Here is a 57,671-nt window from a genome sequence, read left to right on the forward strand (position 1 = left end):
CCCTGTTAAATATGCTTTAATAGCTATAATTTTAGTATCCCAGGAAATTTTAGTCATAGAAATACCCCCAAAGTTGTTTCCAACTTTGGGGGTACACGTCATTGTGGCACACTCTTTTTATTTTTAATGCTATCCAAAATTAGTGTGAGTTCTTCGACGTTGTTTCCTTTACGATTCGTTTGATCCAATTTAACAGCGGCTGACGGTTGACCCCCACTAAGCCAATGGCTTCCACGAACAGCTCCAAGCCAACTAAACTAGCAATGGTTAAGCAGATGGTACCCCAGGTTGGTGAAATCGGATACATCAGTGAGATAAATGCGAAAATCAACGCAATACCGTAAATCACTAAAACCGTCTGACGGTGTGTTAGCCCGATTTGCATTAGCCGGTGATGCAAATGGTGTTTATCAGCATGTGAAATCGGTTGTCGATTCAGCATTCGCCGTAGAATTGCATAAACCGTATCCGTAATAGGGACACCCATAATAACCACGGGAATAATGACGGAAATAAACGTCACGTTTTTTAAACCATACAGTGAAAACACCGACATCATAAAACCGATGAACAGGGAACCAGTATCGCCAAGATAGATACGCGCGGGGAAAAAATTGTATGGCAAAAAGCCAACCATTGCGGCCACTAAGGCAAAGATACTAATCCCGACAAAGGTGTTGGCAACGTTCAAGAAGAACAAGCCAGTGATCCCCATTGTGGACAAAGCAATAATCCCAACACCGGTTGCCAAACCATCCAGACCGTCGATTAAATTCACCGCATTGGTAATTGCAAGGATCCAGATCCAAGTAATCGGCAAACTTAGCCACCCCAGTGAAACCAATCCCACAAAGGGAATCGTAATGTGGCTCATCTTGACACCTGCCGCAAAGTAAACGACCAACGCAGCAATTGAAATGCCTAAAACTTTCTGTCGAGGCTTTAATTCAAAAATATCATCAATGACACCAGTTGCAATGATGACGCATTCCCCCGCAAGCACTCCCCATAGCTGACGGGTAGGAATTTGGAACCTTAATAGGAAAACCGTTGCGAAAGTATAGGAAAGGAAAATGGCCAAACCGCCCATCGTCGGCATTGGCACCTTGTTCACTCTCCTTGCGTTTGGTTTATCAATTGCGCCTACCCGGAACGCCAACTTTCGGACGAACGGTGTCAGGATAGCGGATAAAATCATGGTTGCAACCAAACTAACAATGATTTCAAACTTCATAGTAGTTTCCTCTCTTCATGACACATGGTTCTATTATACAAATGGTTTTAAGTAAACACAATCTCATTTCGAGAACAACTCAATACAAGAACACCGATGTCCTTTGACTACAATCGATTTGAAAAAATTTGCGTGGCTCAATAAATGATTACCTTAAACTGAACCTCTAACCAAAGGCCCTCCGAAAAAAGAAGCATTTAAAAAACAGCGCAATAACTTCCAAATCAAGAATGGAAATTACCGTGCTGTTCGATTTAATTAACGTCTAAATAATAACTCGGATTTGCACTTAAATAATCAATGCAGATGAACCATCGACGCAAAGACGGGTACCACGAGGTCGACCACAATTGAAATGATGACCACCGCAATTGAAGCCATTGACCCCTGAATTGAACCAAGTGTCACAGCCTTTGCCGACCCAAGCGTATGGCCAGCAGTTCCTAAACCTAAGCCAACCCCCACCGGATCACTGTCCAGTCGGAATAATTTAATCAGCATATCAGCAACCGCATAAACGAGGACTGCGTTTAAAATGCATGCCATTGCTGTAACGGCTGGTACACCGCCAATCGAGCCTGAAATCGGCATTGCAATCGCGGTCGTCGCCGCAGTTGGCAGCAGTGACGCAATCATTGAATTATGCAATCCAAGTGCTTTTGATAAGGAATAGATCAGGATTAACGAAATAATCATACCAATAATTAATGATAACAAAATTTCCAACCAGAATTTTTTAACAACGTCATTCCTCCGGTAAAGTGGGATTGCAAAAGCAATGGTCGCCGGATTTAAAAACCAAAAAATAATATCGCCACCGGGTTTATACGCCGACTGATAAAAATGGGGCAGCGAGACGCCGAACCATTTGGCCATCAACCAAAGAATAAGAATGCCCAAAACCATTCCGAAAAATAATGGCTGAAACAGGAAAAAGCCACCTGAAATTTTAAATAGGTATTGACCAATTAAAAAGACAGCGATTGATAAGAAAATGCCGAAAAAGGCAATGTGATCAGCTTTGGGATCTAGTCCATTCCCAAAAAAGTCAATCCAATTCATAGTATGAAACCCCTTTCAAAACTGAGCAAGAAAACTGGTTTTAATGCACTTCTGTACTCTTATGGAACACTTTTCGACTAATAGCCATTAGCACAGCGGTCGAGTAGGCAGTCACAATGAGCATAATAATCGTTGCTAAGATAATGGTGATAATTAGCATCACACCATTCCAAGCACCATCATTTGTGAAAACGCTCAGTGAATTTGCCATCTGAATTCCTGATGGTACAAACAAAAAGGCAATGATACCAATCAAAAAATCAGCCAGTTTCTCAACCTGATAAAGTTTAATGATGTGTGTGGCCAATAAGACATACATTAGAACTAAGCCGATCACGGGTGTTGGAACTGGAAAAGATTTAGGAAATAACGGTGAAATCAACGAAGAGACAAAGAGTACGCCGGTAAAAATTGCAATTTGGTACAAAATTGGCGCAGGCTCATGTGTGTTCTCCGTGCTTTCAGAATTCTGCTGCTTATCTGACATAATGAAAACTCCTTTCACTACGTTAAGTAGATCAACACAACCATCTTTTAATACCTCTAACACTATAACCTTTAAGTAAGTATAGTAATCTTAACTCAAAAAGGCAACCTTAAACACCTTTAAACATCGGCCGTAAAAAATCGAAATATGCTTGAGAAAACCCGAGATGAATGATTTTTTAAACCCTCTGCGAATTTTCTTAGTATTAAAAAAAACATATGGATCTATTTAAATCATCTAAAAATTAAAAACCATCTCAGCTAAATCCAAGCTATGACATTCATTTACAAACAAAAAAAGACCAATTCATCAAAGAATTAGCCTTTTCTGTAGCATTTGAATGCTGAGGTACTTAAAATATCAAGCACCGAAACTGACTTTCCAAGAAAATTCGAACGGCAGAACTATTCTGCATCGAAGTGATACTTGCCCTTCAAGTAGTAGTAGAAAGGAATACCAATAGCAGTCAGAACAATCCCAATTGCGGCTAATGTGAATTGAGTAAACAAGGTGTTAACCAGGATAAACAACCCACCTAACAGCGCAATAATTGGAATTACAGGGTAACCAGGTACCTTGTATGGCCGTTTCAATTCTGGTTCTTTCTTTCTTAAAATCATAACTGCGGCAAATGCCATGCAGTAGAATAACCAGATAACGAAAATCAGCATGTTAGTGATGGCATCAAAAGCGTTAGTCATCATCATAATTGATGCAATAATCAATTGAACGATACCACTGAACCATGGAATCTTGGTGTTCTTAGTCAATGCACCGAACAAGTTGCTAAATGGCAGTTTGTGTTCTTCGGCCATGGCCAAAGGAATTCTCATACCAGTCATAGTATAACCGTTGATCGTCCCGTAAACAGAAATCAAAATACCAATCGTAACGATCTTACCACCAAAGCCACCAAAGAGAACTTTAGAAGCATCGGAAGCAACGTTCAAGTTACCGATAACAGCGTTGTGTGCACCAGCTAATGGTAACAGCATCAAGAACACAGCGTTAACGATCAAGTAAACAACCATAATCAAGCCAATACCAATTGAAATAGCTTTTGGTAAGTCTTTGCTAGGGTTCTTCATTTCACCGGCAATGTTACCAACGTGGATCCAGCCATCATAAGCAAACATCGTTGCCAACAGGCCTTGGCCTAAGCCAGTCCAAAGACCAACGTGGTGACCTGCTTGAATAGGGAACAGTGAGAAGTCAACCCCGTTAGAACCACCGTGAATTAAACCAACAACAACAATCAAAGCAAGTGGAATCAACTTAATAACCAGTGTAATTGATTGCAGCATACCAGCAGCTTTGGCACCCATAAAGTTAATCAGAGTAACCGTGATCGCACAAACGATCGCTATTGGAACAATCGTGCTGTTCCCTAACCCAAATAAGTTAGCAACCTGGGTCCCAAAAATAATGGCTAAAGCAGCAACATTAGCTGGGAAATAAATAATTGCTTGTGCCCATCCAGCTAAGAAGCCCCAAAAACTGCCATACGTGTGTTGAATATACTTGGTTAAACCACCAGTTTCAGGAATAGCGGCAGCCAATTCGGCACCAGTTAAACCAGCACAAATACTAATCAAACCACCAACTAACCAAGCCGTCATTGCTAAACTGGTTGAACCAGTAACCTGTGCCACTTGGGAAGCTTTAAAGAACACCCCGGCACCAATAACAGTACCCATAACGGTGGCAAGGCCAGCGAAGAAGCCAATTGACTTCTTCAACTCATTTTCTTGATTTTCCATTACATTGCCCTCCTCTTTTTACTTCGGACTCTAAGAAAATAAATCGATAATAAACAAGCGAACCATATTACAGCCAAAACAATAGATACTAGCATATTAGAATCAAACAGTAACATAACCAGCACAAACAGGAAAAACGCGATTGTTAAAAAATCAGTAAATGGGTAACCTGGCATTGGAAATATTAACTCATCAGTCTGCTTTACTTTCCGCCTATAAGCAATATGACATACCATCAGCATTACCCAAACGAAGATAAAATTGACCGTCGCCATGCCTGAAATAAGTTTGAACACGTTTTTAGGAATTAAATAATTTAACACCACTACCAATAATAAAACCAGCGATGAAAAGTTAAGTGCTGCATTAGGAACGGAACTTCTGCCAATCTTCTTAAACCGCTTAGGTGCATTACCACCCTTAGCTAGCGCGTACAAAGTCCGGCTCGTACTGAAAATAGCACTGTTGCAAGCTGACATCGCCGCAGTTAAAACCACGAAGTTAACAATGCCGGCAGCTGCTTTTACACCAACATCAGCGAAGACCATGACAAACGGACTCTGAGTTGCTGACAGCGAGTTCCAAGGATAGATACTCATAATAACGATCATTGACCCCACGTAGAATAAACCAATTCTAATGGGAAGTGAGTTAATTGCTTTAGGTAAGTTAATCTTTGGATCTTCAGCTTCACCAGCAGTGATACCAACCATTTCAATACCAGCAAATGCAAACAGCACCATCTGGAATGAAATCAAGAAACCTTTTAGTCCGGTTGGGAAAAAGCCCCCGTGAGAAACCAAGTTGGCAAAGCTAGCAGTGCCCGCGTTTGTCTGATAGCCAATTGCTATCATGTAACCGCCGATGATAATTAAAGCAATGATTGCAAATACTTTTACAAAAGCAAACCACGACTCCATTTCACCAAATAATTGCACACTAGCCATGTTTGAAATAAACAACACCACGATAATAATCAGCGGTGTCGCCCACTGCGGAAAATGGGGGAACCAAAATCTAACGTAAATACCGGAAGCTGTTAAGTCAGCCATCGCAATATTTATCCAGCATAACCAATAGGTCCAGCCAGTAACAAACTCAAATCCATCACCTAAATATCTTTTAACGAAATCAATGAACGAATGTAGCTTTATATCTGAAAGCAACAAATCCCCAATTGCACGCATTAAAAAGTAACAAAATATTCCAGTAACAGCATAAGCTAATATTATTGAAGGACCTGATTCATGAATTGCCGTGCCAGAGCCGAGAAATAACCCGGTTCCAATCGCACCGCCAATTGCAATCATTTGAATATGTCTGCTCTTTAAACCTCTAGAGAGCCCGGGACCATCCTTCATTAGCAAACTACCTCAATTCTAAAAAATTTTAACAAGAGCCCCGTCGCATAAAAGAATTCATGTTTGGGGGCTCAAACGTCTCAACTATCAAGTTTTTAAATCATGTCAATCTTTTAAGATCAGCCATCTCATTAAAGGTAATAGCTAGCATCTAGTCAAGACTAAATGAATATTAGCCAATACCACCCTTAGTATCAACAGGGCTGAAGAAGTGATCAATGATTGATGAAACCTTTTGCAAGTCAACGTTACCACCAGATACAAGGGCAACAGTCTTCTTGTTTTCGAGCCACTTCTTGTCGATCTTGCCAGATTCGATAGCTGCAGTTGGTAATGCACCAGCACCTTCAACACAGATCTTAGTACGTTGCATTAAGTCCTTCATAGCAGTGGCAATTTCGTCTTCGTTAACCAAGATGATTTCATCAACCAAGTTTTGAACGATAGGGAATGTCTTGTCACCTGGTGTAGAAACATCAGTACCATCAGCTAACGTAAAGTCATCGTGGTGGAATGTGATCTTACCAGCATCAACAGAAGCTTTCATACCATGAACGTTTTCTGATTGAACACCGATAACGTGAATTGATGGGTTAAATGATTTCAGTGCAGTAGCAATACCAGAAATCATGCCACCACCACCAACAGGAACAATAACCGTGTCGACGTTCCAGATCTTGTCAAGAATTTCAAGACCGATAGTACCTTGGCCGGCCATAACGTACTTGTCGTTAAATGGATCAACAACCGTTAAGCCTTCTTTTTCGGCACGTTCGAACATCCATTTGTGGGCATCATCGAAAGTAGCACCGTGAATATCAACTTCGGCACCGTAACCACGGGTTGCGTCACGCTTCATTTGTGGGGCTTCGTCAGGCATAACGATGGTTGACTTAATACCCATTAATTTAGAAGTTAAAGCAACACCTTGGGCATGGTTACCAGCTGAAGCAGCGATAACACCACGTGCCTTTTCTTCGTCACTCAAGTGGTTGATTTTGTTGTTAGCACCACGGAACTTGAATGAACCAGTTAATTGCATGTTTTCAAGCTTCAGGAAAACGTCACCATGTGCAACGTTTCTTGAAAGAAACATTGATTGGATCAATGGAGTGACACGAGCATACTTGCTAACAATTGCGCGAGCTTCTTCGATATCTTGGATGTCTAGAATATCTGCGGTTTTTTGAACAAGACTATTTGTAGCCATAATAGTGATACTCCTTTTTACAAATTTATTTGTAAGGTAATAGTTTAAATTAAATCAGTTCTCATGCATATGTTTTCACAAGTTTTCCCAAAACATAATAGATTCGGAAAACTTCCAAATCTATCATATTTATCTATTGTGAAAATTTGCTTAAACTGGACTTTACAGGCTTAACTTTTCGTATGGTAAGTCTAATGATTTACCTAAACCTTCATTAACGATCGTACCATTGTAAATGTTAATGCCTGATGCTAATGCTGGATCAGCCTTAGCTGCACCGTCAATGCCCTTATCAGCAATTTCAAGCAAGTACTTCAAGTTACCTGCTGCAAGTGCCATAGTGGCAGTACGTGGAACAGCACCTGGTTGGTTCGGAACAGCGTAGTGAACGATACCGTCTTTAACAAAGACAGGATCATCGATAGTTGTTGGTTGATCAATGGTTTCAACGGTACCACCTTGGTCAATGGCAACATCAACAATAACACTACCCTTTTTCATGGTCTTAACCATGGATTCCTTAACCAACTTCGGTGGCTTAGCTCCTGGAATTAAGATAGTTGAAATAAAGACATCTGCATCTTTAATTTCCTTAGCCAAGTTCTCGTCGTTTGACTTAACGACGCGAACGTTTTGACCAGCAAATTCCTTTTCGAGTTCCTTGATGCGTTCATCTTTTAATTCGATGATAACAACAGAGCAACCCAAGCCTAAAGCCATCTGTGCGGCATTAACGGCAGCGTTCCCACCACCAAAGATAACAACGTTTCCAGCCTTGATGCCAACATCAGGAATACCTGGTAGTAAGACACCTTGACCTTTATGTTGAGCTTCCAAATAGTAGGCACCCATAATCACAGAACGTCGACCTGCGATTGCACTCATAGGTGCTAACAATTCCAGCTTACCATCTTTAACAATGGTTTCACCACCAATAGCAGTGGTACCAGCCTTCATCATAGCTTCAACAGTTGGTTTTGATGAAGCAAGGTGTTGAAAGCCCCAAACAATCTTTCCTTTGGAGAAATACTTGTACTCTTCTGGATCTGGTTCCTTAACCTTGATGATTAAGTCTGCTTGCCAGCCCTCTTCGTGGCTAACTAGCTTTCCACCAGCTTGCTCGAATTCTTCGTTTGAGAAACCGGCACCAACACCGGCGTCTTTTTCAACGAGGACTTCGTTTCCTGCATCTACCATTTTCTGAACATTTTCGGGGGTAGCCGCTACACGGCCTTCTCCTTCTTTTTGCTCCTTGATAACTGCAATCTTCATTCCAACACTCCCTTTAGGATTTATATTTGACGTCAACAATATGATAGCGCTTCCCCTGTTTTCTGTCAATCAATTTGTGAATAAATGAATCATATTTTAGATTAAATTTTTCTCATATTTTTGCTATAGTGCGGTCCCTCAGCCTTTTAGAGCGACAAGGTCTCAGCAATATTTAAATAAAAAGGCACCCCAAATATCGGTTATTCATCTAAGACTTAAATACATAAGATATCACAAATTTTCACATATTAAAAACATTATGTTTTTTTACTTGCCTTAACCCGCTTTTTATCGATATCACCCTTTTTAACTGGTCTTTTTAATTTTCAATAACAACTCTTTTAACTGATATTTAGTCCGCATTAACTTAAATTCAGCAAAAATGATCGGCCACGACTCAATTTCCAACTATTATGTTGTGAAATACCGTTCATTATTCCTGTAAGCCACATGGCAATACTGTAAATTTAATCTGGCTGGTGAAAACTAAGTCTAACCTCTTCCTTATTGTGAATAACTTCCTTTGTTCGTGATTTGATCTTTTGAAGCCAAGCTAAATTTACCTTTTCTTTTGAAAAACAGTCCTATATGCGCGCTGATTCTTAGATAAACTGGTCATCAAAATCCGTCTTATTATCCTCTATGATCAGGTATTCACCAACTTTCAAGCTGCTATAAGTAGTACAACAGTTTAAATTTGATACGGATTTTTCGGTTAAATTATAATTTAATTAGCTTTACGCATTCCCGAACATTAATTAATTGTGCAAAATTCATTAACTTGTCTACCTAATTGCTTGTGAAATATTAAAGCGCTTGCCAAAGCGTAGAAACCCCCGTCTATAAAGGCCTAAGCAGAATCACTAAATTTAAAAAGCGTAATTAATTGTAATCGCTTACGTAACAATGATATGATACAACCATAAAAGTTGATGTTGTGTTTCAGTGTTACGTTCTAAGGAGGTAAATAAATGGCTAACTCACTCGATAAATTTCTATCGTCAAGTCTCTCAGATTTGAAGTCAAAGGGTTTACTAAACTCTATTGATACTTTGCAAAAACCGAATGGTCCGATTATTGAAGTTAACGGTAAAGATTTGATTAACTTAGCATCAAATAACTACCTTGGGTTTGCAGACAAAGCTGAATTGATTGCAGCTTGCGTAGATGCTACTGAGAAGTGGGGTGTTGGTGCAGGTGCGGTTCGTCCGATTAACGGAACATTAAGTATTCATGATCAGCTCGAAAAAAAGATTGCTGAATTTAAAGGAACAGAAGATGCTTTAGCCTATCAATCAGGCTTCAATGCTAACATGGGTTCCATTTCAGCTGTTATGGATAAGAACGATGCCATTTTGTCAGATGAGTTAAACCATGCTTCGATTATCGACGGCTGCCGCCTCTCCGGTGCTAAAATCATCCGGGTTAAGCACCGCGATATGGCAGACCTGGAACAGAAGGCTTCAGAAGCAGTTGCTAGTGGTTTATACAATAAGATTATGTATATCTCAGACGGTGTTTTCTCAATGGACGGTGATGTTCAAGATCTGCCATCCGTAGTCAAAATTGCTGAGAAATATGATTTAATTACCTATATTGATGACGCTCACGGCTCCGGTGTTATGGGCAAAGGTAAGGGAACGGTTAAATCATTTGGCCTTCAGGATAAGATTGACTTCCAAATGGGCACCCTTTCTAAGGCTGTTGGTGTAGTTGGTGGTTACGTTGCTGGTAAAAAGCAATTGATCGACTGGCTGAAAGCACGTAGCCGCCCATTCCTATTCTCCACTTCGTTAACACCAGGATCTGCAGCCGCCGTTATTGAAGCTTTGGATGAAATTATGAACCATCCAGAATACGTTGAACAACTCTGGGACAACGCGGCTTACTTCAAGAAGAAATTAAGCGGTTTAGGCTTCAACATCGGTAAGTCCGAAACCCCGATCAGCCCCGTGATTATTGGGGACGAAAACAAGACCCAGCAATTCTCACAATTATTGCTTGAAAAAGGTGTTTATGCTAAACCAATTGTTTATCCAACTGTTCCTCTGGGAACTGGCCGAATCCGTAACATGCCGATCCGGACACACACTAAGGAAATGTTAGATAAAGCCATCGATATTTACGCAGAAGTCGGTAAAGAATTGAACTATCTATAAAAAGGGAGATGAACACAATGAAAAAAGTATTAATTACAGGTGCGTTAGGTCAAATTGGTTCAGAATTAGTTGAAAGATTACGGAAAGATTTAGGCGAAGATAACGTCATTGCAACTGATATTCGGAAACCTGAAGGTAACCCAACCGTAGAAAGCGGCCCGTTTGAAGTGTTAGACGTTAACGATGGCGATGCCATGTTAGAACTGGCTAAAAAGAATAACGTTGATACGGTGATTCATTTAGCAGCGCTGCTGTCAGCCGTTGCTGAACAAAAACCGCAAATGGCCTGGAACTTAAACATGACTGGGTTATATAACGCTTTGGAAACGGCTCGTATCGTTGATGCTGAATTCTTTGCACCAAGTTCAATCGGTGCCTTTGGTCCTAATACGCCTAAGGACAACACCCCTCAGGATACAATCATGCGCCCTACTACCATGTACGGGGTAACTAAAGTAGCCGGTGAATTATTAGAGGACTACTACTACACTAAGTTTGGTGTAGATACCCGAAGTGTTCGTTTCCCTGGTTTAATTTCTTACAAGACTTTACCAGGTGGCGGTACTACTGACTACGCTGTTGATATTTACTATGAAGCTTTGAGGAAGAGACACTACACCAGCTTCATCAAAGAAGGCAGCTACATGGATATGATGTACATGCCAGATGCTATTGATGCCGTTGTTAAGCTTTTGAACGCTGATCCAGATAAGCTGGTCCACCGGAACTCATTCAACATTACGGCAATGTCCTTTGAACCTGAAGACATCAAGAAATCAATTCAAAAGATTATTCCTGACTTTGACATGGATTACGACGTTGACCCAGCTCGTCAAAAGATTGCTGATTCATGGCCAAACTCGATTGATGCTACTGCAGCTAAAGAAGAATGGGGCTTCTCACCTTCTTACGACCTCGATAAGATGACGGCCGACATGCTTGATAAGCTTAAAGATCGAATTTAGCTTTAAAAAACGAAGATACCGTGACATCATTCGGTAGATTCCAGAATTTAACACCCAAAACGTCCTCCCGATGGTCTTGATCGGGAGGACGTTTTTTTGCTGTTGCATGGTCGGAGAATGGCCGGAACCTAAATTATGGAGCGGTTTAAGGCTACATTAAAGGCGCGTCTTACGTTGTATTTTAGTCAAGAAACCGACTGGAATCCTTATCAGTATAGACTTAAGTCACAGCCCCTCAAGCACCCTGTTTTTCCACTGAAGGCGGATTGATATAAAGCTACTCGCACACTAAAGCTCAAATTCCGACTAACCTAATAATGCCTGCTCCGACAAAGTCGCCGGAACAGGCATTATTAGGTTAAGTTCTGCGATCTAACGCATTTTATCGATCAATCCCAGAACGAACCTTAAATCGTTTAGTTGATTACTTCTTTAAGTGATAACTGTATGTCGAAACAATAATGTTTTGACGTGTATTCAGTGCGGTCCGCAGTCTTAGAGCAGTTTGGTTATGCAAAACATTTTGCCACGGCCGACGTGGTACGAATTGCGGTACCAAGACGGTAGTCGTAAAGTTGCGTTCATTTGCCCGCTTAGCAATTACATCGCAGAACCGTAATGTTGGCGTGATGATCGACCGGTAAGACGAGTGAATATCAACAAACCGAACATCAGGAAATTCGACTTTAAACTTCTGCGCCGTTTTATGTTCCTTACGCGGATTCTCATCAAACGAGACGTGCATGGCAATCACGTAGTCACCTACTGAACGGGCATAATCAATGGCGTGAGCCGTTACTTGGGTCACATCACTAACTAACACGATGACGGTTGCCCCATCGTACTGGTGGTTAACTGCGTCACTATCCTCACTGACACGCAGTTGGTGCGCAACGTTAATGTAGTGACGATGAATTCGGTAGAACATGTAGATCACAGCAGGCATGACAATCAGATAAGGCCAAACGTTAGGAAAATGCAGGAAGAAGAGACAAACAACCAGTGCAAACGAAATGAAAGCTCCCAGGAAGTTAATGCAGGCTTTAAGTTGCCATTTACCCTCACGAACTCTAAACCAGTGCCGTATCATTCCGGATTGAGATAACGTAAATGGCACGAAAACCCCAACGGCGTAAAGTGGAATTAACAGGCTTGTTTTCCCATGGAAGATGACAATCAGGAAAATCGCCCCAATGGCAAGTGAAATAATACCGTTTGAGTAACCTAACCGATCCCCACGGTCTAAATAAGCATGTGGCAAGAACTTATCCTTAGCCAGGTTGTAAGCCAGAATTGGGAAAGCCGAGAACCCAGTGTTAGCGGCAACTGCCAAAATAGCAGCCGTAGCTAATTGCAACAGATAATAAATCAAACCATGACCAAAAACAGCTTGACCAATTTGTGACAAAACGGTGTTATCAGCCATCGGCTTAATGCCTAGGTAGTAACTTAAGAAAGTAATACCACCGAAGAAGAACGCCAAAATTGCCGCCATAATGGCAAGTGTTGCACTGGCATTATGACTCTTAGGCTTCCGGAAATTAGGCACCGCGTTACTAATCGCTTCAACCCCTGTCAGAGACGAAGAACCACTGGAGAACGCACGGAGGAACAGTACCAGGGTCATTCCCTGGACTGGAGCACCAACGGCCGCTGAGGCATGGTATGCAACGTGCCCGGTAACGATTTCAAAGATTCCCCAGCCAATCATGATAAAGATCATGAGGATAAAGAAGTAAACCGGTAACGTCAGCAACGAGGCTGACTCTCGCAACCCTCGCAAGTTCATTCCCATAATCATCAAAACTAAAATGATTGAAATACCGACTTGGTGAGCACTAAGGGCGGGTATTGCAGAAATAATAGCATCAGTACCAGAAGTAACAGAAACCGCCACGGTCAGCATATAATCGACCAGCAGAGAGCCACCAGCAACTAACCCAGCCGGCTGCCCCCAGTTGGTTGTTGCAACAACGTATGCGCCTCCCCCTGATGGGTAGGCGTGAATGATTTGTTGGTATGACAACGTGATTGCGAACAGTAAAACCAAAACTAAAGCAGCAACCCAAAGTTGGTACATCAACGCTGCTGCTGAGAGTGTGATTAAAACTGTTGTAATTTGTTCAGTCCCATATGCGACTGAAGATAACGCATCAGAAGAGAGTAAGGCCAGCGCTTTAAACTTAGTTAACGCCTGTCCGCCCTCGTCCGTTGTCTTCAACGGCTTACCAATGAGTAACCGTTTCAAATAACGCCACATGATTTTTACTCCTTTATCGACGAATAACAGCTATCAACCACATGACCACAGTAGCTGATAGCTCCCTTCGAAAATTTATATCTAAAAATAGGTGAATGCCGCAAATGGGTATGCAAAATCAATTGGTATTGTACAACAAACCATCACGGGAAAGCAAGCTGTTAAAAAACAATCAGCAAAGCTTGATAAATAAACCCCAATAAACGATTTATTCTGATTAAAATCAAGCGTAATCTTCATCATCACGCCAACAAAAAAGCACCTGAAACGACCAGTCGTTTCAGGTGCTTTATTAGCATTTAAACGATAACGGTTTAAACGGGATATTACATCATACCGCCCATACCTGGTTGTGCAGGTGCAGCTGGAGCAGCATTATCATTCTTTGGTTCGTCAGCAACAACGGCTTCAGTAGTCAATAGTAATGCAGAAACTGAAGCAGCGTTTTGAAGTGCTGAACGGGTAACCTTAGTTGGGTCAACAATACCAGCGTCAACCATGTTTTCGTATTTATCAGTCGCAGCGTTGTATCCTTCGCCAGGCTTCAATGTCTTCATGTGTTCAACGATAACAGAACCTTCAACACCGGCATTTTCAGCAATTTGACGAACGGGTTCTTCCAGAGCACGACGAACGATAGCAACACCGGTTGCTTCATCGCCTTCAGCTTCTTCTTCAACCTTTTTAACTGATGGGATAACGTTGATCAATGCAGTACCACCACCGGAAACGAAACCTTCTTCAACGGCAGCACGAGTAGCGTTCAAAGCATCTTCAATACGGTACTTGCGTTCCTTCAATTCTGTTTCAGTTGCAGCACCGACACGGATAACAGCAACACCGCCGGCCAACTTAGCCAAACGTTCCTTTAACTTGTCGCGATCAAAGTCAGAAGTCGTTGCTTCAATTTGAGTCTTGATTTCTGAAACCCGTTCCTGAATCTTGTCCTTAGCGCCGGCACCTTCAACAATGGTTGTATCGTCCTTAGTAACGTTAACCTTGTTTGCTTGGCCAAGTTGATCAAGTGTCGCATCCTTCAGGTTCAAGCCCAAATCATCGGTAATAACGGTACCACCGGTTAAGATAGCAATATCTTGAAGTTGTGCCTTACGACGGTCGCCAAATCCAGGAGCCTTAACAGCAACAACGTTAAAGGTACCACGCATCTTGTTCAAAACAAGCGTTGGTAATGCTTCACCGGTAATGTCGTCAGCAATAATTAAGAGTGAACGGCTTTGTTCAACAACTGATTGTAACAATGGTAAGATATCTTGAATGTTGGAGATCTTCTTATCAGTGATCAAGATGTATGGATTGTCCAAATTAGCTTCCATCTTGTCGTTATCAGTGACCATGTATTGTGACATATAGCCACGATCGAACTGCATGCCTTCAACAACGTCCATGCTGGTATCAACACCACGGGATTCTTCAATGGTAATAACACCATCGTTGCCGACTTTATCCATAGCATCAGCAATCAAATCACCGACTTGTTGGTCTGCAGAAGAAATGGAAGCAATCTGGGCAATATCGCTCTTAGTTGCAACTTTGTGACTCATATCATGCAGCGCCTTAACGGCTGCAGTTGTTGCCTTTTCAATTCCGCGACGGATACCAACTGGGTTAGCACCGGCAGTCACGTTTTTCATACCTTCGTTAACAATGGCTTGAGTCAATACCGTAGCAGTGGTAGTCCCATCACCAGCGATGTCATTAGTCTTTGAAGCCACTTCAGCAACTAACTTAGCGCCAAGGTTTTCAAAGTGGTCTGACAATTCAATCGACTTAGCAATCGTCACACCGTCATTAGTGATGGTTGGGTTGCCGTATGATTGTTCCAAAACCACGTTACGGCCCTTAGGACCAATGGTTGTTTTAACAGTATCAGCTAATTTATCGACACCGGCAAGCATTGATGCCCGAGCGTCTTCTGAAAACTTAAGTTGTTTTGCCATAATTTAACTTCACCTCATAAAATAATTTAGTTTAAAGATTTAGTTCTAGTTAGATTCCGAAACTAGTCGACGATTGCGACAAGATCCTTTTCGTGAACAACTAGATAAGAGTCACCGTTATACTTAACTTCAGTGCCTGCGTATTTATCAAATAAGACAGTGTCGCCTTCTTTAACACTTGGCGCAACCTTGTCACCATTGTCAAGCACACGGCCACTACCTACAGCAATGACTTTACCAGTTTGTGGTTTTTCCTGAGCATTGCTTGCTAGTACGATGCCACCAACAGTTTGTTCTTCTTCTTCTTGTGCTTGTAAAATTACACGGTCTCCTAACGGTTTTAACACTTGAATCCCTCCAATAAATATAAGTTTTTAGCACTATTAGCACTCACCTAACATAAGTGCTAACCACAGTTAATACTATAAAATTATTCCCACCCAAATGCAAGTCATTTACCTAAAAAATCGGTAATTTACTAAATTTTGTGAAGATGTCAGCCAGTTTATGGGAAAACAAAAAGCAACCTCCCGTTCAGTTCGTTAACTGATCGTAAGACTGCTTCTTTTCATTCCTATTTAGTTGTTATCATTTAAATGGTCAACCTGCTATCATTTGTGAACGACTAGTTTTCTTCATTATCATTATAATGATCCAAGAAGTAGATCAAGGTTTGCAGTTCATTCGTCAAATCAACGTTTTGAACCCGAACGTTAGTTGGTACCGACACCCGTAATGGCGTAAAGTTAAGAATACCGACAACGCCGCCGGCAACCGCATCATCCGTTACGTTTTGGGCAACGGATTCAGGCACCGTCAAAATGACAATCTTGATTTGCTGATCTTCCAGCTGCTTTCTTAATTCTGACATTGGATAAATTGGGACACCGCTCTGAACGGTATTAGCCAAGTCCGGACGGATATCAAATGCAGCACTGATCCGGACGTTACTGTTCTGATGAAAATTAAAGTTTAAAAGCGCATTCCCTAAATTACCAACACCAATTAACGCAACGTTAGTCAGCTTATCCTGGTTTAAAATCTTTTTGAAGAATTTTAATAGGGTATCAACGTCATACCCGTACCCACGTTTTCCAAGAGCACCAAAGTATGAGAAATCACGCCGTATCGTTGCTGAATCAACCTTAACAGCCTCAGAAAGTTCCGTTGATGATACGCGGTTTTTCTCGGCATCATGCAATATATTTAAGTAACGATAATAGATAGGCAACCGTTTTGCAGTGGCTTTAGGAATCTTAATTTCTGCCAATTTTCTTTCCTCCCCGTGAACTTTACTTGATTAAAATAATCGGTATAACGTATTTTTTAATCATTAAAATTATCGCGATTTTATAAAAATAACTAAGCTTGTGAAAACATCATTCTAGTTAATTGTAGCATACTGGCTCGTTTTGTGAAATAATTTTCAATAAAAAATCATGAACATTTCATCTGCCCTATCAGATTCTTACTATTTAATGGTAAAATAGTTGCACATAGAAAGGTAGCTGATACGACATGTTATTACAAGTTCAGCAAGTAACACGCCGGTTCGGCGCGGATACTCTTTTTGACAATGTCAGTCTGGATGTTCCCGAACATGGACGGGTAGCACTTGTTGGCCGGAATGGTGCGGGCAAGTCGACCTTGATTCGCATGATTACGGGAATTGATGCACCAGATGAAGGTAAAATCATCTATAAAAAAGGGATGACCATTGGGTATTTAGCCCAAGATACCGGTCTTGATTCGAATAAATCAATTTGGGAAGAAATGGCCAGTGTTTTTCAGGACCTGCAGGACCAAGAAACTGAATTACATCATTTGGAAGAACAAATGAGTGATCCAGAAGTGATCAATGATCAAGAACAGTTTGAACAACTTTCAAAAACCTATGATCAGCGGCAAACTGCTTTTAAAAATAATAATGGCTATGGCTACCGGGCTGAGATTCGCGGTGTTCTTCACGGCTTTGAATTTGGCGAAGCAGACTATGACCGCTCAGTTAACGAACTATCCGGCGGCCAAAAGACCCAGTTAGCACTGGCTAAATTGCTGCTTGAAAAACGCGATTTACTGGTTTTAGATGAACCTACTAACCACTTGGATGTTGAAACGCTAACTTGGCTTGAAGGTTATATTCAATCCTATAAAGGTGCCTTATTGATTGTTTCCCATGACCGCTACTTCCTCGATCGACTGGTCACGGAAGTTTACGAAATGTCCATGGGAACCGTTACTCACTTTCACGGTAACTATTCTGCTTACGTCACTCAAAAGGCAGCGCAATTACAGCGCCAATGGAAAGAATACGATAAACAGCAACATAAAATCTCGCAGCTAGAAGACTTTGTTAACCGTAACATTGTCCGAGCATCGACGACCAAACGGGCGCAGGCCAGACGCAAACAGCTTCAAAAAATGGATCGAATGACGCGTCCAGAATCCGATGATAAAGTGGCCCATTTTGCCTTCACACCCCATCGTCAAAGCGGTAATATCGTTTTAACAGTAAAGGATCTGGCCGTGGGCTATGAACCGGATAAGGTGTTAGCACAGCCCATCAACATTGACGTTAAAAAACACCAGGCAATCGCCATTGTTGGTCCTAACGGCGTTGGCAAATCAACTCTTTTAAAAACGATTTTGGGGAAAATTCCCGCACTCGCTGGCAGTGTCTCTTATGGCACTGGCGTTGATACTGGTTACTATGATCAAGAGCAAAAGTCATTACACAGCAATAAAACCGTTTTAGCTGAGCTCTGGGATGATCACCCCACAACGCCAGAAAAGGATATCCGAACCATTCTTGGCAGTTTCTTGTTTACTGGAGAAGACGTGGACAAAATGGTTCACAGTCTCAGCGGCGGTGAAAAAGCCCGGCTGCTGTTAACCAAGTTGGCATTTAAACACGATAACTTCCTGATTTTGGATGAACCAACTAACCATTTGGATATTGATAGCCGGCAAGTGCTTGAAAATACCCTGAATGATTTTGATGGCACGATTCTCTTCGTTTCTCATGACCGTTACTTTATCAATCAAATTGCGACTTCAGTCATTGAGCTGTCCGCTAAGGGCTCCGAACTTTTCCTTGGGGATTACGATTACTACATCGAAAAGAAGCAGGAACAAGCTGCCGTTGCGGAAAAGAAACGGGCAGAAGCCGAAGAAAAGGATCCGAGCCTTGCTGTCAAACCGGTTAGTCAAAACAAGCAAAACTATCAGCAATCCAAAGAACGTCAGAAACAAGAACGAAAATTGAACCGTCAAGTAGAAATGCTAGAACAGCAGCTTAACGATTTAACCGACCAAAAGAGCCAGGTGGAAACCACCATGACCCAACCAGACGTTTTTTCGGATCAAGCAAAGATGGCGGCATTACAAAAACAGCTCGAAGAAATCACTAAGCAGATAGAAGCCACTGAAAACGACTGGGAAGAATCCTCCCTAGCCCTGGAAGACTTATCGGATTAGTTCGAGATACCAAAAGACAGATTTTCCGAGATTGGGAAAATCTGCCTTTTTTATTATCTTTAAACGTGATTAAGACGCGATCCAGTCAAACTCTAGACTAGGATCAGCATTCAAACTCATATCGCCAAACTGCTTGAGTTGATAACCGACGTAACCAGCTGCCCCGATCATAGCGGCGTTATCACCACAGAGCTTAAGCGGTGCTTTGACAAAATCAACGTTTTCAAAAGCCTTCAGCTCTAAGTCCAGGCGCTCGCGTAAGCCTTTATTAGCTGCCACACCCCCGGCTAGGATCAATTGCTTTACCGGATAAGCATCCAGTGCACGCACCGTCTTATCGGCTAGTACGTCCACCACCGCCTGCTGGAAACTTGCCGCCAAATCTTCACGATTCAGCGTTTCACCAATTTGGTCGGCATGATGAACCGTGTTGATAAAAGCGCTCTTCAGACCGCTAAAGCTAAAATCAAACGACTCTGAATCATCCATCGCTCGCGGAAAGTTAAAGGTATCCTTCCCTAAATGCGCCAGTCGGTCCACCTCTGGGCCAGCTGGATAGTTAATCCCTAACACCCGGCCAATCTTATCATAAGCTTCACCAGCTGCATCATCACGGGTCTCACCAATGATTTCAAACTTGCCCGGTCCCGCTAAATAAACTAACTCCGTATGCCCACCGGAAACTAAAAGTGCCAGTGCTGGAAATTCAATGGGCTTTACGTACTGGGCAGCGTAAATATGCCCAGCCATGTGATTGACCGGGATAAGTGGCAGATTATGGGCATAGGCCACTGTTTTAGCAGCGGTCACACCAATTAACAACGCACCAACTAGCCCTGGCCCGTACGTGACGGCCACGGCTGCTAAATCTTCATAGGTCACCGAAGCTTGCGACATGGCCAAATCAATACAGTCGGTGATCTGTTCAATATGGTGCCGACTGGCCACTTCGGGCACGACGCCGCCAAACCGCTGATGGCTCTTAATTTGAGTGGCAACAATATTGGAAAGAATTTTATCCCCATTTTCAATTACCGCCACACTCGTTTCATCACAACTTGACTCAAAAGCCAAGATTAAATTTCGTTCCACGTTCAGTTCTCTCCCTTCGTGCCCTTATACACTCAGTTTCATTAAAATGGCATCTTCTTCTGGATGATGATAGTAAGCTTTACGCACATTGACAGCAGAAAAGCCCACCCGCTGATAGAGCTGCCGCGCGCCTAAATTGGACTTGCGAACCTCTAAAAACACCTGTGTATGGCCTTCAAATGACTCAATTAGCGCCCTGATCATTTTAAATGCCCAGCCCTTTCGTTGGTGAACCGGATCCACTGCGACCCCGGTAATATCAACCTGATCTAAGACTCGTATCGCACCAACGTAACCAACCAATTGATCGTCATTATAAAAAATGGCGTAAAGTCGGTGATCCGCGACCATATCCGCTTGAAAATCTTGTCGCTGCCAACCAGTGTCACCTGGATAGGCGCGTTTGGCGACTCGCGCACATGCATCAACCAATGGGATCAACTCGGTTTTAGTCACAATTTGAATTTTATGCTTTGGCATTTTCCAGATCTCCAATGGTAATCACCATGTCAACGGCATCTTCGTGATCGCCAAAGTAATACCCCTTCTTGATGCCCGCCTTTTTAAAGCCGAGATCTTGGTATAGCTTTTGTGCTCTAACGTTACTCAAACGAACCTCCAAAGAAACTTGATTCAGCTCTAACTGACGTGCCTTTTTGATCATCACCGCAATTAAAAAATGCCCGAGGCCACGGTTCTGATAGTCTGGTACCACCGCAATATTAGTAATATGAGCATCACTTTTGGTTTCACTGAACGTGCAACCAATAAAAGCAAGCAACCGGTCATGCCGCCGCAGAACTAAGTATAATCGGTCCGTTTCACGCCGGAGTTCGCTAGCAAACGCAGACGAATCCCAGGGTGTTTGCCCACCATATACTGCCCGCTCAATGCCAAGCATTTCTGGGATATCGGTAAATTGTGCTTTTGCTAGAAAATAAGCTACCTTTTGAATCTGAACTTCATGATTTTTAATGTCTAAAACGTCCTGATACTTGGCATCTTGAATTTGAAACAGCTGCCGGTACCAGTTTTTAAACTTTTTCAACATAATCGCTACTATCCTCTTCTGGGTGTTGTTTTTGCCAATCAGCTTCCGCCTTAGTTAACCGCAGATACCGTGGCACAAAACTATTAACATCGCTTACAGGCGCCTGACGTTCGCCAAGCCGGCCTAACTGAACCGCACTTGGAAGGCTTAACTCTTCTGGATATTGAACAAAGTTTGCTTCCAGTGCCGTTTTTATTCGCTCAGTAAACGCATCGAGATCACCTAATACAACAACGGGCTCAGCCAACGCTTTAATTTGGGGGAGTAATTTTTCAAACGGAATATGCTGATCCTTAATGACCGAAACCGGCACGCCATTTTGAACACGATAAACCCCAGCAAAAACGTTGTCGTTGCGGCCATCAAACAATACCGCAACCAACTGTGTTTCACTAATGATATTAGCCGCGATGGTGGCTAGGCTAGAAACGCCTACCAGTTCAATCGACAAGGTATCCGCTAACGTTTTCGCCGTCGTTACACCAATCCTCAATCCCGTATATGACCCCGGACCATCCGCCACAACCACTCGATCCAGGTCAGTTGGCTTTAGCTTGGCCGTTTGCATCGCTTCTTGAATGATTGGCAGTAACTGAGTGCCATGTTTTTTAGTGGTTGTCACTGTCGTCGTTGTTAAAACTTGGTCATCCGACAGCACCGCTACACTGAGTGTTTGGTTAGACGTGTCTAGTGCCAGTACTTTCATTTCGTTTCAATACCCCTTTTTCTGATCCTTCAGCCATCATCATACACCTAAGCCCTACTGTCCGCCACCTAGGCTCAAACAGAGTGCTTAATTGGTTCCCAGTGAAATTCCGCTTCAGTTGCAACGTCGCCATTTTCCATCGTGATCCGGTGCTTAGTGACTATCGCATCAGGTATATCCGTCATCAAGGTCGCTTCACTGGTCACGATATGGTGGTACTGAACCTCGTTTTCAAAGCGAATGTTGATGCTAGTCAAATTGTGCCGAGTAAGAAAACTCATCGGCAAAGCGTCTAACAGCCAGTCAAAATAGCGTGCATTATTCACGTGCCCATTACCATCAATGTCAAAGTAACGGACTCGATACTGCTTCGTCATTAACTGATCGTCCTCAGTCAGGCGTTTGGGACGGGACAGACGGGGAATCATTTTGACTTCTTCGGAGTTGAACGGTGCAATAATATTATCTGGAATTGTGACGATTTTACGGCTTTCGTGATTCATCGTGACCCAGACACTTTCAACGTGCACACACTCATGTCCCGCACTGTCATGCACCCAAAACTCCCGGAAAGCAAAATAGCGGTTATAACAAGTTGCCTGAGTTGACACCTCAATGGTCTCACCCTGCTTTGGTAACCGGGTAATATCCATTTTATATTGGGTCACGACCCAGCCAATACCCTGTTTAGCCACTGTATCTGCACCAACACCCAGGGAGACCGTTTGATCTTCCGATGCCAAAATAATCATGTTAACCAGCATCGCCGGTGTCACTGTATTGGTGACATCTGTTTCGTAAAAGGTGATTTGGTGCTTTTCTGAAAAAATATTTGCGCCCATTCGTTTTTCCTCTAATTCTTATTAAGATGATGGTAAATTTGATAAACTTCCTGTTTCTTCAGCTGGCGCAAATGTGCCACTTGTTTAATCGCGTCATTGGGTCTCAGGCCGGTCTCAATAAGATGATCAACGTGTTCTTCAATGCTGAGGCCACTATAATCAGGTTCTTCACTTTCTCGTTCATCCTTTGGATTGCCGCTGACAATGACAACAAATTCCCCGCGAACACGATCGGATTGATTGGCCCACTGCAAAAGTTCCGTTAACGAACCGCGCAAGAACTGTTCGTGCTTTTTTGTCAGTTCACGGCAAAGAGACGCTTGGCGATCGCCGCCATAAACGTCCACTAAATGCTGAAGCGTTTTGGCTAACCGGTGCGGTGCCTCGTAAAAGATCTGACTTTCCGAGCGGTCCTTCAGTGCCTCTAATTCAGCAACTTGCAACTTAGGCTTTCGGTCTAAGAAACCGTAAAAATAAAACGGCTGCGGCTCAAGTCCGGAAGCAATCAACGCCGTTAACGCTGCATTAGCACCGGGTAATGGTACCACCGGAATGTTGACTTCAATACAAGCCACCACTAGTTCATGACCGGGATCACTGATCGACGGCATCCCGGCATCACTAACTTGAGCCAGATTTTCGCCAGCCTGCAGTTTGGCAATCAGTTGCGGAATCCGCTCCTGCGTATTATGTTCGTGAAAACTAATCTGCGGTGTTTCAATCTCAAAATGATTCAGCAATTTCTGTGTGTTTCGGGTATCTTCCGCAGCTATCAGGTCAACTTGCTTTAACACGTCGACACTGCGAAAGGTCATATCACCCAAATTACCAATTGGGGTTGGCACTAGATAAAGTGTGCCCGTTTGATTCTGCTTTGAAAAACTTAATTGCGATTGCAAGCTGATCCTCCTAATTAACGTTCGCCATAGATAACGTCTAAACAAAAAGCACAGGGTTCATCATTTTCCCGGCGTTTGCCGTATTCAAAGTTGCAGACGTGAAATCCTTCTTCATACAATTTCTCTAAATTTTGCCGCGACTTTGACAATTGCGGTTCAGTGTTATTGCCGTTTATGTTTTCATCATGGTCCGAACGTAAAACCTCGCGTAAATGCTGATTTTCAATTTTTAATTCCGCATTTTCTTCTAAGGTTTTCGTTACTTCATCTTGAACGTGCTCAAATTTCGAAATCATTTCTACCATTTCGGCCTGTAAGTCTTTCAACTCTTCGTAAACATCCCGTTTTGCCAAAACTGCACCTTCTTTGATTATTCAATATGTAATGAATGTGCCGCTAAACGAACATTCCTTTGGACTAGCCTTTGGGCTTCAGCTCATCCAAAATTTGTAAGGTCAAAGTCTCTAAAATACTTTGAATATTCATATTGCCAGCTAGGGCCTTTTTAGTTCCCAAGACCGCTGTTAGAATAGCTAGCAATTGCTGCCTAGTCAACGACTGTGCCAATTTCGCCATTGCCGTTTGAAGTTCTGGAAAAACAGCTGGTGCTTCAACCGACAAATATTTCACCTGCAGCATATCCTGCCAAAGCAGCACAATAACATCCAGGATCACCGCTTGATGATCCCGGTCGGAAGCCAGTGGCATCAACCCCGTCTGAACGGTTACAAACGCCATATCATCGCGTTTAGCAAGCTGGTTAAACCAGCGGCCCAGTTCGTGCTGACAGTGAGCTAACCAGTCATCTGCAATCAGTTGTTCAGCGTCTTCTAAGCTGTTCGTTAACCCGTTTAGTAACGGGATCTGGTTTTCGGAAATTTGGTGCTGGCGTAAGTCGTCAGCAAAGGCTTTAGCCGTTAAGGACGGAAATTCGACAATTTGCGTTCGGGATAAGATAGTGGCCAGCATCATACTTTTATTGGTGGTTAACAAAAAAATGACCCGGTTGGCCACGGGTTCTTCGATAAATTTGAGTAACCCATTGGCTGCATTGGTCGTCAATGTTTCAGCGCCCTCAATAATAAAGACTTTAGTAGCCCCTTCCACCGGACTCTTAGCAAATTCATCCTTAATATAGCGCACCTGGTCCACCTTAATACGCTGACCATCAGGCTCAACCGTTACAACATCGGGATTGTCACCAGCCATGATTCGGCTGCACTCAGGACAATGACCACAGGGCATACCATCTGCATTGGGCGTTTGACAAAAAAACCGCATGGCAACAACTTGAGCTACTGCCCGTTTGCCGCAGCCAGGCAACCCAGAAAACAAGTAAGCATGGCTGAGCCGATTGGTCGTCATAAGGTGAATAAAATGCTGCATGAGTTGCGGCTGCTTGCTTTCGGCTTGTTCAATTATGTTTTGTTTTGCCAAGGGCTACCTCCACTACACTAAAATTGATGAAATTGTTCAACTGGTAAAACGAATACGGTCGCACCGCCAACTTGTACTTCTACCGGATAGCCTGAAGAATTTTCCATATGGGCGTCAATGTTGACGGGCGGCGTCATAAACTGCTGTCGAGTCCTGGAAGTTTCTTGGATCAAATTAAGGACTTCTTGGACACGCTTATCGTCAACACCAATCATGTAAGTGGTGTTACCCGACTTCAAGAAACCACCGGTCGTTGATAATCGTGTTGCACCAATATCAGCCTTATTGAATTCACTGCGCAGCCGGTTAGCGTCCTTATCTTGCACAATTGCGATCACTAGCTTCATACTCAATCCCTCTTCCTGTCAATTCATTGTTGTTTTATTTTATCAGTAATCAGCGTCATTGCCTGATCAATCACAGCCGTCACGGGTTGAGTGGCATCAATCGTAACAATTCGTTCGGGAAACCTGTCGGCCAGCCTTAAATACGCTGCACGTACGCGTTTATGAAAGCTCAGTGCCTCGGCATCCAGTCGATCGACATTCTGCCGGTGTGCTTTGATCCGTGCCAGCCCCACTTCAGAGGGCACATCCACATAAATTGTTAGGTCAGGGGTTAATCCTTCAGTTGCGAACTGGTTCATCTGATAAACTGCATCCTCACCGATCTTACGACCAGCACCCTGATAAGCCACTGAACTATCAACAAACCGGTCGCATAAAACAATTTTGTTAGCCGCCAAAGCGGGACGAATGGTTTCTTGAATGAGCTGACGGCGTGAGGCAGCATACAGTAAAGCCTCAGTGCGTACGTCCATTTGGGTATTTTGAGGATCCAAGATAATCTTTCGAATGGCTTCCGAAATTTGATTACCGCCTGGTTCTCTGGTAACCAGAATGTCCGTCCGCTTTGCGGTCTTAAACCGTTCCGTAATTGCGCTTAGGACCGTTGTTTTACCAGCACCATCCGGTCCTTCAAATGAAATAAATAATCCTGCCAAGTTGGTTACCTCGATTACAATTAATGATGGCGGCCACAGGAAAATCACACGTCAGTGCAGCCACCCTTTAAAATGATACGACACTTACGATTGTACTTGATTAGAGCTGTGGAATCAAGCGCTTAGCGGGGGTCCAAACGATTTCGAGAAGCCCAAAAAGGCCATGGTATTCACCCGGTAAAAGCGGTAAATGCATGGCCTTTTATTAGTGATCAAAAACGGATGCTTGAATATGGTCTCCGCGGACATGCCGCAAGCGAGCTTCCCGGTACAAAAAGAGGTATTTTTGTCTAGCCAATGCTGTTTGTGCAGTAATTTCTTCATCAACATCCGCAACGGCAATCTCGGTCTGCTTGGCCTGATCCCATTCTTCTTTAGCATGTTCAATCGTTGTTAACAGTTGTTCATCAAACTGCTGTTTAATGTGTTGCTTTCGCGCACCAAACAAGTTGTCACTTCCTTATTACATTTCGGTTCGACCTTCAACAGCCTTATACAGCGTCATTTCATCAGCGTATTCAATGTCTGATCCCACTGAAAGTCCGTGAGCCAAACGGGTTACTTTGATTCCAGCTGGCTTAATCAGCCGGGAAAGATACATTGCGGTTGCTTCGCCCTCTGGTGTCGCGTTAGTGGCCACAATAACTTCTTTAACATCCTTGTTCGTCTGCAAACGTTTCAGCAAACTGGATATGTTTAAATCTTCTGGTCCTTTACCTTCAATTGGCGACAAAACACCGTTTAAAACGTGGTATAACCCGTGGTATTCCTTCATTTTTTCCATGGTCATAATGTCTTTGGCCTGCTCAACGACCAGAATCTGACTCTGGTCACGTGTCTTATCACGACAAATATCACAGGGATCGTTCTCAGTTATATTACCGCAGATCGAACAAAAATGCAGATCACGCTTAGCAGAAATTAACGATTTAGCAAAACGGGTCACATCATCGCTATCCATATCGATGGTATAAAAGGCCAAGCGCGTAGCCGTTTTTTGTCCAATTCCTGGCAGCTTCATATAACTATCAATCAGTTGTGCAATTGGTTCTGGATATTGCATTGCTGCCATTCACTCCTTTTGCTTAATTACAGACCAGGCATGTTATTCGTGTACTTGCCCAAAGTCTGTTTGCCTTCTTCATCAATCTGCTTTAGTGCAGAATTAACCGCTGCCAAGATGAGGTCGCTCAGCATATCTGGATCATCTGGATCGATTGCTTTAGGATCAATTGACAGGTCGGTCATTTCTCTCTTACCCGTAAAGGTGGCTTTTACCATTTCGTCAGGTGAAACACCGACATACGTCTTTGCTTCCATCACTTTTTGTTCTTCAGCCAGCTGCTTTTCCATCTTTTTCATTTGTTTCATCATGTTGCCCATGTTACCCATTCCACGCATCATAGCTCGTTACCATCCTCTATAGTTATTATTAATCTGACTTAACATCGATCACATCATCGCCAAAAAGTTCTTTGGCTTTGTCGACCACTGGTTTTGCCTGTGTAGCCGGTGCATCATCACTCGGTTGACCGTTATCTTGAGTGGCATCGTCGCTCTCCTGATTATCCTGACCGGTCACTTGATGCTGCTGCAGATAAGTCTTGCGAATTTGCGGCCATTGGTCAGTTGGCACAAATACCAGCTTAGGTACCTTATGGGTTAAACGGTCTAAACCGTTCTCCAATGCATCATTCAACTCTTGGTCTGCATTGGCACGCTGCTGGAGAAACGCGTAGTCAAACGCAATGATTGCCCCATCAGGACTAGCGGCAACTGGTTTGGAGACACCCATGATCGACCGTTGCGGAATCGATAAAATATTCATTAAATCCGGCCAGACTTCCTGTAAAGCCGATAGATCCTGACGGGTGGCTGCCCCTAAAATCGGGTAAACCTGACTTAAGTTGACCTGAGCCCGTTTGGTCTTGGCTACCGTCTTCATGACTGCTGGACGTTTGGCTGGCGCAGCTTCCGCAGCCGACGTCTTTTGTAAACCTGCCACCGTCTTTTGCAGACTGCTGACCTCGGCTTCTAATCGATCGATCACTGAATTATCTACTTGGCTAGCCGCCGCAGTCGTCTCCGGTTGTGCTTGGTGCCCAGCCAGACGAACGGTGAGCACCTCCAAATAAACGTCTTCATGAGTGGTAAACCGCATTTGCTGCTGAATATCGTTTAAATCATCAATAATGTCGTATAATTGCTGCGGCTTTATTTCCGTTGCCAGCTGCTTAAAATCAGAATCAACCTGATCCATTTCAACTTGAGTCACTAGTTCTGGTGATTGCTGGTAGAGCAATAGATCGCGGGTCAGGTTCACTAGATCCTCCGTAAAACGTTCCGGATCCTTACCCTCGTCTAAAATCTGCTGAACCGTCATCAGCGCTTTTTGGGTCTCCTGATGAGTGACTTGGGTTAAATAAGTCACTAATAACTGCTTGCGAACTGCACCGGTAACCAGCAACGCATTATCCAAAGTGACCTTATCATCACCAAAGGAAATGACCTGATCCAAGATACTGAGTGCATCCCGCATACCGCCTTCAGAAGCTTTGGCAATCACTTTAAGGGCTTCATCATCGTAAGAAAGATCCTTTTCTTTTAGAATATAAGCCATCCGTGACAGACTGTCTTTAGCTTGAATCTGTTTAAAATCAAACCGCTGAGTCCGTGAAATAATGGTGGCCGGAATCTTGTGAGGTTCAGTGGTAGCTAAGATAAAAATCACGTTAGCAGGCGGTTCTTCCAAGGTTTTTAACAGGGCATTGAAAGCCCCCGTTGAAAGCATATGAACTTCATCAATGATGTAAACTTTATAATCCGCCTCAGTTGGTGCGTACTTGACCTTGTCTCGAATGTCACGAATCTCTTCTACCCCGTTGTTGGAAGCAGCATCGATTTCAATAACATCGTTCATCGTGCCCTTGGTAATTGCTGTACAGGTCTCACACTTATTGCAGGGCTCGCCGTCTTCTTGGTGCTGACAGTTCACCGCTTTAGCAAAAATTTTTGCCATCGAGGTCTTACCCGTTCCCCGCGGCCCGGCAAACAGGTAGGCATGACTAATTTGTTTCGTTTTTACGGCGTTTTTCAAAGTCTGGGTAATCAGCTTCTGCCCGATAACTTCATCGAAACGCTGTGGCCGCCATACCCGGTATAAGGCTTGGTAACTCATGACTATTTCCCTCGATTCTCTTTGGGTTATCTCGTAAAACTTACTGTTAAACATTATATAGTGTTTACCCGTCAAATACTATACATTCGGATCGTTTGGCCCGTTAAAAATTGTATAAGAAGAGGACGGTAACAAAACTAAACGTTTTGTTCCGCCCTCGTTAAAGTCATATCAACTTGGAGCACAAAGTCACTCAAACTTAGTGCTGCTTCCTTCCGGACCTGACACGATTCGTAAGGTCACCCTTGCCCCAAGGCCTTGCGGCACTTTCTACTGTAACATATTTAAAATCTGAATGCTAGCTAAAATGTCACTATGGTCAGTTTCATTGATTTATTGCTGCTTTCTTTGCTTGTTTCGTTTTCTGGCTGCTTTAAAGAAACGTTTCAACATCATCGCTGCTTGATCCGCTAAAACGCCCTCTTCAACCTCGACTTGGTGATTCAAGCGCGCATCGTTTAACAAACCGTATAGCGACGCCACCGCCCCGGCTTTAGGGTCACGGGCACCGAAAACGACCCGGTCAATTCGTGAATTTACAATTGCGCCGCTGCACATGATGCACGGTTCCAACGTGACGTACAGCGTGCAATCGACTAGCCGCCAACTGCGCAGTGTTCGATTAGCATCACTGATCGCCATGACTTCGGCGTGGTCGCACGCCTGCTGACTGTGTTCCCGTAGATTATGACCACGGCCGACAATCTTGCCATTGTGAACAATCACTGCGCCAATGGGCACTTCACCGATTAAATCTGATTTATGGGCCTCTAACAAGGCTTCTTCCATGTAACGTTCATCATTTTCTATAATGGCGGCCTTCCTTCCTTAACCATTCTGCTGAGCGGCTAAAATATTTTCACTGACAAAAAGTAATTAGGATTGCCGTCCCTACCCCATATTTGGTGTTTCATTCCTAAATTAACCACAAAATATGGGGGTCTGACGGTTGAAATTTCTGCTGACTGGTGTAAACTCTATTTATCGAGATTACATAGGAGTGTGATTCACATGGCAAAAGTAACGATCTATTCACGGAACAATTGCATGCAATGCAAGATGACCAAACGGTTCTTAACCGAACATCACGTTGACTTTATTGAACACAACATTAACGAAAGCCCGCAGTACGTCGATTATCTTAAGGACCGCGGCTTTCAGTCCCTGCCCGTCATTGAAACGGCTGACACACAGTTCAGTGGCTTTAGACCAGATAAATTACAACAGCTGGCCATTTAACGTACGCAGGTATTAAGGTGGCGTATTCTGGATACCAGAAAACGTTACCTTTTTTATTTTACTTAATTTAACACTAATAGAAAAGAGTGAGTTTTAAAAATGAGTTTAAAAGACCTTCAAGACGTAACTTATTACGATCTCAACAACGAAATTAATATCCCGGTAAACGGTCAGATCCCGCTGAATAAAGACCAGGAAGCACTCCAAGCATTTTTAAAACAAAATGTTGAGCCCAACACAAAGCAGTTTGCTTCGTTACAGGACCGTTTCAATTATCTGCTGGACAATGACTACATTGAGTCTGGTTTCTATCATAAGTACAAATTTACTTTTATTCAATCATTATACGATTATTTAAAAGCTGAAAATTTCCACTTTAAGTCCTTCATGGCAGCTTACAAATTCTACGCTCAGTACGCACTGCGAACTAATGATAACGACTATTACCTAGAAAATTACATTGACCGGGTAGCAATGAACGCCCTGTACTTTGCGGATGGTGACGAACACCTCGCAATGGATCTGGCCGATGAAATGATTCACCAGCGGTATCAGCCGGCCACGCCAAGTTTCCTAAATGCCGGTCGTAAGCAACGTGGGGAATTAGTTTCCTGCTTTTTAATTCAAACAACAGATGATATGAACACCATTGGCCGAACCATCAACTCTGCGCTGCAGCTTTCCCGAATTGGCGGCGGAGTCGGTATTAACTTATCCAACCTGCGTGGTGCTGGTGATCCCATCAAAAATATTGAAGGTGCGGCCAGCGGTGTGGTCCCCGTCATGAAGTTATTGGAAGACAGCTTTTCTTACTCTAACCAGCTGGGCCAGCGTCAAGGTGCCGGCGTGGTTTACCTCAGTGTCTTTCACCCAGACATTATTGCGTTCCTATCAGCAAAGAAAGAAAATGCCGATGAGAAGATTCGTCTAAAGACCCTTTCACTAGGCATTACTGTACCGGATAAATTCTACGAACTGTGCCGTGATAATCAGGATATGTACCTCTTTAGTCCATACGATGTAGAACGTGAATACGGCGTACCGTTCAGCTACGTTGATATTACTAAAGAATATGACAAGATGGTCGCTAACGATTCAATCCGTAAAAAGAAGCTGCCAGCACGTGAACTAGAAACTGAAATCGGTAAGCTTCAACAAGAATCCGGTTACCCCTATATTATCAACATCGATACTGCCAACCGGGACAGCCCCATCGACGGCCGCATCGTTATGAGCAACCTCTGTTCAGAGATTCTGCAGGTCCAAACACCATCTACGGTTGATAACACCCAGACTTACGTTCAGCTTGGTCGTGATATCTCATGCAACTTGGGATCAACCAACATTGTTAATTTAATGGCTAGTCCCGACTTCGGTCACTCCGTTGAAACCATGGTTCGTGCGTTAACTTTCATCACGGATCATTCCGATATTGACGTTGTGCCATCCATTCAAAACGGTAACAAGCTTGGTCATACCATTGGCTTAGGCGGCATGGGGCTGCATAGTTTCTTCGCTAAAAACCAGATGATGTATGGTGATCCAGAAACAGTTGAGTTTACTAACATCTACTTCATGTTACTCAACTATTGGACCCTAGTCGCTTCCAACCAAATTGCCAAGGAACGTCACACGACCTTCTACAACTTCGAAAAGAGTGCCTACGCAGATGGCAGTTACTTTGATAAGTACACTAATCAAAGCGGTGAATTCATGCCCCAATCTGATAAAGTCAAGTCCCTCTTCAAAGACATCTTCATTCCAACCGCAGCTGATTGGGAAAAGCTGAAGCAGTCCGTTATGAAGGACGGTCTGTACCACCAAAACCGCTTAGCCGTTGCCCCTAATGGCTCAATTTCTTACATCAATGACACCACTGCTAGTTTGCACCCCATCATCAACCGGATCGAAGAACGTCAGGAAAAGAAGATCGGTAATATTTATTACCCAGCACCTTACCTGTCAAACGAAACGTTACCTTATTATAAATCAGCTTACGATACCGATATGCGTAAAGTCATCGATGTCTACGCTGCCGCACAGCAGCACGTGGATCAAGGGATGAGTATGACGCTCTTTATGCGCTCAACTATTCCAGAGGGCCTGTACGAGTGGAAGAAAGGCCGCACCAACAAGATGACGACCCGAGATTTGAGTATTTTACGCAACTACGCCCATAAAAAGGGGCTCAAATCAATTTACTACGTGCGGACGTTTACCGATGATCAAGGTGAAATTGGTGCTAATCAGTGTGAGAGCTGCGTGATCTAAACAGTGCTTGCAGGAATCATTTTATTCGTTGCAATCAGACGCTAAAGGAGTTTAAATAATGACAGAATCATATCATGCAATAAACTGGAACGCGGTGGACGATCAAATTGATAAGGCCACTTGGGAAAAATTAACGGAACAATTTTGGTTAGACACTCGAATTCCGCTTTCAAACGATCTCGATGACTGGCGTGGACTCGATGACACTCATAAATGGGTTGTTGGTCACGTCTTTGGTGGATTAACCTTGTTGGATACTTTGCAGTCGCAAGACGGCATGGCATCCTTAAGAAAAGATACTCAAACCCAACACGAAATGGCCGTTTTGAACAACATTCAGTTTATGGAGTCAGTCCATGCGAAAAGTTATTCGTCGATTTTTACAACCTTAAATACGCCAGATGAGATCGATGAGATTTTTAACTGGAGCGATACTGAAGAATTTTTGCAAAACAAGGCGCTGCGGATTCGGGACCTTTACCATGATGACGGCCATCCGTTGAAGAAAAAGATTGCCAACGTCTTCTTGGAAACCTTCCTCTTTTACTCTGGCTTCTTTACCCCACTATATTACTTAGGGCACAACAAGCTGGCTAACGTCGCTGAAATTATTAAGCTGATTCTCCGGGACGAATCCGTCCACGGTACCTATATCGGCTACAAGTTCCAAATCGGCTATAACCAGTTAGGTGAAAATGAACAACAGGAATTAAAGGACTGGATGTTTAACTTCCTGTATGAACTCTACGAGAACGAAGAGAAGTATACCCACTTGGTCTATGATCAGGTTGGCTGGACTGATCAAGTTTTGACATTTATTCGTTATAACGCCAATAAAGCCTTAATGAACTTGGGTCAAGACCCGCTCTTCCCTGATACAGCGGATGATGTTAACCCCATCGTGATGAACGGGATCTCAACCACCACTGCTAACCACGACTTCTTCTCCCAAGTTGGTAACGGCTACCTCTTAGGAAACGTTGAAGCGATGCAGGATGGCGATTACGATATTTAAGTCACCACTTGAACGCAAAAAGGATGATGCCTTTATACAGAGCACCATCCTTTTTTGACGTTAGTTTTTGAAAAGTGCTCTTCAGCTACCAGCAGTACTCACCGTCAACACCCTAAAATAGCATCCTTAGCCAACTTAACGTTACATTCAAGCCAGATGGTCATGGCTGAAATAGAAGCTGATACCAACCGAATTTTGCAGTTTCAAGCTCTGACGACAAAAAAAGCACTGTGCATACGCACAGTGCTTTTTAGAACAGGTAGCCTTAAATTACTTAAGGGTAACCACGCCACCAACTTCTTCAAGCTTAGCTTTAAGATCGTTGGCTTCGTCTTCTGAAACGCCTTCCTTGATAACTGAAGGTACGTTATCAACAAGACCCTTAGCATCCTTTAAACCAAGACCAGTGATCTCACGGACAGCCTTGATAGCCTTAACCTTTTGGTCACCTGATTCAGTTAATTCAACATCGTATGAGTCCTTAGCAGCACCTGCATCGGCACCACCAGCAGCTGCAGCAACTGGAGCAGCAGCAGAAACATCGAATTCGTCTTCGATTGCCTTAACAAGGTCGTTTAAATCTGAGATTGACGCTTCTTTTAATGAAGCGATGATAGCATCTTTATCAAAAGCCATTTTTGTTTCCTCCATTTTATATTGAAATAGTTATTTGAGATACAGGGTTAGGCAGCTTCGCCTTCACCCTTGTCAGCGACAGCCTTAACCGCACGCGCAATTTTACGCATAGGATCAGACAAGGCACTAGCAAGCATTGACAACAAGTCTTCACGACTTGGCATCGTTGCGTAAGTGTTGATTTCATCAAGTGAAGCAACCTTACCTTCAACCATACCACCCTTAAGGGTCAAAGCATCATGGCTATCAGCAAACTTCTTCAAAATCTTAGCAGGTGCAATTGCGTCTTCGTCTGAAAAGGCAACGGCAGTTGGGCCAACAAAGGTATCTTTTAAATCTTCGTAACCGGCCTTTTCTGCAGCACGGGTCAAAACCTTGTTCTTGATAACACTCATTGAAACACCGGCTTCACGCAATTGCTTACGTAAGTCAGTCACTTCAGCAACCGTTAAACCACGGTAGTCAACCACGATAGCTGATTGAGCGTTGTTAAAACGTTCAGTGGCTTCGTCAACTGCCTTAGCTTTGATTGCAATGTTTTCTTTACTCATTAGTTTCACCTCCTGAATTCTTTTAGGAATAAAAAATCCCTATGTCCGCCAGGCATAGAGAGAAATGTAAAACTAAATTCACATCTTCCTCGGCAGGTAGATTGAGGCTTTCGCCACCTGAGTCTTGGGCAGAACAAATATCAACTTGTTAAGCATACCGAATGCTTTAACAAAAGTCAATACGGGATTTTCTATTTAATTAAAGGGATGCCACATCAACGTTGACACTAGGGCCAAAGGTTGATGAGATCGATACGTGTTGAACGTAAGTCCCCTTAACAGCTGCGGGACGGGCTGAAACAACCACGTTCGCAATCGTCTTCAAGTTTTCAACTAACTTGTCAGCGTCGAATGATACCTTACCAACAGGAACAGCAACGTTACCGTCACGGTCAGTCCGGTAAGTCACCTTACCAGCTTTAGAATCGTTAACAGCTTTCGTTACATCCATGGTAACAGTACCAGTCTTAGGGTTAGGCATTAAGCCCTTAGGTCCAAGAACACGACCTAAACGACCAACTTGGGCCATCATATCTGGTGTTGCAATGGCAACATCAAAGTCCAACCAGCCATCTTGGATCTTAGAAACTAAGTCGTCTTCACCAACAAAGTCAGCGCCAGCGGCTTCAGCTTCCTTAGCCTTGTCACCCTTAGCAAATACAATCACAGTCTGTTCCTTACCAGTACCGTTTGGCAGAACAACTGCCCCACGGAGCTGTTGGTCAGCTTGCTTTGTATCTACGTTAAGCTTAAATGCAATTTCAACCGTTGCATCAAACTTAGCAAAATCAATCTTCTTAACTAAATCAACAGCTTCATCAAGTGCGTAGTTTTTGTCTGGTTCTACTTGCTTGACAGCGTCTTGATACTTTTTACCTCTTTTATGAGCCATCTTGTGAATTCCTCCTTGCAAATGTGGTTATAACGGCTTGGCCTCCCACTTGATACATTTGCTTTAACAAAGTATCCGTAGTGTTGTAGCTGGGATTAACCTTCTACAGTGAAGCCCATGCTACGAGCAGTACCTTCAACCATGCGCATAGCTGCTTCAACGTCAGCAGCGTTTAGGTCTTGCATTTTGGTCTCAGCGATTTGCTTAACTTGATCCTTGGTTACCTTAGCAACCTTTTTCGTGTTAGGTTCGCCTGAACCGTGTTCAACACCGGCGGCCTTCTTTAACAGAACGGCTGCTGGCGGAGTTTTAGTAATGAAGTCGAATGAACGATCTTCATAAACCGTAATAACAACTGGAATAATCATCCCAGCTTGATCGGCAGTACGAGCATTAAAATCCTTCGTAAAGCCCATGATGTTAATTCCGGCTTGGCCCAATGCTGGACCAACTGGCGGAGCTGGTGTTGCTTTGCCCGCAGGAATTTGCAATTTAACAACGTTAGCTACTTTTTTAGCCACGAGACATACCTCCTTGAGTCCGTGTTGTGGTAAATGGAGAGCAGATTTCTCCTCCCACACGTGTATGCAGAACATACTCATATAAACTACCACAATTACAGCGACTTGCCAAGTAATTCTTTAGATTATTTAGGCAACTGGATCTACTTGGTCAAAATTAAGTTCAGCGCTGGTTTCACGCCCGAACATATTAATATTAACCTTAAGCTTACCCTTTTCGTGATCGATCTCGGTAATCTTGCCTTCCATTCCTGAAAAGGCGCCATCGACGATTTTAACCGTATCATCAACATCCACGTCAAGATCTTCGTGGCGGCTGCTCATACCTAATCGCTTCAAGATCAATTCAACTTCATCAGGTAGCAATGGTGTTGGCTTTGAGCCCTGACCATGAGAACCGATAAAGCCGGTAACACCAGGTGTGTTACGAACGATGTACCAAGCATCATCCGTCATCACCATTTCAACCAAGACGTAACCTGGGAAGGTTTTGTCCATCTTGATTTTTTCCTTACCGTTCTTAACTTCACGTTCCTCTTCTTCGGGAACGACTACCCGGAAAATGTAGTCTTGCATCCCCATTGATTGGGCACGTGATTCCAAGTTCATCTTTACTTTGTTTTCATAGCCAGAATAGGTATGAAGGACATACCACTGCTTTTCAGCTGATTCAACCATTTTGTTCCATCCTTTCCTAAAGGGACTGATACAGTCATCAAATCAAAATAAAAAAACTTCGACAGCGCGAAGTTTTCGTCAAAACTATTATAGCATAGATTACCGTCTAGTGGCATTAAGCCAAGAACTTTAATCCTATTTGAACCAGATAGTCGATAACCCCTAAAAAGATCGCCATGGACAAAGCAACAAAGATCACGCTGCCTGTATCCTTTCGCGTCTGTTTGGCATCGGGCCAAGAAACTTGTTTCATTTCGTCTTTAACAGCAACTAAAAATCTAAAAAAGCGCATGAGATCCTCCTTACACCGGGTATTCGCGCGTTACCGGGTCTCCCGATGTAACGTATGCTTACCACAATACTTACAGTACTTTTTTACTTCAAGCCGAACTTTACGATTAGGACTAGCCGGGACCGTGTAGTTCCGGGATCCACAGACAGAACATGCTAACGCAACTTTCTTTTGAGCCACGTCTAACACCTCCTTATAGCAAGTTTCATAGTATCATCTACGCCAAGACTATGTCAAGGAACCAGTCACTTACTTGCGCCGCCTAATCTTTCGCTTGATGCGTTCATTAGCATTGTGGAACTGAATATGATCAATCCCAAATCGTTCACAGATAACTTCTTCTGTTTCCCCTGATACCAGCGCAATTAAAACTGATCTTTCCATTTTCGATAGGTCTTTTTTAACGGTTTCTAATAACCGCTGCTGAAAGATGACCAGGCTTTCTGACGAAAACAACCGTTCATCGGCTAACGTATCGGCAAAAAAAGTCGGGTTAGCGTCGATGGATGAAACGGGCCCGGGTGCTTTCCGTTTTTTAGCATTCAGCCGTCGAGCATAATCGCGCCGGCAGTTGAGTAACGCCGTTTTTAAGTAGGAACCAAACGCGTGGGTCCGGGTCACATCAAAACGATTAACAACTTCCCAAAGAATAATTCTTGATTCCTGAAGCCACTCAGATAACTCTAACTCCTGGATATAAAAGCGCTGCTGAATGCTTAAAATCAGTGGCCGATAACGGTCTAACAGTTCGATCAGCGCACTTTCACTACCTTCGCGGGCCTGCTCCACTAAAGTCCAATCAGCTTCATTGCTTATTAGCATTTGATTTCCTCCTTGAATTAATTGATGGCAACAATATACCAGCCGGCAATATTGGTGTATACCAAACAAGGAGAGCGAATTATCCGTCAAAAAAACAACCAATTTCTGATTTTGGCCCAGTAAAGCGGTTCATTTAGCGCTTTATTGAACTAGTCCAAAATTCAAATTGATTGTTTTTTTAAACCAAATTTTTTCTTATTTCTTCGAATTACCGTCATCCCCCAAATGATCACGCAGCTGCTCTAACTTTGATAACTGCCCGTCACTCCATGGGGAACGCCGAACCTGCCCCTTATCAGCAAACTTAACGGCTTGCGTATGCACCTCTTTACGGGTTCGGTTAATGTCGGTTAACAGTTCACCTGCCGGGATTCTCAACGCCCCGGCAGAGAAAACCGTCCACTGTTCGGCTTGGTCGCTTGTAGCTACTTTTACCTGCGTAAACCGTGTCTGTTTTTGCTTTGTTAATGCCTCAATGTATTCATCAGCCGTTTGATCCTGTCCCGTCCAAACGACTTCCAAACCATATTGATCAAACTTCTGGGAGATACCGGGGACGTACATGGCATCAAAGACCACGATCATTTCGATCCGTTGATACTTGTGATACTCCGATAAAATCGCCAATAAATTGTCGCGGGCTTCTTCCAAACGCCCTGCCAACTTCAACCGGTTTAAATCCGGCCAGTTACCGATCATATTGTAGGCATCAACGATTAAAATATCTTTTTTCATTGATTTCACCCAATTCGTTTAATTCAGTGGGTGACGAGAAGAAAAGGCTTGGTACATCAGCAAACTGGCTGCCACACTGGCATTTAAGCTCTGCACATGCCCCACCATGGGGATCGTCAGCATCTCGTCCACCGTCTTTTTCAGCAGCGGTGAAATGCCCTTGCCTTCATTACCAATAATAATACCAACGGGTCCTTTAGCATCAAAGCGCCGGTAATCAGTGCCGTTCATATCCGTGCCAAACACCCAAAGGCCGCGATCCTTCAGCTCCTTCACCGTGTTTACTAAGTTAGTTACACGGGCAACCGGCACGTGCTCAATGGCTCCCGTCGAGGTTTTGGCAACCACACCAGTCAAGCCAACTGAACGCCGTTTCGGAATAATAATACCGTGTGCGCCGACTGCATCAGCTGTTCGCATGATCGATCCTAAATTATGCGGATCATTGATGTTATCCAAAATGAGGAAAAATGGCTGCTCATCCTTCTCCTGAGCACGGGCAAATAAATCATCAATACTGGCATACTTATAAGCTGAAACGGCCAATACCACCCCCTGATGATTTTCATGGGGTGCCAATCGTTCTAACTTCGACTTTGGCACCATCTGGATCACCAAAGACCGTTTTTTAGCTAATTTGATAATTTCGCCGATCAGCTCGTTCTTCAAGCCATCTTGAATAAAAACTTTATTGATTTCCTGATCACTTTTCAAAGCCGTAATTGCTGGATGGCGGCCGAAAATAAATTCAGAAGGTTCTTCCGATACTTGTTCGTTATCTTTCATTTGGTAATCTCCCTGCTTCGACTTGTTCAATACACCATTGCGCCATTTCAGCTAAACGCTCCGTTTGATTACTCAAAGTTAAATAACCAAAAACCGCCTCAAACCCGGTGGAAATTCGGTACGTCATTACACTGGTATTTTTAGCGTGGGTGTAACTTTTAGCATTCCGGCCGCGCTTGAAATAATATTCTTCTTCTTCAGTCCAAAAACCGTCTTGTTCCATCAGCGAGATCAGCCCCGCCTGCGCCTTGGCAGAAACATACATGGTTGCCTTGTGCTGTAACTTATTGGGCCTCGTTAGTCCCTGCTCGATTAAATGACGTCTAATAAAGACTTCATACGCAGCGTCGCCCATGTAAGCCAAAACCACGCCGTTCAATTGCTTATAATCCTGTTGTGTCTGCTCGCTCATACGTTTCCTTTCCCGTCATCCCGGTGCCAGCGGGTTCCTTGAGGGGTATCTTCCAAAACGATCCCCTGCGCTTTTAACTGTTCACGAATTTCATCACTGCGTTCAAAATTACGGTCCTTCCGGGCTGCTAAGCGTTCGTTGATCAGTGATTCAATGCCGTCATCGTTAAGCGTTTCTTGTTTAAATTCGATGCCAAAAATATTCACTAATTCACTTAAAGTCTTCAAGATAAAGGCCACGCTATCTTTAAAGACCACCGGTCGTTCGGCATAAACATTTCCTAATTTAGCCAGCTCATAGACCTGAGCAATCCCGTTTTGAACGTTAAAATCATCATCCATTTGGTCAACAAAATCCGCTTCGATTTGGCGGATCTCTTGTTCGATCTTAGGGTCGTTGCCAGGTTCTGCATCCTTCATGCGGTAGGTTAAATTGTTAAAGGCCGTCTGCAGCCGTTTCAAATTATTCGCCGCATCATCGAGATTACCTTGAGTATACTGGATTGGCCGGCGATACTGGGTCGTTGCCATGAAAAAGCGCAGAACTTGCGGGTTCACCGTCTTCAAAATATCATGAACCGTGACAAAGTTGCCTAACGATTTACTCATCTTTTCGTTATCGTCACCAACCGTTACAAATCCGTTATGCAGCCAGTAGTTAGCGAACTTCTGCCCGGTTTTAGCTTCACTTTGAGCAATTTCGTTTTCGTGATGCGGAAAAGTTAAATCCTGCCCGCCAGCATGAATGTCAATGGTATCGCCAAGGTACTTGGTTGCCATTACGGAACACTCAATGTGCCAGCCTGGCCGACCCTTACCCCACGGAGACTCCCATGAAATTTCAGCCGGTTTAGCCGCCTTCCACAGCGCAAAGTCCACTGGATCTTCCTTACGGTTAACTTCTTCGGGATCAACGTGCTGACTAGCACCAACTTCAAGATCATCAATATTCTGATGAGATAGTTGACCATAGTGGGCGAATTTACGTGCCCGGTAGTACACGTCACCTTCAGATTCATAAGCGTAGCCCTTAGCGATTAAATCCTGAATGAATTCAATAATATCTTTCATATTTTCGGTTGGCCGTGGGTGTTTGGTGGCCGGTTCGATGTTCAGTGCTTGAGTGTCTTTCATGAAAGCAGCAATAAAGCGGTCTGCAATTGCTGGAACCGTTGTGTGGCCATCCCTAGCCGCTTTGATCATTTTATCGTCAACATCCGTAAAGTTGGAGACGTATTTAACGTGATAACCCTTATATTCGAAGTAACGGCGAATGGTGTCAAACGCAATGGCACTGCGCGCGTTGCCAATATGAATGTAATTATATACAGTCGGTCCGCAGACGTACATTTTTACAATTCCTGAAGTAATGGGGGTGAACACTTCTTTTTGTCGTGTAAGTGTGTTGAATACCTTTAGCATGTGCGAACTCCTCTCTAATTAATCGTAAGTATATTTTATCATAATTAATCTGTGTACCGACATTTTTAGCGATATCGTTACAATTAATTAGGATTCACTGCTAACCATGATTCTTGTAAATCCCCAAAAATCAGAAAGAGGCTGGTCACAGATCTACTTATCTGCGATCAAGCCCCTTACAGTTTAAACTAGTTTTTATCTAATTGTGCCAAGGTCTGAGCCACGTGCTTCAAAGTCTTGTCACGGCCGACTAATTCAATCGATTCTGGTAATTCTGGTCCGTGCATTTCGTGGGTAACGGCGATTCGGATCGGCATCCAAAGTTTCCGTCCCTTAATGCCAGTATCCTTTTGAATGGCCTTAATGGTTGCCAGAATCTGAACTTTATCAAAAATAGGTAACTTTTTGATCCGTTCAGAGAATTCTTTTAAGACAACTGGTGCTGTATCATTAGAAATTTCGTCCAATGCTTCACCGCTAACTTCTTCAGGTTCTTTAAAGAATACGCTGGCCATGTCGTTGATTTGAGCCATGTAGCTCATTTGCTGCTTATAAAGGTTGATCAGCTGACGGGCCCATTCCAGCGTCTTAGCATCTGGATTTTCAGGAATGTTACCAGCTTTGATCAACTGCTGCAAAGCAAGGTCAACCACAACGTCTTCATCGGAAGATTTCACGTACTGGTTGTTGATCCATTCCAACTTCTTCTTGTCAAAAGTAGCTGGTGACTTGCTCAACCGTTTTTCATCGTACATCTTGACGAGTTCTTTCAGTGAGTAAATTTCGTCTTCACCCACTGGCGACCAGCCAAGTAAGATGATGAAGTTTAATAAAGCATCCGGCAAGTAGCCTAACTTACGGTACTGTTCGATAAACTGCAAAACGGTTTCATCACGCTTAGAAAGCTTCTTACCAGTATCCTTGCTGATGATCAAACTCATGTGACCGAACTTCGGTGGATTCCAGCCAAAGGCTTCGTAAATCATCAGTTGCTTAGGTGTATTGGCAACGTGATCATCACCACGGAAAACGTGTGAGATCTTCATCAAATGGTCATCCAAAACAACGGCAAAGTTGTAGGTTGGAATACCATCTGCTTTGACAATGACAAAGTCGCCGCCAATGGTATCTGAATCAAAGGAAACTTTGCCCTTAACCATGTCATCCCAAGCATAAGTTTGGTGTTCTGGGACGTGAAAACGGATAACCGGCTTGAGCCCCTTTGCTTCAGCCTCAGCCATCTTAGCCTTGATCTCATCGTCTGACATCCCGGCATATTCATATTCATAGTGGGGCATCTCGTGTCGTGCACGCTGTGCTTCACGGTCTGCTTCCAGTTCATCTTCAGTTCGGTAAGACTTGTAGGCTTTACCTTCATCTAGCAGCTGCTGGATATAAGGCTTGTAGATGTCAAAACGTTCTGATTGACGATAAGGGCCGTATTCACCTGGCTTGTCAGGACCTTCATCCCAGTCCAAGCCTAACCAGCGTAAATTATCTAACTGGCTTTTTTCACCGTCAGCCACATTCCGCTTTGTATCGGTATCTTCGATTCGAATAATAAACTTACCCTTGTAGTGACGCGCAAACAAGTAATTAAATAGTGCTGTCCGTGCGTTACCAATATGCAGATGTCCAGTAGGACTAGGTGCATACCGAACGCGAATTGAATCATTTGCCAATATCTATTCCGCCTCTTTCAAAATATTTCGATTTAAAAAACTGAACCTTGTCCGTCAATAAAGGGATACACCGCTTGATGCATCCCCTTATCAACGAATACTTCACACACTGTTTCAGTGTACCAAAAAATCGATATCTTTTCTAAGTTTACAATGGAACTGCTGAAAAGAAAAGTTAGTTTGACTTCTTCTTATTATTTTTTTGTTTTCCCGCGCCATTTTGATGCGCGTTATCGTTTTTTTCGTTCTCCTCATCAATTTCATGAGTTGAATGTGCCGGTTTGGCAAAAATCATCCGGCCTGCGTCAGTTTGAATAGCCGAAGTAACGATCACATCAAGGTGTTCGTTTAAGTAAAAGCGGCCGTCTTCAACCACCACCATCGTACCGTCATCCAGGTAGGCAACTCCTTGTTGACGCTCCGTTCCGTTCTTAACCACCATGACATCCAAATGTTCTCCTGGAATCACCCGCGGCTTCAAAGCGTTTGCCAACGCGTTGATGTTAAGCACCTGCACCTTCTGAAATTCAATCACTTTATTCAAGTTGTAATCGTTAGTGACGATCACACCGTCAACTTCTTTGGCTAACCGAATCAGCTTGCTGTCAACCTCAGAAATATCGTCATAGTCGCCTTCGTACATTTCAACCGGAATAATGTTTTCCTCGCGCAGTTTATTTAGAATATCCAATCCACGGCGACCGCGAACACGTTTGATACTATCACTGGAATCGGCAATATACTGCAACTCGTAAAGCACAAAATTCGGGACTAATAAAGTACCTTCAATAAAACCTGTCTTAACCAGATCATAGATGCGGCCATCGATCAAAATATTCGTGTCCAAAATCTTGTAGTGATGGTAGTTTTCGTCGATTGGCCGATCAATGATGCTGTCTCCGCCATCCTCATTCTTCTTGGTACGAAAGGTAAACAGCTTTCGCCATTCGTCGCGCTTGGTTGTTCCCAGCCGAAATCCTAACCAGCCAAATAAAATCATCAGAATAATTGGGACGACGCCACTGAAAATCGGTGAGTTCAACCGGTACAGCGGTGTTGAAATTAAAATGGCAAAAACCAAGCCTACAATCGTGGAAATACTACCAAACAGCAAATAAGCCGGACTTTTTGAAGTCAGTGATTTTTCAAACCGGTTAATTAAGCGCTCAATGTAACCTGAAAAAACGAGGGATAATAGCCAAAACAATAACGCGCCAATAACCGCATTTGTAAACTCATTGTTCAACCACGTTCGTGTTGAATAGCCAAATCCTGCCCAAACTAGCGGTAGATAAACCACCCCAAGTCCAATACCGATAAACGCAAAAATTCCTTGAATAATTGCTCTCTTCTTGTTCAATTAATTCACCTCCAACTCCATTATGCCAAAATTTGATGCAGTGCCTCACCAAGTGTTGCGACCCCAATCACTTCAATATCTGTCGGCGGTGTCCAGTCCTTCAGGTTGTTCTTGGGGATGTAGATCCGTTTGAACCCCAGCTTAGAGGCTTCCTTGACCCGGTCTTCAACCCGGTTCACCCGGCGGACTTCACCAGTCAGGCCAATTTCACCAACGTAGCATTCATTGGGGTTAGTTCCCTTATCACGGTACGAACTGGCAATACTAATGGCCAATGCCAGATCGATTGCCGGTTCATCCAGTTTAACTCCCCCAGCTGCTTTTAAATAAGCATCCTGATTTTGAAGCATGAGGTTAGCCCGCTTTTCCAACACCGCCATAATCAATGATACGCGGTTTCGGTCAAGTCCGGAAGCAGTTCGTTGTGCATTTCCGAAAACGGAGGGGGTTAAAAGCGCCTGGATCTCAACCAAAATTGGCCTCGTTCCCTCCATTGAAACCACAATCGCCGAACCGGTAGCGTCTTTTAAACGCTCCTCTAGAAAAATTTCTGACGGATTCTTAACTTCTTTCAAACCCGTTTCCTGCATTTCAAAGATACCTAGTTCATTAGTCGATCCAAACCGGTTCTTCACCGCCCTGAGAATACGGTAAGTATGGTGCAGATCACCTTCAAAATAAAGTACGGTATCAACCATATGTTCCAAAACTTTAGGGCCGGCAATCGCGCCACCCTTTGTCACGTGGCCCACCACGAAAATGGTGACTCCCTGTGATTTAGCAATCCGCATCAACTCTGCGGTAACTTGCCGAATTTGCGACACTGACCCAATGGCGGAAGTAATCTCCGGCTCAGACATGGTCTGGACGGAGTCAATGACAACGTAATCCGGTTTCATCTCAGTGATGTTAGACCGAATCCGACTCATATCGGTTTCAGGATACAAGTAAAGGTTGTCACTGGCAACCCCTAATCGATTAGCACGCATTTTGATTTGGTTAGCACTTTCCTCACCGGAAACGTAAAGGACTTTACCGCCGGTTTGACTGAGCTGGCCGGAAACCTGCAGCAGTAGGGTCGATTTACCGATCCCAGGATCGCCGCCAATTAAGATTAAGGATCCAGGCACAACGCCGCCGCCAAGAACCCGGTTAAGTTCACCCATTTGCGTTTTAACCCGGGGCTCTTTTTGCATTGAAACTGAGGCCAGCTTTTCTGGTTTAGTGACCACGCCGCCACTTAAACTAGTTGCCGTTTTCGCAGTTGCGGTTGCTGGTGCGATCACCTCTTCAACAAAGGTATTCCACTTCCCGCAATTTGGGCAGCGTCCCAAAAAGCGCGGCGCTTGGTAACCGCATTCTTGACAGACAAACTGTGTTTTTTCTTTTGCCAATCGCTTCAATCCTTTCCGGTCATACTTTGACTATTACTAACCAATCTTATTTTAGCATAGTCTCGGCCTTTTGCAGGCATCGACCACTGAGCTTTAATCCTTTTTAATCACTTGCCTGAAGAACCGAAACCACCCTGTCGTTTTTGTTGCGGCTCTTGCTCATTATCAGCCGTTAAATAATGCATGAAAATTCCCTGACCAATCCGATCACCCTTCGCAACCTTGGCATCCGTCAAGCCAAAATTCAGCACCTGCATAAAAATTTCGCCTTCGTTGCTCTCATTATTATAATAATCAGCATCGATCACGCCGATCCCATTTGGAATGACGAGACTGCGCTTTAGCGGATTACTGGACCGATTAGCCAGGACCAGCACTTCACCGTCACCCATATACGCCTTGATCCCGGTTGGAATCAAAAACGGTTTGAGAATCTTGCGCGCCTTTTGCAGCGTTGCATCATCAACGTTTTCTTGATGACGAATCGCCCACAGCACTTTTAGAAAATCCATTTTCCAGATACTTGGGACTTTAAAATCAACGGCACTTTCAAAATCATACCCTGCAGCCCTTTTAGTGGTGCGGTACGGTAAATGCAGTCCCTCGTCAGCATATGAAGAAACAATTTCAAATCCTCGTGTCATATCATTTTCCCCTTTCACACATGTGTTTTATCTTACACTATATAATTACCGGAAAACACCCCAAAAGTTACTTGCTGTCAGCTCATTTTGCCGCCAAAATGTTGTACAATAATGACTATTGAACGAGAAGGAGTGTGAACCATTTGAGTAATGAAAAACAAGCTGCTATCAGCAGCGATCAAATTACCCGTTATCAGACTTTATTTAACGAACGCAAGGATGCAAAAGTGGTCGAACGTGCAGTGACTCACCAGGGAATCTTAGCCACCAGTGCTGACTTCGCCTCTGACACCGACATGACACCCGTCTTTTCCCTTGAACTGGATACCGGTAAAGTGGCTAATCAAAAACAAAGCGGCCGTTGCTGGATGTTTGCCGCATTAAACACGATGCGCCATCACCTAGCTGATTTGTTCAAATTGAGCGACTTTGAACTTTCCCAAAACTACACTTATTTCTGGGATAAATTTGAAAAAGCCAACTACTTCTACCAAAACGTGCTCAACACGGCTGATCAGCCGTTAAACAGCCGTAAAGTAGCCTTCTTAATGACCACCCCGCAACAGGATGGCGGTCAATGGGACATGCTTTGCGCCATCATTGAAAAGTACGGCATCGTGCCCAAGTCAGTCATGCCCGAAACTTATAGCAGTTCAAAGTCCAGTGAGCTAAACAGCACCCTGAACAAAAAGTTACGTAAGGATGCCGTTACGCTCCGAGCTTTAGCAGCAAAGAATGCCAGTGATGATGAAATTGCCGCTGCCCGCGACAAAATGCTCGGTGAAGTTTACCGTCTGCTATGCTACACGTTAGGCGAACCGGCGCAAAAATTTGATTTCGAATATCGCGATGATGACCAGAACTACCATATCGACCGCGATTTAACACCAAAGTCATTCTATGATAAATACGTTGGTTGGAACCTAGACGATTACGTTTCCGTGATCAACGCCCCAACAGATGACAAGCCCTACAATCAAACTTACACCATCGAAATGCTGGGCAACGTGCTTGGCGGCCGAGCAGTTAAACACTTGAACGTCACCATGGACGACTTCAAGAAGCTAGCCATCGCCCAATTAAAGGACGGTCAAAGTGTCTGGTTTGGCTGTGATGTTGGTCAAAGCTCTGACCGTCAAAAGGGCATTATGGACACCAACGCCTATAACAAAGACCAACTGCTGGATTTGGACTTATCCATGACAAAAGCGGAACGGCTAGACTACGCCGAAAGTTTAATGACCCATGCGATGGTCATTACCGGCGTTGACCTGGTGGACGGCAAGCCAACCAAGTGGAAAGTTGAAAACAGCTGGGGTGAAAAAGTTGGTACTAAAGGTTACTTCGTCATGAGTGACAGCTGGATGGAAGCGTATTGCTACCAAGTTGTTGTCAACAAGAAGTACCTCTCTGAAGAACTACGCAAGGCGCAGGAGAAAGCACCAACCGTTTTAGCACCATGGGACCCAATGGGTGCCTTAGCTTAAGCGCCAACTGCAAAAGGTTGTGTCATAGGTCTGTATTGATAAGCCTTTCAACCAGCTTTTGATTGAAAATAACTAAACGTTTTTCTTTAGCTCAGGGTGTCGACACAGACTAATCGTGCTCCAAAACCCAGATTCCGGCCATTTAACCTAAATAGTGCCTGTCCCGACAAAGCTCGCCGGAACAGGCACTATTTAGGTTAAATTCTGGAATCTACCAAGTTTTGTCACACACTGCTAATGACCCGCTGCTGCGTAGCTGAGTTCCGTTTTATCAACCACGTTTAGCTGGGCATCAAAATCATAAATAATGGGAACGCCGTTTGGTACTTCCAAGTGATCAATGTCTTCATCATTGATCCGATCAATGTATTTGATCAGTGCTCGTAACGTACTGCCGTGAGCAACGATCAACTGGTTATGGCCGTCTAACAGCCGCGGCGCAATTTCATCCTGCCAGTATGGCATTAAACGCTCATAAGCCATCTCAAGGCTTTCACCCTTCGGCTCCGTCACACCCAGCGGTTCGTAACGCGGATCTTGATCAGGCTTTGCCAATAGCGGTGGTACCACATGGTAGCTACGCCGCCAAAGCTTAAACTGTTTTTCGCCCACCTCAGCTTTAACCGCTGCTTTTTTCTTGCCGCGCAGCGCACCATAGTGACGTTCGTTCAAGCGCCAAGATTTCGTTACCGGAATGTAAAGCTGACCTGCTTCATCTAGAACAATGTTAGCGGTTATAATTGCCCGCTTTAACATCGAAGTATGCACGTGATCAAACTGCAGTCCCGTCTGTTTAATGGCTTTGCCGGCCTGGTGAGCCTGGGTAATGCCCTTCTCCGTCAACGAGACATCACTCCAGCCAGTAAAAACGCCATCACGATTAGCCTGACTTTCACCATGGCGTAAAATGACTAATTTAACCATAAACCTGACCCTCTCTTCTCATGCTCTTACATTCACATATTATATCACCGGCACTAAATTCAATAAAGGGACCCCGCCATCTACGCCAGGATCCCCTTATTGAATTTAGTGAGCAGTATTTAATAGCAACATTAAAATTGGAATAACCAGTAAACTTAGCAACGTCGACTCCGTCACCATAACAGCAGCAAAACTGGAATCAGCGCCATACAGTTTCGACACAACCGGCGCGTTAGTCATAACTGGCATAGCGGACTGAATGATGAAAACCTGTTTCATCATAATGGGCATTCCAGTTGGCAGCACCAAAAGTGACATTAAAGCTGGCGCCAGAATGAAACGGCCAAAAAGAATGCCCAAACTGCCACGGTTGAGGGTCAAATCATGCAGATCGACGTTAGCAATCGCAATCCCGATAAAGATCATCGACAATGGCACAGTTAAGCCGCCAATGTAATTCAGGTCTGCCATAATAAAATTCGGCAGTTTAATCTTCAGCAAAACCAGCACCACCCCAACCATAAACCCGAGCAGTGGCGGTGAGAAGACCTTCTTTAGCGTCTGGCCCAAATTAAAGTGGTAATCTCCCTGGCCATCGCGCTGAATTAAATAAACCCCTAGCGTCCAAAAAATCGTCGTGTTAGCCATGTAATAAACCAGGACGTACGGCAAACTCTTGGCAGCACCAAATAACGCCACGTTGACGGGCAAGCCGACAAACACCGTATTTGAATTAAGGAACATGGATTCGAAAAGTCCCCGGTGACTTTTCTTAATATGTAGAACTTTGGCAACGATGATCGAAACGGCAAAAAGAATCATCATTGAAACCACAGGAAACCGCAAATCGGGCAACGTTTTAACCAACCTTGTAAACGTAAATTTGCTGGTAATGGTGTAGGCCATATAGGCCGGTAAAGCTACCTGAGTCACTAACCGGGCAATCAGTTTACTAGCAGAATCATTGAACCAGCCCAGATCAGTCAAAAGGTATCCCAGCGCAATCATTAACAGAATCTCAACCACGCCCGCAACACTCCGGGCGAATAATAGCAACATTATGGATTAGACCTTCTTTCACATCAAAAATTAATATTTATTATAGCATATTTAAATAACGTTGACTTCACAACCTCGTAGTATCTGAATCGATCGCCAGTATCTGAGAAGTTGAACCCCTTACAATCAGTTGACTGACTCTTAAATAATACCACTCATTTAACGTTCATTTTTGGCCAGCCAAACGGCTTTCTTCATTATATGGTTTACGAGAACCGTAATTTGTGATGTAATAGTACAGTTAGGCAAAGAAATACCCAACGTTATTCTTAAAATCGATTTAAGCTTCACTAAAAATGAACACAACTTAAAATAATGGACCTATAATGCAGAAAGATTTTACTGAGGTGAGGGAAACTAATGGCATCAAACAATTTCGATCCAAATCAAAATAATCGGCCAAGGCGGCGCAGTGATTATTCACATTTTAAAAGTAGGAAAAAGCATCGTGGCTTGCTCTGGAGCATCCTAATCGTCGTACTGATTTTGCTCACTGGCGGAATTGCATATGGCTATCACGCTTATAACCAAGCCAAAAAGACTTTTGATAATACTTTTCAAGCGGGACAAACCAATAAACTTAGGAATGTCGACGATGTTATCAAGCAAGGCAGACCTTTCTCCATTCTTTTAATGGGAACCGACACCGGCGCGCTCGGACGAAATGACGTTGGCCGGACTGACACTTTAATTGTCGCTACGATTAATCCCAAAAAAGAAACGGCTTATTTAACCAGTATCCCTCGTGATACACGTGTTCAAGTCAAAGGTGATTCACAGCCTTACGAAAAGATCAATGCCGCTTATACCATCGGCGGACCGGCAGCATCGGTTTCAACCGTTGAAAACTTGCTGGACGTTCCGATTGACTTCTATGCGATTGTTAACATGGGCGGATTGGAAAAAATGGTTAACGCGGTTGGCGGCGTTGACGTCGTTCCACCGATGACTTTCCACTACGGCAATGCTAACGTCGTTAAGGGTCAAAAGATCCACTTAAACGGTAAGGAAGCACTGGATTATTCAAGAATGCGTGAAGAAGATCCGTTAGGTGATTACGGCCGTCAGAAACGCCAGCGACAAGTCCTTCAAAAACTGGTTGTTAAGGGCGTGGGGATCACGTCGATTCCGCGTTATAAACAAATTTTGACTTCTTTAAACGGTAATATGAAAACGGATATGACGTTTAACGATATGTTGGCTATTCGAACGAAGTACGGCAATGCCAGCCACCACATTAAGTCACAGACACTGCAGGGCCAAGATGCCATGATCAATGGTGTTTCCTACCAGGTCGCACCACTTTCAGAATTACAAAAAGTATCCAATCACATTCGTCGCACTCTTGAGTTAAGTGATTCAACCAAGTTAACGGCAAATTCAACGGGAACTGGTGATGACGGCAATTACGCGTCATCGAATAACGCTTCTGGTTATTAATTTAATAGTGACAAAAGGAGCTTAGCATTTTAACCTGTGCTAAGCTCCTTTTGTCACTATTTCTTAATTCAGCTGAATCTTAAAAAGTTAATTGGTCTAAAAATGGTTTGATATCCTTGGGCTTATCAGTTGGCTTTTCTTGAATAACGACTTTCAAATTGGCAACGTCAGTTAAGTAACTTAGCGCTTTCGCCTCGCTCTTATCTACTGCCACACCATCCGTCAGCATCTTCATGCCATCTTGAAAAGCCAGTATGCCCAAATTAATGCCAACTTTCTGCAAATCAACACCGCCCTTAACCAGCTTTGCCATATCCTTTACGGTTTCAGTCAACAGCAACGGTTTATAAGCATCAAATTCAGGATCCTGATAGACTGCTAACATCTTTTTAATCGTAAGCACATTGGCTTCAATACCCCGGGGTGCCGACTGTAAAATCAAGGTTTGCCGCAAATGATCCTGCGCCACCCGATTCGACACAACTAAAATTCGATTAGGCATGGTCGCCTTGACCCACTCCCTAGCGACCTGACTAGGTAATAAACGGCTGCCAATACGTGCTAACTGAATATCCATTGTCATAACGGTTAATCCCCTTCGTGACGCGGCTTTGGTTCAAAGTGCCTGATACCCTTTCGTCCGCTGCTTTCTAAATGGGCAACTACCTTATCCAGCGGCTGATCACGAATGGTAAATGTATCCATCAAAATTGGCAAGTTAACTCCCGAAAGCAACGCCATTTGATCAGAGTGCCGACTCACAATTTGACTGGCAACAGCAAACGGCGAACCACCCCATAAATCAACTAAAAATAGGACTGAATCCGTTGACTCAAATTTACTTAGCACGGTTTGATACTTGGTCATCAAATCATCTGACGTTTCCTGTTCTCTAAAAGTTACCGTCGCAACATTGGCTTGCTTCCCAAAAATCATCGTTGCTGACTGCAAAAGACCCTTAGCTAAATCGCCGTGGCTAGCAATCACAATGGCAATCATGGCATTGCCTCCCATCATTCGACAAACTTAATTTATAGTCTTTACGACCGCTTTCATTCGTTATTATCATAGCACATTGGGTCAGCGCATGCTTTTAATTAAGGACGGCTAACGCGTCATAGCTAGGAGATCTTCAGGCGTTGTCAACACAACATCGGCGTCCGCAAGTTTTTTAGACGGTTTAGTTTGCCAAACGACCAAACCAAATTTTACCCCGGCTGCGTGCGCTGCTTGGAGATCATACTGGGTATCACCGATGTAAATGGTTTCTTTAGGATCTGCGTTCAGCCGATCAATTGCAACCAAAATCGGATCTGGGGCAGGCTTGCCACGTTTAGCATCCTCAAAGAAAACAAATTGACTAAAATACTTATCTAGTCCCAATGGCGTCACATCACGTTTAAACTCATATTTTTGCTTCGAAGTCATGATAGCTAACTGAGTTCCCGGCTGCTTGCTGAGATTTGAAAGCATTTCTTCGATACCATCATAAACGTGAGTTAAATGTTGAAATTCGGGAATAGTCTGTGCCCATTCATTTAGAATCGGCGAAATAAGGTCTGCGGGCACTTTTAGCCGCTTAAGCGCATCCAGGCTAGTAATTCCAAACGTTGCGGCTAACTCACTGTACGGGTGCTTAATTTGGTGCTGACGAAGGACCTTATCCAAGGCTTTCATATACATTGCTTCAGTATCAAGTAACGTCCCATCCACATCAAAAATAAAATTTTTCATTAATCATAACCTCCGAAAAAGATTCAATAAAAAAACTCGGCATGCTCAACCAAAAACTGGTTAAACATTCCGAGTTAGGTATGCGGCCAAGAGGACTCGAACCTCCACCGGGAAAACCCCGACAAGATCCTTAATCTTGCGCGTCTGCCAGTTCCGCCATGGCCGCATCAACAAGAAACAATATACCAGAATTATTACTTGTTTTCAATAGTTATTTGTAAAATATTCAGATTTACTCTGCATTTACCGTTGCACCTTGCCGGTCAAGATCAAAGATCCGCAAGCTCCCCTTGACGTCCATATCCATTAATTTCTGACGTAAAACGATCAGTTGCGGCTCAGTACCAAAGGTGCTGACCGTTGTCCCGGCACCGCTTAAATAAGTACCATAAATGCCAAATTGATGGGCTGTTTCCCGAATCATCGGCAGTTCAGGAGCTAATTTTGCGCGGGCAGCTTCGTGGAATTGATCGCGTTCCATCAGGTGACTGGCTAATTCCCAGTTTTGAGTGGCCAAAGCAGCTACCATCACGTTGGCAACGCTGCTGCCAAAAACGGCCTGCTTTTGTGACAGGTTATCAGGTAACAGCTGCCGGCTTTCAGAAGCCAATACCGGCTCGTTTTTAATAAAGGCCAGCATCTTTAGATTCTCTGGCATGTTCAGCTTAATGGTCGTAGCATCTTTCCCATCGAAGCTCGCGACGACAACATCGCCCAATAAAGCAGCGGCAACGTTATCCGGACGCCCCTTAATTTTAGCCGCCGCTGAGATTTGATCAGCTACTGACAGATCCATTTCACCCAGTTCATTCGCAATTTTAACACCAGCAACGATCGCCGTAGCCGAACTTCCCAGACCACGGGATACCGGTATGTCTGACATCACGGTAAGCTGGTGCGGTTGCAGCTTAGAGTTGACCGCTAAAGCTGACTGTACGATCAGATTTTGTTCGTCATTGGGCACGTCCGGACCTAACGCGTGGTTTACCCGCCACTTTTCCGTTTTTTCTTCAACGATAACCGTGAGGTATAAATGCAATGCAACGCCGATAGAATCAAATCCCGGCCCTAAATTAGCAGATGTCGCTGGTACGCGAATAACAATTTTACCCATATATTAGTCCTCCAATACTGAACTGTGACTGCCATCGAAACAATCCCAGTTTTCATTAACCATTATCAAGTACATCAATTTAAATTTCAATCCTGCCGCAATCATTCAACCACTTTTACTGAATCACGCTGTTTTGAAAAATCAGTCTGCCATGGCATTTGCCACAGACAAACTTTTGCGTATTGATCCGCCGTCTGCGACGATAAACCTGCCCGCATTTTTCACAGCGATAAACGAGGTACTTAACGGGTTTTGCCTGCTCGGGCTGCCGCGGTGCGTACCTTAACCCGCCAACGGCTCGCAACAATTGCTTGAAAGCCCTTGTTTGGTGCTGACCGGACTGACCGGCCAAGTGCAGGTGATAATGCACCAGTTCGTGCTTGATCACGCCCTCCAGCGTAGCTTCGCCAAACACGGACAGCATCCGCGGATTGATATCAATATGATGATCCTGCAGGTAATAACGGCCACCGGTAGTTCTCAAGCGACCGTTAAAAACGGCTTTATGCCGGAACGGTTTCCCAAATGACTGACGTGAAATGCGTTCAACCAGCTGCTGCAATTCTTGATCAGTCATTTGGCGCCACCATCGTGAGCTGAATCCGGTGCCGCTGCTCGTCAACTTCAAGGACCCACACGGTAACGATGTCCCCGACTGACGCCACGGCAGCCGGGCTGCTGACGTAAGCTTTAGACAAGTGGGAAATATGAACTAAGCCATCTTGTTTGACACCAATATCGACAAAGATCCCAAAATCCACCACGTTTCTAACGGTGCCCTGTAACTTCATGCCCGGCTTTAAATCACTGATCTGCAAAACGTCAGTCCGCAAAATAGGCGCAGGCATATCATCACGGCGGTCACGTCCAGGCCGCTGAAGGCTTTTAAGGATGTCTTGGAGCGTGGCTGACCCGACGTCTAACCGGTGGCTTAAATCCTTTACAGCAACGTTTTCAAGTGCACTGGCAACCGCTGTTGTTCCCACTTGATTTAAGTTCAAATTCAAAGAGGCTAATATCCGTTTAGCCACCGGATAGCTTTCGGGATGAATGTCCGTGTTGTCCAGCACGTTTTTACCGTTAACGATTCGTAGGAACCCAACGGATTGTTCGTAGGCTTTAGGCCCCAATCGCGGGACTTTTTTTAATTCCGGCCGGCTGGTAAAACTCCCATTTTCCTCCCGGTAAGCCACGATGTTGATTGCCGTCTGCTTGGTCAGTCCAGAAATGCGTGCCAATAGTTCGACGCTGGCACGATTCAAATCCACGCCAACCTGATTGACAGCCGTTTCAACCACCCGATCAAGCTGCTCATCCAGGCTGCTTTCAGGAACGTCATGCTGATATTGACCGACCCCCACCGACTTAGGATCGATTTTGACCAATTCAGCCAACGGATCCTGCAGCCTGCGTCCAATGCTGACTGCTGAACGTTCTTCAACGTTAAAATCGGGAAATTCAGTACGTGCCACTGCACTGGCAGAGTATACGGAGGCTCCGGCTTCATTGACGATCGTGTACCTAACATCCCGCTTTGTCTGTTTAATCGCTTCTGCAACGAACTGTTCGGATTCACGACTTGCCGTACCGTTACCAATGGCAATCATATCGACCTGATAGTGATTAAGCAAGTCGATGAATTCAGGCATGGCCTGTTTCCGCTTGGCAGCTGATGCCGGCTTATGCGGGTAAATCACCTGCTTAGCTAAAAACTTACCATTTCCATCCATAATCGCCAGTTTACAGCCCGTTCGATACGCCGGGTCGAACCCCATGACCACGTGATTTTTTAAGGGCGCTTGCATCAGCAGGTGATAAAGATTATTACCGAAGACCTGAATCGCATGGTCCTGAGCAGTTTCCGTTAACGACCGCCTCAGTTCACGCTCGATCGCCGGACCAATGAAACGTTTGTAGGCATCCTGATAGGCTGCCCCAACGATTGCAACTGCCGGTCCCTTTCGACGGCCAATCAACTGAAACTTCAGATATTGCTCAATTGCTGGTTCATCAACGGTGATTTTAACGGTCAGCACCCCGGCTTTTTCACCGCGGTTCATGGCTAACGTCTGATAAGGGCTTAGCTTCTTTAAAGCCGATTGAAAATCGTAGTAGATCTGATAAACCTGATCGGCATCTTGCTCCTGGCCATTACGTTTTAACTGACTGGTTAAAACACCGTTGCGCTGCGTGTAGCGACGGATCCAGTCACGAAATTCCGCCCGTTCGCCAATTGCTTCAGCGAGGATCTCATGAACCCCTGCCAGTACGCTTTTTCGATCTGGCACCTTTTCATTGATGTATTTATCCGCCACCGTCTCAACGGGCTCGTGGTTAAACTGCAGTACCCACTGAGCAAGCGGAAACAGGCCGGCCTCTTTGGCAATGGTTGCTTTGGTTCGGCGCTTTTGCTTATAGGGCAGGTACAGATCTTCAACCTGCTGCATTTGTGTCGCCGCGTTGATTGCTGCTGACAGTTTCGCCGTTAATTTACCCTGCTCGGAAATTTGCTTCAGGACTTCTTGTTTGCGTTGCTGCAGCTTACTGATTCGGTTGGCTTCGTCCTGAATCTCACGAATCTCAACTTCATCAAGATTGCCAGTCATTTCTTTGCGGTACCGGGCAATAAACGGCACCGTATTATTGTCGTTTAATAAATCTAACGTCACGTCAATTTGGTGACTTTTATAGGCTGGAAGTGCCTGTTTAATGAGTTTTAACGTTTCCGTTTCCATTTTTCAACATCCTTACGTGTAGTCATTTCATTATACCATGGCGTCGCAAATCCAAGGTCCAAAAATAGAGCATGCAAACGTCTCAATAACGCATACATGCTCTATTTTTTAAACTGTTTTTACATTACCATTCCCATGATACGCTGCGCTGCGGAAGTGACCTTAGTCATCATGTTTTCTTGTTCGTGTTCAGAATCGTTAAACGCTTCAACATTAACCGTCTGGCCATCGGGATCAATCGCATCCACCATTGCCTGACAAGCCTGAGAATAGTTCCGGTAGGCCGCAACAAGTTGCTTGTGCTTTCCTAGAATACGCACGGGGACTGATGCCTGTTGCAGCCGATTCAAGTTCTCGGTGTAAGCATCCGTGCCCTTTTGGAAGGTCGCCTTGATCGCGGTCAACGACTCCGTC

59 protein-coding genes, 1 tRNA gene, 1 other RNA gene and 1 other annotated feature (1 of these 62 running past the window's edge) are annotated in these 57,671 nt (G+C 44.0%); of the genes, 8 read left to right on the forward strand and 53 right to left on the reverse strand.

Features of this window, described 5'->3' with window-relative positions; all coding sequences use genetic code 11:
- Nucleotides 1-139: 139 nt before the first annotated feature.
- From CES81_RS08915 to ald, 7 genes are all read right to left on the reverse strand, one after another.
- On the reverse strand, nt 140-1,234 hold the full coding sequence (locus tag CES81_RS08915) for a glycosyltransferase family 4 protein (RefSeq protein ID WP_089121481.1): 1,095 nt from the start codon (nt 1,232-1,234) through the stop codon (nt 140-142).
- Between the two features lie 297 nt (nt 1,235-1,531).
- Nucleotides 1,532-2,296, reverse strand: a complete 765-nt coding sequence (lrgB, locus tag CES81_RS08920) for an antiholin-like protein LrgB (protein WP_089088197.1) — start codon at nt 2,294-2,296, stop codon at nt 1,532-1,534.
- Nucleotides 2,297-2,336: 40 nt separating this feature from the next.
- On the reverse strand, nt 2,337-2,783 hold the full coding sequence (locus tag CES81_RS08925; protein ID WP_089088198.1) for a CidA/LrgA family protein: 447 nt from the start codon (nt 2,781-2,783) through the stop codon (nt 2,337-2,339).
- A 404-nt stretch (nt 2,784-3,187) separates the two neighbouring features.
- On the reverse strand, nt 3,188-4,543 hold the full coding sequence (locus CES81_RS08930) for an APC family permease (RefSeq protein ID WP_089121482.1): 1,356 nt from the start codon (nt 4,541-4,543) through the stop codon (nt 3,188-3,190).
- Complete coding sequence (locus CES81_RS08935) at nt 4,543-5,904, reverse strand: amino acid permease (RefSeq protein ID WP_089088200.1); 1,362 nt, start codon at nt 5,902-5,904, stop codon at nt 4,543-4,545. Before CES81_RS08935 ends, CES81_RS08930 begins: the two co-directional genes overlap by 1 nt.
- A gap of 172 nt (nt 5,905-6,076) precedes the next feature.
- Nucleotides 6,077-7,114 carry a bifunctional threonine ammonia-lyase/L-serine ammonia-lyase TdcB gene (gene tdcB, locus CES81_RS08940; RefSeq protein WP_089121483.1) on the reverse strand — a complete coding sequence of 346 codons (1,038 nt, stop codon included), beginning with the start codon at nt 7,112-7,114 and terminating at the stop codon, nt 6,077-6,079.
- Nucleotides 7,115-7,276: 162 nt separating this feature from the next.
- Nucleotides 7,277-8,386 (reverse strand): alanine dehydrogenase, encoded by a 1,110-nt coding sequence (gene ald, locus CES81_RS08945; RefSeq protein ID WP_089121484.1) that lies wholly within the window; start codon nt 8,384-8,386, stop codon nt 7,277-7,279.
- Between the two features lie 971 nt (nt 8,387-9,357).
- Between ald and CES81_RS08950 the strand changes: the two genes are divergently transcribed.
- Entirely contained in the window at nt 9,358-10,545 is a 1,188-nt protein-coding gene (locus CES81_RS08950; protein ID WP_089088203.1) for a glycine C-acetyltransferase, read from the forward strand.
- Nucleotides 10,546-10,562: 17 nt separating this feature from the next.
- On the forward strand, nt 10,563-11,510 hold the full coding sequence (locus CES81_RS08955) for an L-threonine 3-dehydrogenase (RefSeq protein ID WP_089121485.1): 948 nt from the start codon (nt 10,563-10,565) through the stop codon (nt 11,508-11,510).
- A gap of 424 nt (nt 11,511-11,934) precedes the next feature.
- Here the strand turns inward: CES81_RS08955 and kimA are convergent, their stop codons facing one another.
- From kimA to CES81_RS08975, 4 genes are all read right to left on the reverse strand, one after another.
- Nucleotides 11,935-13,770 carry a potassium transporter KimA gene (gene kimA, locus CES81_RS08960; RefSeq protein ID WP_089088205.1) on the reverse strand — a complete coding sequence of 612 codons (1,836 nt, stop codon included), beginning with the start codon at nt 13,768-13,770 and terminating at the stop codon, nt 11,935-11,937.
- Nucleotides 13,771-14,096: 326 nt separating this feature from the next.
- Complete coding sequence (gene groL, locus CES81_RS08965; RefSeq protein ID WP_089121486.1) at nt 14,097-15,728, reverse strand: chaperonin GroEL; 1,632 nt, start codon at nt 15,726-15,728, stop codon at nt 14,097-14,099.
- Nucleotides 15,729-15,790: 62 nt separating this feature from the next.
- On the reverse strand, nt 15,791-16,075 hold the full coding sequence (groES, locus tag CES81_RS08970; protein WP_089088207.1) for a co-chaperone GroES: 285 nt from the start codon (nt 16,073-16,075) through the stop codon (nt 15,791-15,793).
- Nucleotides 16,076-16,353: 278 nt separating this feature from the next.
- Nucleotides 16,354-16,998, reverse strand: coding sequence for a redox-sensing transcriptional repressor Rex (locus CES81_RS08975; protein WP_089088208.1), 645 nt, complete (start codon nt 16,996-16,998; stop codon nt 16,354-16,356).
- 248 nt (nt 16,999-17,246) lie between these two features.
- Between CES81_RS08975 and abc-f the strand changes: the two genes are divergently transcribed.
- Entirely contained in the window at nt 17,247-19,205 is a 1,959-nt protein-coding gene (gene abc-f, locus CES81_RS08980; RefSeq protein ID WP_089121487.1) for a ribosomal protection-like ABC-F family protein, read from the forward strand.
- A gap of 69 nt (nt 19,206-19,274) precedes the next feature.
- Here the strand turns inward: abc-f and tsaD are convergent, their stop codons facing one another.
- The 16 genes from tsaD to tadA form a co-directional block, all read right to left on the reverse strand.
- Nucleotides 19,275-20,303: a tRNA (adenosine(37)-N6)-threonylcarbamoyltransferase complex transferase subunit TsaD gene (gene tsaD / locus CES81_RS08985; RefSeq protein WP_089121488.1), complete on the reverse strand. Its 1,029-nt coding sequence runs from the start codon at nt 20,301-20,303 to the stop codon at nt 19,275-19,277.
- 18 nt (nt 20,304-20,321) lie between these two features.
- A complete protein-coding gene (rimI, locus tag CES81_RS08990) occupies nt 20,322-20,777 on the reverse strand; it encodes a ribosomal protein S18-alanine N-acetyltransferase (protein ID WP_089121489.1) in 456 nt (151 codons plus the stop codon).
- On the reverse strand, nt 20,764-21,348 hold the full coding sequence (gene rimI, locus CES81_RS08995) for a ribosomal protein S18-alanine N-acetyltransferase (RefSeq protein ID WP_089088212.1): 585 nt from the start codon (nt 21,346-21,348) through the stop codon (nt 20,764-20,766). Before rimI (CES81_RS08995) ends, rimI (CES81_RS08990) begins: the two co-directional genes overlap by 14 nt.
- Entirely contained in the window at nt 21,332-22,054 is a 723-nt protein-coding gene (tsaB, locus tag CES81_RS09000) for a tRNA (adenosine(37)-N6)-threonylcarbamoyltransferase complex dimerization subunit type 1 TsaB (protein ID WP_089088213.1), read from the reverse strand. The genes rimI (CES81_RS08995) and tsaB overlap by 17 nt, the downstream gene beginning before the upstream one ends.
- A gap of 74 nt (nt 22,055-22,128) precedes the next feature.
- Entirely contained in the window at nt 22,129-22,896 is a 768-nt protein-coding gene (locus CES81_RS09005) for an acyl-[acyl-carrier-protein] thioesterase (RefSeq protein ID WP_089121490.1), read from the reverse strand.
- Between the two features lie 11 nt (nt 22,897-22,907).
- On the reverse strand, nt 22,908-23,801 hold the full coding sequence (gene rsmI, locus CES81_RS09010; protein WP_439951291.1) for a 16S rRNA (cytidine(1402)-2'-O)-methyltransferase: 894 nt from the start codon (nt 23,799-23,801) through the stop codon (nt 22,908-22,910).
- An 8-nt stretch (nt 23,802-23,809) separates the two neighbouring features.
- Nucleotides 23,810-24,148, reverse strand: a complete 339-nt coding sequence (locus CES81_RS09015) for a DNA replication initiation control protein YabA (RefSeq protein WP_089088216.1) — start codon at nt 24,146-24,148, stop codon at nt 23,810-23,812.
- A gap of 64 nt (nt 24,149-24,212) precedes the next feature.
- Complete coding sequence (gene holB / locus CES81_RS09020; RefSeq protein WP_089121492.1) at nt 24,213-25,232, reverse strand: DNA polymerase III subunit delta'; 1,020 nt, start codon at nt 25,230-25,232, stop codon at nt 24,213-24,215.
- Nucleotides 25,233-25,249: 17 nt separating this feature from the next.
- Nucleotides 25,250-25,579 (reverse strand): cyclic di-AMP receptor DarA, encoded by a 330-nt coding sequence (gene darA / locus CES81_RS09025; protein ID WP_089088218.1) that lies wholly within the window; start codon nt 25,577-25,579, stop codon nt 25,250-25,252.
- Between the two features lie 23 nt (nt 25,580-25,602).
- A complete protein-coding gene (gene tmk / locus CES81_RS09030; RefSeq protein ID WP_089121493.1) occupies nt 25,603-26,235 on the reverse strand; it encodes a dTMP kinase in 633 nt (210 codons plus the stop codon).
- Between the two features lie 205 nt (nt 26,236-26,440).
- Complete coding sequence (locus tag CES81_RS09035; protein ID WP_089121494.1) at nt 26,441-26,683, reverse strand: YaaL family protein; 243 nt, start codon at nt 26,681-26,683, stop codon at nt 26,441-26,443.
- Nucleotides 26,684-26,698: 15 nt separating this feature from the next.
- Nucleotides 26,699-27,298, reverse strand: coding sequence for a recombination mediator RecR (gene recR / locus CES81_RS09040; protein ID WP_089088221.1), 600 nt, complete (start codon nt 27,296-27,298; stop codon nt 26,699-26,701).
- Between the two features lie 26 nt (nt 27,299-27,324).
- Complete coding sequence (locus tag CES81_RS09045; RefSeq protein ID WP_089121495.1) at nt 27,325-27,639, reverse strand: YbaB/EbfC family nucleoid-associated protein; 315 nt, start codon at nt 27,637-27,639, stop codon at nt 27,325-27,327.
- A gap of 28 nt (nt 27,640-27,667) precedes the next feature.
- Entirely contained in the window at nt 27,668-29,413 is a 1,746-nt protein-coding gene (dnaX, locus tag CES81_RS09050; protein WP_089121496.1) for a DNA polymerase III subunit gamma/tau, read from the reverse strand.
- A 170-nt stretch (nt 29,414-29,583) separates the two neighbouring features.
- Nucleotides 29,584-29,670, reverse strand: an RNA gene (ffs, locus tag CES81_RS09055) — signal recognition particle sRNA small type.
- Between the two features lie 76 nt (nt 29,671-29,746).
- Nucleotides 29,747-30,226, reverse strand: a complete 480-nt coding sequence (tadA, locus tag CES81_RS09060; protein ID WP_089088224.1) for a tRNA adenosine(34) deaminase TadA — start codon at nt 30,224-30,226, stop codon at nt 29,747-29,749.
- A gap of 198 nt (nt 30,227-30,424) precedes the next feature.
- Between tadA and nrdH the strand changes: the two genes are divergently transcribed.
- The 3 genes from nrdH to nrdF all read left to right on the forward strand — a co-directional run bounded on the left by nrdH (nt 30,425) and on the right by nrdF (nt 33,938).
- A complete protein-coding gene (nrdH, locus tag CES81_RS09065; RefSeq protein ID WP_089088225.1) occupies nt 30,425-30,652 on the forward strand; it encodes a glutaredoxin-like protein NrdH in 228 nt (75 codons plus the stop codon).
- A gap of 99 nt (nt 30,653-30,751) precedes the next feature.
- Nucleotides 30,752-32,923 (forward strand): class 1b ribonucleoside-diphosphate reductase subunit alpha, encoded by a 2,172-nt coding sequence (gene nrdE, locus CES81_RS09070; protein WP_089121497.1) that lies wholly within the window; start codon nt 30,752-30,754, stop codon nt 32,921-32,923.
- 58 nt (nt 32,924-32,981) lie between these two features.
- Entirely contained in the window at nt 32,982-33,938 is a 957-nt protein-coding gene (nrdF, locus tag CES81_RS09075; RefSeq protein WP_089088227.1) for a class 1b ribonucleoside-diphosphate reductase subunit beta, read from the forward strand.
- 270 nt (nt 33,939-34,208) lie between these two features.
- On the opposite strand, the gene rplL is transcribed toward nrdF, so the two are convergent.
- The 16 genes from rplL to CES81_RS09155 form a co-directional block, all read right to left on the reverse strand.
- Entirely contained in the window at nt 34,209-34,574 is a 366-nt protein-coding gene (gene rplL, locus CES81_RS09080) for a 50S ribosomal protein L7/L12 (RefSeq protein ID WP_089088228.1), read from the reverse strand.
- 47 nt (nt 34,575-34,621) lie between these two features.
- Nucleotides 34,622-35,125: a 50S ribosomal protein L10 gene (gene rplJ, locus CES81_RS09085; protein ID WP_089121498.1), complete on the reverse strand. Its 504-nt coding sequence runs from the start codon at nt 35,123-35,125 to the stop codon at nt 34,622-34,624.
- 21 nt (nt 35,126-35,146) lie between these two features.
- Nucleotides 35,147-35,272 (reverse strand) — a sequence feature (ribosomal protein L10 leader region).
- 52 nt (nt 35,273-35,324) lie between these two features.
- The gene (gene rplA, locus CES81_RS09090) at nt 35,325-36,017 is read right to left on the reverse strand and encodes a 50S ribosomal protein L1 (RefSeq protein ID WP_089088230.1); all 693 of its coding nucleotides are present in this window, start codon (nt 36,015-36,017) and stop codon (nt 35,325-35,327) included.
- A gap of 95 nt (nt 36,018-36,112) precedes the next feature.
- A complete protein-coding gene (gene rplK, locus CES81_RS09095) occupies nt 36,113-36,538 on the reverse strand; it encodes a 50S ribosomal protein L11 (protein WP_089088231.1) in 426 nt (141 codons plus the stop codon).
- Between the two features lie 129 nt (nt 36,539-36,667).
- Nucleotides 36,668-37,216 (reverse strand): transcription termination/antitermination protein NusG, encoded by a 549-nt coding sequence (nusG, locus tag CES81_RS09100; protein WP_089088232.1) that lies wholly within the window; start codon nt 37,214-37,216, stop codon nt 36,668-36,670.
- A 115-nt stretch (nt 37,217-37,331) separates the two neighbouring features.
- Nucleotides 37,332-37,508, reverse strand: coding sequence for a preprotein translocase subunit SecE (gene secE / locus CES81_RS09105; protein ID WP_089088233.1), 177 nt, complete (start codon nt 37,506-37,508; stop codon nt 37,332-37,334).
- Nucleotides 37,509-37,538: 30 nt separating this feature from the next.
- Nucleotides 37,539-37,688, reverse strand: a complete 150-nt coding sequence (gene rpmG, locus CES81_RS09110) for a 50S ribosomal protein L33 (RefSeq protein ID WP_089088234.1) — start codon at nt 37,686-37,688, stop codon at nt 37,539-37,541.
- A gap of 69 nt (nt 37,689-37,757) precedes the next feature.
- Nucleotides 37,758-38,330 (reverse strand): sigma-70 family RNA polymerase sigma factor, encoded by a 573-nt coding sequence (locus CES81_RS09115; RefSeq protein ID WP_089121499.1) that lies wholly within the window; start codon nt 38,328-38,330, stop codon nt 37,758-37,760.
- A gap of 195 nt (nt 38,331-38,525) precedes the next feature.
- Nucleotides 38,526-39,065 carry an NYN domain-containing protein gene (locus CES81_RS09120; protein ID WP_089088236.1) on the reverse strand — a complete coding sequence of 180 codons (540 nt, stop codon included), beginning with the start codon at nt 39,063-39,065 and terminating at the stop codon, nt 38,526-38,528.
- Nucleotides 39,066-39,083: 18 nt separating this feature from the next.
- Entirely contained in the window at nt 39,084-39,851 is a 768-nt protein-coding gene (rlmB, locus tag CES81_RS09125) for a 23S rRNA (guanosine(2251)-2'-O)-methyltransferase RlmB (protein WP_089088237.1), read from the reverse strand.
- Nucleotides 39,841-40,263 carry a Mini-ribonuclease 3 gene (locus CES81_RS09130; protein WP_089088238.1) on the reverse strand — a complete coding sequence of 141 codons (423 nt, stop codon included), beginning with the start codon at nt 40,261-40,263 and terminating at the stop codon, nt 39,841-39,843. The genes rlmB and CES81_RS09130 overlap by 11 nt, the downstream gene beginning before the upstream one ends.
- The gene (cysS, locus tag CES81_RS09135) at nt 40,260-41,684 is read right to left on the reverse strand and encodes a cysteine--tRNA ligase (protein ID WP_089121500.1); all 1,425 of its coding nucleotides are present in this window, start codon (nt 41,682-41,684) and stop codon (nt 40,260-40,262) included. Before cysS ends, CES81_RS09130 begins: the two co-directional genes overlap by 4 nt.
- Nucleotides 41,685-41,872: 188 nt before the next feature.
- Nucleotides 41,873-43,366, reverse strand: coding sequence for a glutamate--tRNA ligase (gltX, locus tag CES81_RS09140; protein WP_089121501.1), 1,494 nt, complete (start codon nt 43,364-43,366; stop codon nt 41,873-41,875).
- Between the two features lie 175 nt (nt 43,367-43,541).
- Entirely contained in the window at nt 43,542-44,726 is a 1,185-nt protein-coding gene (locus tag CES81_RS09145; RefSeq protein WP_089088241.1) for a PIN/TRAM domain-containing protein, read from the reverse strand.
- Nucleotides 44,727-44,746: 20 nt separating this feature from the next.
- On the reverse strand, nt 44,747-46,120 hold the full coding sequence (radA, locus tag CES81_RS09150) for a DNA repair protein RadA (RefSeq protein WP_089121502.1): 1,374 nt from the start codon (nt 46,118-46,120) through the stop codon (nt 44,747-44,749).
- A 107-nt stretch (nt 46,121-46,227) separates the two neighbouring features.
- Nucleotides 46,228-46,764, reverse strand: a complete 537-nt coding sequence (locus CES81_RS09155; RefSeq protein ID WP_089121503.1) for a dCTP deaminase/dUTPase family protein — start codon at nt 46,762-46,764, stop codon at nt 46,228-46,230.
- Between the two features lie 167 nt (nt 46,765-46,931).
- On the opposite strand from CES81_RS09155, the gene CES81_RS09160 reads away from it, so the two are divergent.
- Entirely contained in the window at nt 46,932-48,251 is a 1,320-nt protein-coding gene (locus CES81_RS09160; RefSeq protein ID WP_180949771.1) for a C1 family peptidase, read from the forward strand.
- Nucleotides 48,252-48,485: 234 nt separating this feature from the next.
- On the opposite strand, the gene CES81_RS09165 is transcribed toward CES81_RS09160, so the two are convergent.
- Together CES81_RS09165 and CES81_RS09170 are read right to left on the reverse strand one after the other, a co-directional pair.
- On the reverse strand, nt 48,486-49,175 hold the full coding sequence (locus CES81_RS09165; RefSeq protein ID WP_089121505.1) for a 2,3-bisphosphoglycerate-dependent phosphoglycerate mutase: 690 nt from the start codon (nt 49,173-49,175) through the stop codon (nt 48,486-48,488).
- Between the two features lie 105 nt (nt 49,176-49,280).
- Nucleotides 49,281-50,234, reverse strand: a complete 954-nt coding sequence (locus CES81_RS09170) for an AEC family transporter (protein WP_089088246.1) — start codon at nt 50,232-50,234, stop codon at nt 49,281-49,283.
- A gap of 360 nt (nt 50,235-50,594) precedes the next feature.
- Between CES81_RS09170 and CES81_RS09175 the strand changes: the two genes are divergently transcribed.
- Complete coding sequence (locus CES81_RS09175) at nt 50,595-51,674, forward strand: LCP family glycopolymer transferase (protein WP_089121506.1); 1,080 nt, start codon at nt 50,595-50,597, stop codon at nt 51,672-51,674.
- A gap of 79 nt (nt 51,675-51,753) precedes the next feature.
- Here the strand turns inward: CES81_RS09175 and CES81_RS09180 are convergent, their stop codons facing one another.
- The 8 genes from CES81_RS09180 to CES81_RS09215 form a co-directional block, all read right to left on the reverse strand.
- Nucleotides 51,754-52,257, reverse strand: a complete 504-nt coding sequence (locus CES81_RS09180) for a PTS sugar transporter subunit IIB (RefSeq protein ID WP_089121507.1) — start codon at nt 52,255-52,257, stop codon at nt 51,754-51,756.
- Nucleotides 52,258-52,262: 5 nt separating this feature from the next.
- Entirely contained in the window at nt 52,263-52,673 is a 411-nt protein-coding gene (locus CES81_RS09185; RefSeq protein ID WP_089121508.1) for a PTS sugar transporter subunit IIA, read from the reverse strand.
- A 108-nt stretch (nt 52,674-52,781) separates the two neighbouring features.
- Entirely contained in the window at nt 52,782-53,408 is a 627-nt protein-coding gene (locus tag CES81_RS09190) for an HAD family hydrolase (RefSeq protein ID WP_089088250.1), read from the reverse strand.
- 81 nt (nt 53,409-53,489) lie between these two features.
- Nucleotides 53,490-53,574 (reverse strand) — tRNA-Leu (locus CES81_RS09195).
- A 66-nt stretch (nt 53,575-53,640) separates the two neighbouring features.
- Entirely contained in the window at nt 53,641-54,522 is an 882-nt protein-coding gene (thrB, locus tag CES81_RS09200; RefSeq protein WP_089121509.1) for a homoserine kinase, read from the reverse strand.
- Between the two features lie 115 nt (nt 54,523-54,637).
- On the reverse strand, nt 54,638-55,099 hold the full coding sequence (locus CES81_RS09205) for a SprT family protein (protein ID WP_089121510.1): 462 nt from the start codon (nt 55,097-55,099) through the stop codon (nt 54,638-54,640).
- A complete protein-coding gene (locus CES81_RS09210) occupies nt 55,092-57,257 on the reverse strand; it encodes a Tex family protein (protein ID WP_089121511.1) in 2,166 nt (721 codons plus the stop codon). The genes CES81_RS09205 and CES81_RS09210 overlap by 8 nt, the downstream gene beginning before the upstream one ends.
- A 119-nt stretch (nt 57,258-57,376) precedes the next feature.
- On the reverse strand, nt 57,377-57,671 hold the 3' portion of the coding sequence (locus tag CES81_RS09215) for a hypothetical protein (protein WP_089121512.1). Its footprint extends 140 nt past the window's final position; the window shows 295 of its 435 coding nt (coding positions 141-435); its start codon lies off the right edge, out of view; it ends in the stop codon at nt 57,377-57,379.

Source organism: Secundilactobacillus pentosiphilus, assembly GCF_002217985.1.
GTDB classification, from domain to species: Bacteria; Bacillota; Bacilli; order Lactobacillales; family Lactobacillaceae; genus Secundilactobacillus; species Secundilactobacillus pentosiphilus.

Excerpts from the sequence above, each read along its gene's own strand:
- CES81_RS09120 (WP_089088236.1), bottom strand. The coding sequence starts at position 39,065 with ATGAAAAAAGATATTTTAATCGTTGATGCCTACAATATGATCGGTAAC.
- secE (WP_089088233.1), bottom strand. The coding sequence starts at position 37,508 with ATGCGCTTTTTTAGATTTTTAGTTGCTGTTAAAGACGAAATGAAACAA.
- darA (WP_089088218.1), bottom strand. The coding sequence starts at position 25,579 with ATGAAGCTAGTGATCGCAATTGTGCAAGATAAGGACGCTAACCGGCTG.
- dnaX (WP_089121496.1), bottom strand. The coding sequence starts at position 29,413 with ATGAGTTACCAAGCCTTATACCGGGTATGGCGGCCACAGCGTTTCGAT.
- recR (WP_089088221.1), bottom strand. The coding sequence starts at position 27,298 with ATGCAATATCCAGAACCAATTGCACAACTGATTGATAGTTATATGAAG.
- rimI (WP_089121489.1), bottom strand. The coding sequence starts at position 20,777 with ATGCCAAAGCATAAAATTCAAATTGTGACTAAAACCGAGTTGATCCCA.
- CES81_RS09155 (WP_089121503.1), bottom strand. The coding sequence starts at position 46,764 with ATGACACGAGGATTTGAAATTGTTTCTTCATATGCTGACGAGGGACTG.
- tsaB (WP_089088213.1), bottom strand. The coding sequence starts at position 22,054 with ATGAAAGTACTGGCACTAGACACGTCTAACCAAACACTCAGTGTAGCG.
- CES81_RS08930 (WP_089121482.1), bottom strand. The coding sequence starts at position 4,543 with ATGGAAAATCAAGAAAATGAGTTGAAGAAGTCAATTGGCTTCTTCGCT.
- rplJ (WP_089121498.1), bottom strand. The coding sequence starts at position 35,125 with ATGAGTAAAGAAAACATTGCAATCAAAGCTAAGGCAGTTGACGAAGCC.
- rlmB (WP_089088237.1), bottom strand. The coding sequence starts at position 39,851 with ATGAAAGATAACGAACAAGTATCGGAAGAACCTTCTGAATTTATTTTC.
- cysS (WP_089121500.1), bottom strand. The coding sequence starts at position 41,684 with ATGCTAAAGGTATTCAACACACTTACACGACAAAAAGAAGTGTTCACC.
- groL (WP_089121486.1), bottom strand. The coding sequence starts at position 15,728 with ATGGCAAAACAACTTAAGTTTTCAGAAGACGCTCGGGCATCAATGCTT.
- rimI (WP_089088212.1), bottom strand. The coding sequence starts at position 21,348 with ATGTTGAAAAAGTTTAAAAACTGGTACCGGCAGCTGTTTCAAATTCAA.
- CES81_RS09210 (WP_089121511.1), bottom strand. The coding sequence starts at position 57,257 with ATGGAAACGGAAACGTTAAAACTCATTAAACAGGCACTTCCAGCCTAT.
- ald (WP_089121484.1), bottom strand. The coding sequence starts at position 8,386 with ATGAAGATTGCAGTTATCAAGGAGCAAAAAGAAGGAGAAGGCCGTGTA.
- CES81_RS09165 (WP_089121505.1), bottom strand. The coding sequence starts at position 49,175 with ATGGTTAAATTAGTCATTTTACGCCATGGTGAAAGTCAGGCTAATCGT.
- tdcB (WP_089121483.1), bottom strand. The coding sequence starts at position 7,114 with ATGGCTACAAATAGTCTTGTTCAAAAAACCGCAGATATTCTAGACATC.
- CES81_RS09175 (WP_089121506.1), top strand. The coding sequence starts at position 50,595 with ATGGCATCAAACAATTTCGATCCAAATCAAAATAATCGGCCAAGGCGG.
- nusG (WP_089088232.1), bottom strand. The coding sequence starts at position 37,216 with ATGGTTGAATCAGCTGAAAAGCAGTGGTATGTCCTTCATACCTATTCT.
- CES81_RS09115 (WP_089121499.1), bottom strand. The coding sequence starts at position 38,330 with ATGCTAATAAGCAATGAAGCTGATTGGACTTTAGTGGAGCAGGCCCGC.
- abc-f (WP_089121487.1), top strand. The coding sequence starts at position 17,247 with ATGTTATTACAAGTTCAGCAAGTAACACGCCGGTTCGGCGCGGATACT.
- CES81_RS09190 (WP_089088250.1), bottom strand. The coding sequence starts at position 53,408 with ATGAAAAATTTTATTTTTGATGTGGATGGGACGTTACTTGATACTGAA.
- nrdH (WP_089088225.1), top strand. The coding sequence starts at position 30,425 with ATGGCAAAAGTAACGATCTATTCACGGAACAATTGCATGCAATGCAAG.
- CES81_RS08950 (WP_089088203.1), top strand. The coding sequence starts at position 9,358 with ATGGCTAACTCACTCGATAAATTTCTATCGTCAAGTCTCTCAGATTTG.
- CES81_RS09205 (WP_089121510.1), bottom strand. The coding sequence starts at position 55,099 with ATGACTGATCAAGAATTGCAGCAGCTGGTTGAACGCATTTCACGTCAG.
- CES81_RS09180 (WP_089121507.1), bottom strand. The coding sequence starts at position 52,257 with ATGACAATGGATATTCAGTTAGCACGTATTGGCAGCCGTTTATTACCT.
- rplL (WP_089088228.1), bottom strand. The coding sequence starts at position 34,574 with ATGGCTTTTGATAAAGATGCTATCATCGCTTCATTAAAAGAAGCGTCA.
- nrdF (WP_089088227.1), top strand. The coding sequence starts at position 32,982 with ATGACAGAATCATATCATGCAATAAACTGGAACGCGGTGGACGATCAA.
- CES81_RS09130 (WP_089088238.1), bottom strand. The coding sequence starts at position 40,263 with ATGAGCGAGCAGACACAACAGGATTATAAGCAATTGAACGGCGTGGTT.
- CES81_RS09005 (WP_089121490.1), bottom strand. The coding sequence starts at position 22,896 with ATGGGCGCAAATATTTTTTCAGAAAAGCACCAAATCACCTTTTACGAA.
- lrgB (WP_089088197.1), bottom strand. The coding sequence starts at position 2,296 with ATGAATTGGATTGACTTTTTTGGGAATGGACTAGATCCCAAAGCTGAT.
- kimA (WP_089088205.1), bottom strand. The coding sequence starts at position 13,770 with ATGTGGCGTTATTTGAAACGGTTACTCATTGGTAAGCCGTTGAAGACA.
- thrB (WP_089121509.1), bottom strand. The coding sequence starts at position 54,522 with ATGGGTAAAATTGTTATTCGCGTACCAGCGACATCTGCTAATTTAGGG.
- CES81_RS08935 (WP_089088200.1), bottom strand. The coding sequence starts at position 5,904 with ATGAAGGATGGTCCCGGGCTCTCTAGAGGTTTAAAGAGCAGACATATT.
- CES81_RS09045 (WP_089121495.1), bottom strand. The coding sequence starts at position 27,639 with ATGATGCGTGGAATGGGTAACATGGGCAACATGATGAAACAAATGAAA.
- CES81_RS08925 (WP_089088198.1), bottom strand. The coding sequence starts at position 2,783 with ATGTCAGATAAGCAGCAGAATTCTGAAAGCACGGAGAACACACATGAG.
- nrdE (WP_089121497.1), top strand. The coding sequence starts at position 30,752 with ATGAGTTTAAAAGACCTTCAAGACGTAACTTATTACGATCTCAACAAC.
- rplA (WP_089088230.1), bottom strand. The coding sequence starts at position 36,017 with ATGGCTCATAAAAGAGGTAAAAAGTATCAAGACGCTGTCAAGCAAGTA.
- CES81_RS09185 (WP_089121508.1), bottom strand. The coding sequence starts at position 52,673 with ATGATTGCCATTGTGATTGCTAGCCACGGCGATTTAGCTAAGGGTCTT.
- CES81_RS08915 (WP_089121481.1), bottom strand. The coding sequence starts at position 1,234 with ATGAAGTTTGAAATCATTGTTAGTTTGGTTGCAACCATGATTTTATCC.
- CES81_RS09170 (WP_089088246.1), bottom strand. The coding sequence starts at position 50,234 with ATGTTGCTATTATTCGCCCGGAGTGTTGCGGGCGTGGTTGAGATTCTG.
- CES81_RS08955 (WP_089121485.1), top strand. The coding sequence starts at position 10,563 with ATGAAAAAAGTATTAATTACAGGTGCGTTAGGTCAAATTGGTTCAGAA.